Source organism: Modestobacter versicolor, assembly GCF_041028285.1.
GTDB lineage: Bacteria > Actinomycetota > Actinomycetes > Mycobacteriales > Geodermatophilaceae > Modestobacter > Modestobacter versicolor_A.
Map to the genome: position 1 here is coordinate 285818 of NZ_JABGDB010000004.1, position 57671 is coordinate 343488.

A 57671-nucleotide genomic window follows, 5' to 3' on the forward strand; every position below is an offset into this window, starting at 1 on the left:
CCGCGTCCTCGTCGACGGAGTCCCGGACGACGACGACCAGGCCCCGGCCGCCGATCGCGCCGAGCACGCCGGCGGCGTCCTCGGCGGCGACGGCCACCACGACCTGCACGGTCGTCGTCGCCGTGGACAGCACCCCGTCGCCGCGGCCGGTCACCGCCTGCACCGGGGCGGCGGACACGACCAGGTCGACGTCCCCACCGGTCTGCCCGGTCGCCCCCACCGCGGGGTCGGCCACCGCGTACACGTCGACCACCTGCCCGCGCGCCAGCCCCGGCGGCACGTACCCCGCCTGCACCGGCAGCGCGAGCTGCACCCGGCCCGTCGCCTCCTCGAGGACAGAGCGCGGCAGCAGCTCGCCGGCGCGGACCGCCCGGCCCAGCACCCGCCCCGCCGGCTGCGTGCTCGTGGCCAGGTACTGCCCGGCGACGTCGTCCAGCCGGACCTGCACCGCGACCAGGTCGTCCTCAGCGAGCACGGTGCCGGCCGCCAGGTCACCGGCGGCCGACCAGACCGGGACGGTCGCGTCCGCGGCGGTGACCACCCGCGCCCCCAGCAGCACCGAGGCCAGCACCAGCAGGACCCCGAGCACCAGCCGCAGGTCCAGCCATCGCGGCGGGCGCACCCGGCGCGGGGCCGGCCCGCCGGTCGGGGCGTCGGTGCGGCCGGCGACCGGGGCCGCGGTGGTCGCACTCATCGGTCGCTCATCCTCGCCCCGTCCGTGCCCCCGTCGGCGCGCGCACGCGTCACCGCCGCCGCCCGGCTCGGGCGCGGAGGGAGATCATGACCGAGGGACGCACCGCTGCGCAGCGGTCGTCCACACCTTCGGGTGGGGCGGCCGGACGCCGGTCCGCCGGCTGCCACACTGGCGGGCACCTCAGACGGGAGAGACCGACCCCATGGCCACCCAGCGCTTCCTGACCCTCGACGACGTCGCGGAGGTCCTCAACGTCTCCTGGTCGCAGGCCTACGCGCTGGTGCGGCGCAAGGAGCTGATCGCCATCCAGATCGGCGGCCGGGGCCAGTGGCGCGTGGAGAAGGACGAGCTGGAGCGCTTCATCCAGCAGAAGTACGCCGAGGCCCGGGCGTCCGTGGCGGAGCCGGTGCCCGACGACGCCGAGGCCGACTCCCCCAGCTGACCGGCCCCGCCCCCAGGCGGGCGCCGGCGGGGACGGCCCGGCTCAGCCGACCGCCGGCAGCGCGGTCCGGACGGCGACCACCGCGGTCAGCGGCACCGCACGCACCGCGGTCACCGCAGCCCGCCGGCGCGGCTGGTCGAGCGGGTGCTCGGCCAGCTCCACGAAGTCCGCACCCACCCGGTCGACGGTGCCGGTCAGCGCGCCGCCGTCGGTGAGCAGGCAGCTGACCGCCGCCCGGTCCCGGGACAGCCCCCGCAGTGCGCGGCGGAGGTCCAGCCGCCGGGCCACCTCGCCCGGCCCCGGCCCCGATGCCGGCGCGGTCGCCGAGGTCAGCCCGCCGACCGCGGTGACCTGCGCCGTCGCCACGAGCAGCTCCCGCCCCTGACCGTCTGCCAGCAGCAGCCAGTCGACCCCCACGTCGACCAGCCGTCCGGCCAGCGGGGTGCCGGGGCAGCGCAGCGACAGCTCGTGGCCGACGGCCCCGCGGAGCCGGTCGGCGAGCAGCACCCGGCCGTGCTCGGCGCGGGTCCGCGACGGCTCCTCGGCCTGCTCGAGGGCGGCCTCCTGCTCCGCGACCTGCGCCTCGAGGTCGGCGAAGAGCTGCTCCCACCGCATGCGGGCAGGCTATCCCGTCCACAGGTCCATGCGTTTGGTTGCGTTTGCTTGCGTTGGTGGTGTTTCGTCACAGCGGAGGAGGTGAGGTCGTGTCGCTGCGACGCTGGGCCGGGACCACGGTCGTGATGGCCGCCGGGGGCTGGCTGCTGTGGGTGCTGGGGCCGACGCTGCCCGAGCTCCGGACTGCCGCCGCCGACCCCCAGGGGCTGGTCGACCGGGCCGGTGCCGACGCCCTGCTGCTCGCGGTCGTGCCGGCGCTGGCCTGGCTGTGCTGGGCCTGGGGTGCCGTCGGCCTGCTGCTCACGGTCGCTTCCACGGTGCCCGGCGGCGCCGGCCGGCTCGCCGGCGTGCTGCTCACGGTGGTGCTACCCGCCGGTGCGCGCCGGGCCGCCGCCCTCGCCCTCGGCGTCGGGCTGGCCACGACGGCACCCGCGCTCGTCGCGGCTCCGCTCGTGGTCCCGGTGACCGCCTCGGCTCCCACCGACGTCGGCACCGGAGCCGAGGTCGGCGACGTGGTCCCGGTCGACTGGCCGGGCGCCCCGCTTGCGCAGGTGGTCCCGGACTGGCCGCAGGTCGGCCCGGACGACCACGTCGTGGTGCGCGGCGACTGCCTCTGGGACATCGCCGCTCGCCGGCTGGCCTTGGCCGACCCGGGCGGTGCGGTCACCGCTGCCGACGTCCGGCAGGCCGTCCAGGACTGGTGGCAGGCCAACGCCGCCGTCATCGGCCCCGACCCCGACCTGCTGCTGCCCGGTCAGGTGCTCCGACCACCCGGCTGACGCCGGCCCCGTCCGACCCGCTCACCCCCGACCCGCCGTCGGGCACCGCCGAGGAGACCCCGCATGTCCGCACCCCCGCACCTCGCCCACCCAGCGGCCCACCCAGCAGCCCAGCCCGTCGCACCGGCGCCGTCCCGGCCCCGGCTGCAGCTGGTCGTCGTCCGGACGCCCGGCCCGCCACCGGTCGACGAGCGCGAGCCGGTCCGGCTGCTGGTGCCCGGCCGCCGCACCCGGCGGCCGGCTCCCCCGCCCGGGCCACGCCCGCGGCTCGACGTGCCGGTCGCGGCGGAGGACGCCGGGTTCGGGCCGACCTGGACCAGGCGCGCCGACCTGCCCGACGCGCAGGCCGCCGGACGACGGCTGGTGACGCTGACCCTGGAGGCCTTCGCCGGGCGCCGGCCGGTCGCCCAGCTGCGGCCGCTGGTCACCCCGGGGCTGTTCGCGGCGCTGAGCGAGCGGCGGCGGCCGGGCTGGTGCACCGAGGGCACCGCGCCGCTGCTGGTCAGCTCGGTGCGGGTCAGCGAACCGGTGGACGGCGTGGCCGAGGTCAGCGCGGTGGCCCGGCGGTCCGGCCGCGCGCACGCGGTGGCCGCCCGGCTGGAGGGCATCGACGGCCGCTGGCGGTGCACCGCGCTGCAGATCGGCTGACGAGCCGGGACGACGAGCGGGGACGACGAGCGGGGACGACGAGCGGGGACGACGACGCCCCGCCGACCAGCTGGTCGGCGGGGCGTCGTCGTGCGTCAGCGGCTTACGCGCCGGCGGCGCCGTGGCACTGCTTGAACTTCTTGCCCGACCCGCACGGGCACGGCGCGTTGCGGGGGGTCTCCTTGGTGCCGGTGATGGTCGCCGACTTGGCCGCCTTGGCCTTGCCGCCGTCCTTGGCCGAGGAGTCCAGGCTGGGCGCGCTGTAGCTGAGCGGGGTCTGCTTTGGCGCCTCCAGCCCCTTCACCGCGAGCTCCGGACCGGTCCCGGTACCCGAGGACGCCGGCGCCGTCTCCGCCGGGGCGGGAGCGGCCGCGGCCGCCGCGGGGGCGGGCTGGCGGGTGCGCCGGGCCGAGCTGGTCGTCCCGCCGGCCGGCGCCGCCGCCGGAGCAGCGGGAGCCGTCTGCGTGGTCGGAGCCGCCGGGGCAGCGGGAGCCACCGGGGCAGCGCCGTTGCCGTTCGACCCCGGGGTGACCGTCGGAGCAGCGGCCCCGGCGGCCGCGGCTTGGGCAGCGGCCTGGGCTGCCGCCTGGCGGGCCAGCACCGCCTGGGTGCCGGCCTGGGCGCGGGCGAGCGCCTCGGCCTCCGCGGCGGCCTGCTTCTCGGCCGCCTCGGCTGCCTGCTGCTCCTTGGTCTTCACCTCGAGGTTGAACAGGAAGCCGACGGACTCCTCCTTGATGCCGTCGAGCATCGCGTTGAACATGTCGTAGCCCTCGCGCTGGTACTCCACGACCGGGTCGCGGTTGGCCATCGCGCGCAGGTGGATGCCGGCCCGCAGGTAGTCCATCTCGTACAGGTGCTCGCGCCACTTGCGGTCCAGCACCGACAGCAGCACGCGGCGCTCCAGCTCGCGCATGACCTCCGACCCGAGAGTCTCCTCGCGGGTCTCGTACGCGGCGTGCACGTCGTCGAGCAGCTCCTGCTCGAGCACGTCGGCGGTCAGCGCCGACTGGTCACCGTCGGCCACCCGGTCGAGCATCTCCTGCTGGTCCAGGCCCACCGGGTACAGCGCCTTGAGCCCGGTCCACAGCTTGTCCAGGTCCCAGTCCTCGGCGTACCCGGCCTCGGTCGCGCCCTTGACGTAGGCGCTCAGCACGTCGTCGACCATGCCCTTGACCTGCACGTGCAGGTCCTCGCCGTCGAGCACCTTGCGGCGCTCGTCGTAGATGACGGTGCGCTGCCGGTTGAGCACCTCGTCGTACTTGAGGACGTCCTTGCGGATCTCGTGGTTCTGCTGCTCGACCTGGGTCTGCGCCGAGCGGATCGCCCGGCTGACCATCTTGGACTCGATCGGCTGGTCGTCGGGCACCCGCAGGGTGGTCATCATCGACTCGAGCATCGGGCCGTTGAAGCGCCGCATCAGGTCGTCGCCCAGCGACAGGTAGAACCGGGACTCGCCCGGGTCGCCCTGCCGGCCGGACCGGCCGCGCAGCTGGTTGTCGATCCGCCGGCTCTCGTGCCGCTCGGTGCCCAGCACGTACAGCCCGCCGGCCTCGGTCACCTGGTCGTGCTCGGCCTTGACCTGGGCCTTGGCCGTGGCGACCGCGTCGTCCCAGGCCGCCTCGTACTCCTCCGGCGTCTCCGTCGGGGACAGCCCCTGCTCGCGCAGCGCCTCCTCGGCGATGAACTCGACGTTGCCACCGAGCTGGATGTCGGTGCCGCGGCCGGCCATGTTGGTGGCCACCGTGACCCCGCCCAGCCGCCCGGCCATCGCGATGATCGCGGCCTCCCGCGCGTGGTTCTTGGCGTTGAGCACCTCGTGCGGGATGCCGCGCTTGAGCAGGTACTTGCTCAGCAGCTCGGACTTCTCCACGCTCGCGGTGCCCACGAGCACCGGCTGGCCGGCCTCGTGCCGCTCGGCGATGTCCTCGACGACGGCGTCGAACTTCGCCTTCTCCGTCTTGAAGATGACGTCGGCGCGGTCCTCGCGGACCATCGGCCGGTTCGTCGGGATCGGGACGACGCCCAGCTTGTAGGTCTGGGAGAGCTCGGCGGCCTCGGTCTGGGCCGTGCCGGTCATCCCCGACAGCTTGGTGTAGAGCCGGAAGTAGTTCTGCAGGGTGATCGTGGCGAGGGTCTGGTTCTCGTCCTTGATCTGCACCTTCTCCTTGGCCTCGATGGCCTGGTGCATGCCCTCGTTGTAGCGGCGGCCGGACAGCACGCGGCCGGTGAACTCGTCGACGATGAGCACCTCGCCGTTGGTGACGATGTACTGCTGGTCCTTCTTGAACAGCTCCTTGGCCTTGAGGGCGTTGTTCAGGTAGCCGATCAGCGGGGTGTTGACCGCCTCGTAGAGGTTGTCGATGCCGAGCTGGTCCTCGACGAACTCGACGCCCTCCTCGGTGACGGCGACGGTCCGCTTGGACTCCTCGACCTCGTAGTGCCGGTCGCGCTTCATCAGCGGGACGATGCGGGCGAACTCGCCGTACCACCGGGCGCTGGTCTCGGCCGGACCGCTGATGATCAGCGGGGTGCGGGCCTCGTCGATGAGGATCGAGTCGACCTCGTCGACGATGGCGAACGCGTGCCCGCGCTGCACCAGGTCGGCCTTGCTCCACGCCATGTTGTCGCGGAGGTAGTCGAAGCCGAACTCGTTGTTCGTGCCGTGGGTGATGTCGGCGGCGTACTGCTCGCGCCGCAGCGGCGGGGCCTGGCCGGAGACGATCGTGCCGACGGACAGGCCCAGGAACCGCTGCACCCGGCCCATCCACTCCGCGTCGCGCTGGGCCAGGTAGTCGTTGGTGGTGACCACGTGGACGCCGTCGCCGGACAGCGCGTTCAGGTAGGCCGGCAGCACACCGGTCAGGGTCTTGCCCTCACCGGTCTTCATCTCGGAGATGTTGCCGAGGTGCAGCGCCGCACCGCCCATCAGCTGCACGCGGTAGTGCCGCTGGCCCAGCGTGCGGGTCGCCGCCTCGCGGACCACCGCGAACGCCTCGGGCAGCAGCAGGTCGAGGGTCTCCCCGTCGCCGTACCGCTCCTTGAACTCGTCGGTCTTCGCGCGCAGCTCGGCGTCGGTCAGATCGGTGACGTCGGGCTCCAGGGCCTCGACGGCGTCGGCGATCTTCGACAGCCGCCGGACGATCTTGCCCTCACCGGCACGCAGGATCTTGTTGAACACCACGGCCCCAGCGTAGGCGGCCGAGCTGGGAAGCGGTCCCGGCGTGGCCGGGACAGGTGCCCGCTTCCTCGCGTCCGTACCGTCGGTGGACGTGTCCTCCCCTCCCGCACCGCCCTTCGGCCCCGGTCTGGCCGCCTTCTTCACCGAGCGGCACCTGGCCACGCTGACCACCCTGCGCGCCGACGGCAGCCCGCACGTGGTGCCGGTCGGCGTCACCTTCGACGCCGCGACCGGCACCGCCCGGGTGATCACCTCGGGCACCTCGGCGAAGGCCCGGCACGTGCGCACCGGGCAGTCCCGGGTGGCGGTCTGCCAGGTCGACGGGCGGGTGTGGACGACGCTGGAGGGGACGGCGGTGGTGCGGGACGACGCCGCGTCGATCGCCGACGCCGAGGCCCGCTACGCCGCCCGGTACCAGCAGCCGCGGGTCAACCCGGCGCGGGTCGTGCTGGAGATCTCGGTCGACCGGGTGCTGGGCAACGCGGAACGCTGGCGGGCCCCGGAGGGGGACGGGGCGGAGGAGGCGCGGTGAGCGGGATGGACCTGGGCGGCATCGACCTGACCACCGAGGTGGTGCGCACGCCCCGGCTGGTGCTGCGGCCCTTCGTCGAGGACGACGTCGAGGCGGTGTACGCCGGCTGCCAGGACCCCGACGTCCAGCGCTGGATCAACATCCCGGTGCCCTACACGCGGGACGACGCGCGGGCCTACGTGCTCGAGGACTCCCCCGCCGAGCGGCGGGCCGGTACCGGCACCAACCTGGCGATCGAGGTCGACGGCGTCGTCGTCGGCTCGACCGGCGTGCACCGGATCGGCCAGCACCCGATGGGCCCGGAGATCGGCTACTGGATCGCACCGTCGGGCCGGGGCAGGGGCTACGCGGCGGAGACCACGCACGCGCTGGCCGAGTGGGCGCTGGGGCTGGGCGCGCACCGGGTGTACCTGGTCGCCGACGTCCGCAACACCGGCTCGCAGGCGGTCGCCCGCCGGGCCGGCCTGGTCCAGGAGGGCGTGCTGCGGTCCTACCTGGCGTACCGGGACGGCAGCCGGGGCGACGCGGCGGTCTTCTCCCGCGTGCCGGGCGACTGACGCGGTCGGGAGCATCGACCGAGGCCTGCGAGGGAGGAGCGGACCGACCGCGGAAGGCGCCCCAGCGGAATGGCGACTGAGGAAAGGACCTCCCTGCCCCCCACCACTCGCAGGCTCGCGGCGGGCCCCTGCAGGGAGGCCGACGGCGGCGAGCCGCCCTCCGCGGTGCGGAGGACGGCTCGCCGGGCGTGCGACGGTCAGACGGTCGCGGGCTCCCGTTCGGCCACGGCGGCGGCCGGGGCCGGCGCCGCGTCGTCCCCGGGACCTGCCGGGGGGCCGAGGCGGATCAGGCCGTAGTCGAAGGCGTGCCGGCGGTAGACGACCGACGGCTGGCCGGTGTCGGCGCAGAGGAACATGAAGAAGTCGTGGCCGACCAGCTCCATCTCGTAGAGGGCCTGGTCGACGTGCATCGGCGTGGCCGGGTGCACCTTCTCGCGGACGATCCGTCCGGGCAGGTGCTCGTCCAGGTCGGTGACCAGCGGGGTGTCGGTGGCCCCGGTGTCGCCGACGAGCGCGGGTTCGGGTGTACCGACCGCGGTGGTGGTGTCCTCGGTGAGCAGGTCGCCGGCGGGCTCGGCGACGGGGACGGCGTCGACCCGCACGCTCGGCGGCGTGCGGCGGCCGTGGTGGACGCGGCGGCGGTCGTTCGCCCGCCGCATCCGGTTCTCCAGCTTCCCGGCCGCCAGTTCCAGCGCGGCGTAGAAGTCGGGGGCGCAGGCCTCCGCCCGTGCCACCGGGCCCTTGCCGCGCATCGTGATCTCCACGCGCTGGCAGTTGGCGGACTGGCGGGGGTTCTTCTCGTGCAAGAGCTCGACATCGATGCGGATGACCTTGCCGTCGAACCGTTCGAGCTGCCCGACCTTGTCCTCCACATGGGTGCGGAAGTGCTCGGGCACCTCGACGTTCCGTCCTCGGACCACGATCTCCATGAGACCTCCCGGTTGAGCCGGTTGCGATCGAACCGACGCTAGCCGCCTTGCCCCGCCACCGACACCGGAACCACCCCCCGCGTTCACCCGCCGCTCAGCTCCGCACGGTGAAGACCCCAGGTGGGGAGCCCGCGCGTCGCGCCGGCTGCCGGCGCGGCGTCGCGGCGACGACCGCGCCGAGCACCGGCGTGTCCTCCCGGCCGTGCGGCGTGTCGAGCAGCGCGCGGGCGGCCTCGGTGAGCGTCGCCCCGCTGGTGACGACGTCGTCGACCAGCACCACCTGGCACCCGCCGGGGACGCCGGCCCGCTCCCGGGACGTGAACCGGCCGGCGACGTTGGCCCGCCGCGCGACGGCGTCGAGCCCCGCGGAATCGCGGACCCGGCGGCCGCGGGACCGGCCGAGCAGCCGGGCCGTCCGGGCCGGGACGCCGGCCGCCCGCAGCTCGGCGGCCGCGGCGTCGGCGAGCTCGCGCACGTGGTCCCGGCCACGCCGGCGCACCGCGGCGGCCGAACTCGGCACCGGCACGAGCAGCACCGGCCCGCCGCTGCCCGGCACCCCGCCGAGCACCGCGGCGACCGCCAGCGCCAGCGCCGTCCCGAGCGGGCCGGCCAGCTCCGCCCGGCCGTGCTCCTTGAAGGCGAGCACCGCCGGGCGCACCGGGCCGGCGTACGCCCCGGCGGCCACGGTGGGCGGGAACCCCGGGGGGTGGCGGCGCGGCTGGGCCAGCCGGGGGCGGGTCAGCCAGCGGGCGCAGCGGTCGCACAGGACGGCGCCGGGCACGCCGCACCCGCCGCACGTGCGGGGCAGCACCAGGTCGGCCAGCGCCCGGCCACCGGCCCGCAGCACCCGCACGCCGGCCACCCTGCCGGTCGACCGGCGTCCGCCCGCCCCGCCGGTGCGGGGTGGGGACGGCGCCGCCGCCTGGGGACGGCGGCCGGCCCGGCTGCCTCACATCGGGTAGAACGGCGCCCCACCGGGGCGCGGCTGCTCCCCGCGCACGAGGGTGACCCAGTTGCCGCCCGCCAGCTGCCACATCGTGCCCTGGGCGCTGACCAGCGGCTGGCGGCCGGGGGCGGCGGCGAGAGCGGTCGGCTGGTCCGGCAGCCCGGAGGCCGTCGTCTCCTGCAGCTCCCAGCCGTCGACCCCGACCGTGTAGGGGACGGTCCGGCCGGTGCTCGGGTCGGCGGCCAGCAGCATGAGCAGCCCGGCGTTGCGCCAGGCGACGTCGCTGACCTGCCGGACGGCCGGGGTCACCGAGCGCAGGTCGCGGACGCTGACCGCCTCCTCGTCGCGGACCACGGTGCCGACGAACAGCTGCCCGCCGGAGGAGCCCTGCACGACCACGGCCGCCCGGACGCCGTCCGGGGACAGCTGGAAGGAGGTGGCCCGGCCGAGGCCGGGCAGCGTGGTGGCGCTGACCGTCTGCGGCGAGCTGCCCGCCGGCAGCCGCACGACCTCGTTGCCGTTGCGCACCGTCCACACCTCCGCGCGGGTGCCGGCGCTGGTGGGCTCGGTGAACGCATCACCGGTCAGCACCGGGACCAGCTCACCGCCGTAGGGCCCGGCGAACAGCGTCGCCGGCGCCCCGGACGGCGAGACCGTCGTCGAGACGCCGGCCGCCAGGCCCAGCTCGCTGGTGTCCGCATCGACCGTCACGGCGGCCGAGGCGAGCCCGTAGCTGCCTTGGCCGGCCGGCCCGGGTGCCGCGCTGCCGTCGGTGGCCAGCCGGAGCACGCCCGCGTCCAGGTAGTGCCCGACGGCACCGGCCGGGGCCAGGTCGGGGTCGTACCGAGCCCAGTCGTCGATGGTCTGCCGGTCGGGCACGCCGGGGAGGCCCAGCTCCTGCCCGTCCCGCAGCACGGTCACCGACTGCAGGCCGAGCTCGGGCTGCTGCAGGGTCCAGGTCAGCTGGGCGGCGGCTGCCTCGAGGGTGCCGTCGGGCACCTCGCCGGGCCAGGTCAGGTCGACCGTGGCGGTGGCACCGCGGATGCCGACCGTGCTGCGCAGCCGCGCGCCGGCCAGCGGGTTGGTGATCCCGGCCGCGATGGGCGGCGAGGCGCCGGCCAGCAGCCGCTCGACGAGGGCGTTGGCCTGCGCCTCGCCGCTGACCAGGTAGCGGGGGTCGGGCACGACGCGGGTGCCGGTGGGGTCCAGGAAGTAGGCGTTGAGCTGGTCGTAGGTGCGGGCGAAGTCGGGCTGGAGCAGGAGCAGCCCGTCGGGCGGGTCGGTGATCCGCCACTCGCCGGAGTCGTCGCTGAGGGAGAAGGTGCGGCTGTAGACCGCGTCGGCGCCGACGGTGAAGACGCCGCGCTCGTCGAGCGTGCCGACCAGGGTGCCGGTCACCTGCACGGTGCCGGACTGCGACTGCACCGGGGCGTAGTCCTGGCTGATGACCGTCACGCCGTCGCTGTCCTGCCAGCTGGCGGCCGCCTCGGGCGACAGGTACTGGCGGGCGACCGGGTGGTTGCGGACGACGCTGGCGCTGGCGTCGACGAACCCGCGGACCACCTCCTCCGGCGTGGCCCCGGTCTCCGGGCTGAGCGGCTCGACGCCGACTGCGACGTCGGTCGGCATGGCGACCTGGGTGATCTGGATCGTCGGTGAGGAGTCCGGCACCGTGCTGCAGCCGGTGAGCAGCGCGCCGAGCAGCGCCAGCGCCGCCAGCCGCCGCGTCACGACCGGCTCCGCGGCGGGGTCAGGAACGGCGGCCGCAGCGGCAGCGGCGAGCTGGTGAGCTCACCGCCGGCGGTCATCGGGACGGTCAGCCGGAACTGGGCGCCCTGGCCGGGCAGCCCCCAGACCTGCAGCCACCCGCCGTGCAGCCGGGCGTCCTCGAGGCTGATCGACAGCCCCAGGCCGCTGCCGCCGATGGTGCGGACCCGCGCCGCGTCGGCCCGCCAGAACCGGTCGAAGACGTGCTGGGCGTCGGCCGGGGTGAGCCCGATGCCGTGGTCGCGCACGGTGATGGCCACCGCGCTGGCCGAGGCGGCCAGGCTGACCTCCACCGGCTTGCCGGTCCCGTGCTCGATGGCGTTGCCGACGAGGTTGCGCAGCACCCGCTCGACCCGCCGCACGTCGACCTCGGCGATGACCGGCACCGGCGGGGTGGTGACCTGCAGGTCGCAGCCGTGCCGGGCGGCCAGCGCGCCCATCCCCTCGACGACCCGGTGCACCACGGGCACGAGGTCCTGCGCCTCGGCCTCCAGCACGGCGGCGCCGGCGTCGTAGCGGCTGATCTCCAGCAGGTCCGACAGCAGCGTCTCGAAGCGGTCCAGTTCGGCGCGGAGCAGCTCCGCCGAGCGGGCCACCGCCGGGTCGAAGTCCTCCCGGGCCTCGTGCAGCACGGCGGCGGCCATCTGCACCGTGGTCAGCGGCGTGCGGAGCTCGTGCGAGACGTCGGAGGTGAACCGCTGCTGCAGCTGTGACAGCCCCTCCAGCTGGGTGATCTGCCGCTGCAGGCTGTCGGCCATCGCGTTGAAGCTGGTCGCCAGCCGGGCGAGGTCGTCCTCGCCGCGCACCGCCAGCCGCTCCTCCAGGTGCCCCTCGGCCAGCCGCTGCGCGCTGCCGGCCGCCCGGCGCACCGGGTCGACCACCAGCCGGGTGACCAGCACCCCGATGCCGGCGACGAAGAGGGTGAGCACCGCGCAGGTGATGACGACGGTGCTGCGGATGCCCTCCAGGCTCTCCTGCTCCTGCTCCAGCGGGAAGGCGAAGTACAGCTCCAGGCGGTCGCCGCCGGACCCGTCGGTGGGCACCGGGGCGCCCACCAGCAGGGTCGGCACCGGCTCGCCGTCGCGGTCGGGCACCGGCGCGTAGCGGTAGGCCTGCGCGCCGCCGGCGACCTCGGCCCGCAGGTCGTCGGGGATCGCCGGGTAGATGTCCGGCCGGCTGGAGGCCGGGCGCGGGGCGTCCCCGGACAGGTAGACCATGACGACGTCGAAGTCGCCGGCCGCCCCGCCCCGGGACCGCAGGTTCTCCACGGTGCGCGACAGGGTGATCCGGATGCTCGCCGAGTCACCGGTGGCGATGCCGCCGACCTCGGTCTGGGCGTACTGCACGCCGGCCAGCGACTGGTCGACCGCCGCCTGCCGCTTGGCGCCCAGCAGCTGGTCGCTGATCTGCCGGAACAGCACCAGGCTGACGATGACCACCAGCACGCCGGCGACCAGCATCGTGATGGCGCCGACGCGCAGCTGCAGCGACGAGCGCCAGGCGTGCACCGCCCGGCGGACCAGCCGCCCGGTGCGCACGACGGTCCGCCGCCGGGCCCGGGTCAGCCGCCGGGCCGCACCGGCCCGCAGCTGGGCCGAGGTCCGCCGGGGCCGCCCCGGCGCGGCGGACGGCGTCGGGGCGGCGGGGGTCGCTGCGGACGGCGGGTCCCCGGCCGCGTCGACCGCCGGGGGGCCGGTGGTCGTGCTCACGGCCGGGTGGGGCGTCCGCTCACGGCGCTCCACGACCCGGTCACGGCGGGCCGGCCTTGTAGCCGACCCCGCGCACCGTCAGCACGACCTCGGGCTTCTCCGGGTCCCGCTCGACCTTGGCGCGCAACCGCTGGACGTGCACGTTCACCAGCCGGGTGTCCGCGGCGTGCCGGTAGCCCCACACCTGCTCGAGCAGCAGCTCGCGGGTGAACACCTGGCGGGGCTTGCGGGCCAGGGCCACCAGCAGGTCGAACTCCAGCGGGGTCAGCGCGATGGGGACGCCGTCCCGGGTGACCTGGTGCGCCGGGACGTCGATGGCCACGTCGCCGATGGCGAGGCTCTCCGCCTGGCCGTTCTCGCCGCGGCGCAGCTGCGCCCGGACCCGGGCGACCAGCTCGACGGGCTTGAACGGCTTGGTGACGTAGTCGTCGGCGCCGGCCTCCAGGCCCTGCACGATGTCGATGGTGTCGCCCTTGGCGGTCAGCATCACGATCGGCACGGTCGACTGGGTGCGGATGTCGGCGCAGATCTGCAGGCCGTTGCGGCCGGGCAGCATCAGGTCGAGCAGCACCAGGTCGGGGCGCAGCTGCTGGAACGTCGCGACCGCCCGCGCGCCGTCGGAGACGAACGCCGGTTCGTACCCCTCCCGGCGCAGCACGATGCCGAGCATCTCGGCGAGGGCGGCGTCGTCGTCGACGACGAGGACACGGCCGCGGCTGGCGCCCTGACTGGGTGCGGAAGGTGGCACGCCGCCATTGTGCGCGATCACGTCCAGATGACGGTCCGCCCCGCCCGGGGAACTCCCCCGGGCGGGGCGGAACGTGCCCGGCCGGGCCCTCTCGGGGCCCGGCCGGGGACGTGGTGACGCTGGAACGGCCTGGCCGCAGGGACCGGTGGCCGGCCTCCTCGCAGGGTCCCGCCGCGAGCTCGCGAGTGGCGGGGGGCGAGGAGGTCCTTGATCAGTAGCGGTAGTGGTCGCTCTTGTAGGGACCCTCGACCGGGACGCCGAGGTAGTCGGCCTGCACCTTGCTCAGGGTGGTGAGCTTGACGCCGAGGGCGTCGAGGTGGAGCCGGGCGACGTGCTCGTCGAGCTTCTTCGGCAGCACCGTGACGCCGGGGGTCTTGCCCTCGTAGGCGGCGCGGTTGTTCCACAGCTCGATCTGGGCCAGCGTCTGGTTGGAGAACGACGCGCTCATCACGAAGCTGGGGTGCCCGGTGGCGTTGCCCAGGTTCAGCAGCCGGCCCTCGGAGAGCACGATGATCGTGTGGCCGTCGGCGAAGCGCCACTCGTCGACCTGCGGCTTGATGGTGGTCCGCACGACGCCGGGGGTGCGCGCCAGGCCGGCCATGTCGATCTCGTTGTCGAAGTGGCCGATGTTGCCGATGATCGCCTGGTGCTTGGTCGAGGCCAGCTGCTCGGCCGAGATGATGTCCTTGTTGCCGGTCGTGGTGATGATGATGTCGGCCTTGCCGATCACCTCGTCCAGCGTGGTCACCTCGTAGCCGTGCATCGCGGCCTGCAGGGCGTTGATCGGGTCGATCTCGGTGACGATGACCCGGGCGCCCTGGCCGCGGAGGGACTCGGCGCAGCCCTTGCCCACGTCGCCGTAGCCGCAGACGACGGCGACCTTGCCGCCGATCATCACGTCGGTGGCCCGGTTGAGCCCGTCGATGAGGGAGTGCCGGCAGCCGTAGAGGTTGTCGAACTTGCTCTTGGTGACCGAGTCGTTGACGTTGATCGCCGGGAAGAGCAGCCGGCCGTCGCGGGCGAGCTCGTAGAGCCGCAGCACGCCGGTGGTGGTCTCCTCGGTGACGCCCTTGATTTCCTTGCCGATGCGGGTCCAGCGCTCGCCGTCCTCGGCCAGGCTGTTCCGCAGCACGTCCAGGATGACCCCGTACTCCTCGGAGTCGGCCTCGGTGGTGTCCGGGACGACGCCGTCGGCCTCGAAGCGGGTGCCGAGGTGGACCAGCAGCGTGGCGTCGCCGCCGTCGTCGAGCAGCATGTTCGGGCCGACGACCGCACCGCTGTCGTCGGTGAACTCGAACAGGCGCTGGGTGCACCACCAGTAGTCCTCGAGGGTCTCGCCCTTCCAGGCGAAGACCGGGACGCCGGCGGGCTGCTCGGCGGTGCCGTCGCCGACGACGATCGCCGCGGCGGCGTGGTCCTGGGTGGAGAAGATGTTGCAGCTCACCCAGCGGACGTCGGCGCCGAGCGCGGTCAGCGTCTCGATCAGCACGGCGGTCTGGATGGTCATGTGCAGCGAGCCGGCGATGCGGGCGCCGGCCAGCGGCTGCTCGTCGCCGTACTCCTCGCGCAGGGACATCAGGCCGGGCATCTCGTGCTCGGCGAGCTGGATCTCCTTGCGGCCGAAGCCGGCGAGGGAGAGGTCGGCCACCTTGAAGTCGCCGTCGGTCAGTACGCGGGTGCCAGTGCTGGCGGTCATGTCGCTCCAGTGTCCGGCCCGGCCTCGGAGGCGGGCGCAGTCGGTCGCTGTGGTCCCCGTGCGAGCGGGGCGAGCGAGCATGCCGAGGCTTCGGCGGGGCTCGTGCCGTCCCTGAGGGTACCTGGCGGCCGGCCGGCGACGGCGTCCCGAGCAGGGTGACCGTGGTCCCGTCCGGGCGCGTGCCCCGGGCGGGCCGCTACCGGCGGAGCGCGGTGGTGGCCCGGTAGAGCAGCGCCGGGCCGCGGGCGGTGACCGGGCGGCCGGCCGGCACGAAGGCCGACTGCCCCCGCTCGAGGACCAGGTCGCCGTCTGTGGTGGTGAGCACCGCCTGGCCCTCGGTGCACAGCAGCACCTGCGGCCCGCTGGTGGTCAGCACGCCGGGGTCGACGTCGACCTGGCAGCGGGTGAGGTCGAAGTCGTCGACCGGCACCGGGTAGCGCAGGCCGCCGGGGCCGAGCACCGGGTGCAGCACCGGCACCTTGCCGTCGGTGAAGTCGAGCACCTCGATCAGGGCCGCGAGGTCGACGTGCTTGCTGGTCAAGCCGCCGCGCAGCACGTTGTCGGAGCTGGCCATGACCTCGACGCCGGCACCGCAGAGGTAGGCGTGCAGGTTGCCGGCGGGCAGGAAGACCGCCTCGCCGGGCGCGAGCTTGAGGTGGTTGCACATCAGCGAGATGACGACGCCGGGGTCGCCGGGGTAGGTGTCGGCCAGCGTGGCCGCCCAGCGGTAGGTGTTGATGAACTCCGGGTCGTGCGCGGCGACGAAGCTGGCCGCCCGCTGGGACACCGCCCGCACCAGCGACTCGCGCCGCCGGGCCGACAGCGCCAGCAGCTGCGGGATCGCCGCCCGCAGCCCGCCGCGGGCGAGCGCGGCGATGGTGGGCATGAGCTCGGGCAGCTGCAGCTTCGCCAGGCAGTGCAGCGACTCCTCCACCGGCCGGAACCCGCACAGCGCCTCGACCGGGGTCAGCGCGCAGAGGATCTCCGGCTTGTGGAACGGGTCCTTGAAGGTGCGGGTGGCGTCGTCGCGCGGGATCCCGGCCGCCTCCTCCGCGGCGAAGCCGACCTCGGCCTGCGCGGTGGTCGGGTGGGCCTGCAGCGACAGCGGGGTGTCGGCGGCGAGCACCTTCATCAGGAACGGCAGCCGGGGCCCGAAGCGCTCGTGCACGGCCGACCCGAGGAGCACGTCGGGGTCGGCGGAGATGGCGGCGTCCAGCGGGCGGCCGTCGGACAGCACGCTGGGCTGGTCGGGGTGGGCGCCCATCCAGAGCTCGGCGTAGGGGCGGTCGGCCGGCGAAGGCTCACCGAGGAGCTCGGGGATGACCGTGTGCGAACCCCACGGGTAGTGGCGCACGGCGTTCGTCAGCTGCCACATCGAGGTGGAGGTTACCGGGGTGGATGTCACCGTCTCCTGATCGGCACCGGCGGGGCCGAGCCTTAGCAGTCGCGAGGCCGAGCCTCAGCAGGTCGAGAGGCCGGGGCCGACGGTCACGGTCGCAGCGACCGCTCGTGGTCCAGGGCCAGCCCCAGGTAGACCGCGCTGAAGTCGGCGACGGCCAGCTGCCGGGCGAGCTGGGCCAGCCGCGGCTGGCGCTCGGGCTCGCCGTAGGCGGCGAGCCCGCTCACCGGCACGTTGTGCTCGGCGGCGGTCCGCAGCACCTCCGCCATCGCCTCGCCGGCCGACCGCGGTTCGCGCTCGGCGTCGTCGTGCGCGCCGGCGTCGGAGTCGCGGATCGTGAGCAGGCGCAGCCGCCGGCCGGCGTCGTCGGCGCGGTCGCGGAAGAAGTCGTCCGCCCCGCCCTCGGGGGCCAGCGGGCCGGCGAGCACGGTGCGGGCGGCCACCCGCTGGTCGGGCAGCCGGAAGCCGGTGACCGGCAGGCCGGCCAGGGTGGCCAGCTGGTCGGCGACCCGGTCGGCGGCGGCACCGGCCAGCGGTCCCTCCGAGACGATGACCGGCAGCGCGTCCAGCAGCTCCAGCGCCAGGGTCTTGGCCGGGTTGACGAACGACTCGCGGGCCGGCCCGCACTCGGCGGCCACCTGGTCCAGCGCGGCGGCGATCACCTCGGTGTCGGCGCTGCCCTCGGGCAGCAGCCCGAGGTCGGCGCAGAGCAGCAGCATCGGGGTGAGCAGCGACCACAGCGTGGTGTGCCGCACCCGGGACGCCGGCAGCGGCACGTAGGGCGCCCGGGAACTGGCGACGGCGGCGTGCAGCGGGGCGTCCTCGGCGCCGATGCCGACGACGGCGACCCCGCGCCGGGCCGCCTCGTAGGCGGGGACGACGGCGTAGCGCCCGGCGCCGGTGCGGGTCGCGACCACGGCGATGTCGGTGGGTCCCATCCAGACCGGCAGCGCCGGGCCGGGCACGACGTCCACGGTGACCGGGCTGGCCGCCCCCAGCAGGGCGCGCAGCACCGCCCCCGCGACCGCGCCCTCGCGGCGGCCCACGACCACCAGCCCGCGCGGCCGGCCGCCGGAGGTGGCCCGCTCCAGGCCGGCCTCCCGGGTCAGCCGGGCGGTCTCGCGCACCTGGGCGCCGGCCCCGGCGACCGCCGGCAGCAGCTCCCGGGGGTCGCGGGCCCGCAGCAGGTCGAGGTCGTCGAGGACCTCCTCGGCGAGCTCGGGCGAGGTCATGACGGGAGCTGCCGGGCCTCGTCCAGGAGCAGCACCGGGATGCCGTCGCGCACCGGGAACGCGCGCCGGCAGGTGGGGCAGACCAGCTCCGAGGCCGCGACGTCGACGGTCAGCGGGCTGTGGTGGGTGTCCGGGCAGGCCAGGATCCCGAGCAGGTCGGGGTCGATGCCCAGCGTCCGGTCGTCTGCTGCACTGCCGGTCATGCCCGCACCAGCTCCAGCACCTCGTCGCGCACCGCGGCCATCCGCGCCCGGTCGGGCGCCTCGACGTTGAGCCGCAGCAGCGGCTCGGTGTTGCTCGCCCTCAGGTTGAACCACGCGCCGTCCGGCAGCGAGACGGTGAGCCCGTCGAGGTCGTCGAAGCTCACCCCGTCGACCTGGCCGTAGGTCTCCCGGACCGCGGCGACCCGCCCGGCCTGGTCGGTGACGGTGGAGTTGATCTCCCCGGAGGCGGCGTACCGCTCGTACTGCGCGCTGATCTCCGACAGCGTGCGCGGCTGCTCGCCCAGCGCCGCCAGCACGTGCATCGCGGCCAGCATGCCGGTGTCGGCCCGCCAGAAGTCGCGGAAGTAGTAGTGGGCGGAGTGCTCGCCGCCGAAGACGGCGTCGGTGCGGGCCATCTCGGCCTTGATGAACGAGTGCCCGACCCGGGTGCGCACCGGCTGGCCGCCGTGCTCGCGGACGATCTCCGGCACGGCGCGGGAGGTGATCAGGTTGTGGATGATCGTCGTCCCGGTGCCCTTGGCGAGCTCCCGGACGGCGACCAGGCCGGTGATCGCCGAGGGGCTCACCGGCTCGCCGCGCTCGTCGATGATGAAGCAGCGGTCGGCGTCGCCGTCGAAGGCCAGCCCGATGTCCGCGCCGTGCTCGCGCACCCCGGCCTGCAGGTCGACGAGGTTCGCCGGGTCCAGCGGGTTGGCCTCGTGGTTGGGGAAGGAGCCGTCGAGCTCGAAGTACATCGGCACGACCTCCAGCGGCAGCCCGGCGAGCACCACCGGCACGGTGAACCCGCCCATGCCGTTGCCGGCGTCGACGACCACCTTGAGCGGCCGGATCCCGGACAGGTCGACCAGGCCGCGCAGGTAGGCGGCGTACTCGGCGACGAGGTCCCGGCTGGTCACCGACCCGGTGCCGGTGGGGGTGCGCTCGAAGACGGCCGAGCCGTCGACGAGCTGCTCGGCCCACTCCCGGATCTGCACCAGGCCGGAGTCCTGGCCGATCGGGGCGGCGCCGGCCCGGCAGAGCTTGATGCCGTTGTACTGCGCCGGGTTGTGGCTGGCGGTGAACATCGCACCCGGGATGCCCAGCGAGCCGGCCGCGAAGTAGAGCATGTCGGTGGAGCCGAGCCCGGCCTCGACGACGTCCATCCCGCGGGCGAGCACGCCCTCGGCGAAGGCGCGGGACAGCGGGACGGAGGAGTCGCGCATGTCGTGCGCGGTGACGACCGAGGTCGCCCCCGTCTCGGCGTGCACGAACTCCGCGAACGCCTGGCCGATGGCCCGGGCGACGTCCTCGTCCCACTGCTCGGGGACCAGGCCCCGGACGTCGTAGGCCTTGATGATCGACGACAGGTCTGTCACGCCGACGACCCTATAAGGACCCCGCTGCCCCCCGCCGCTCGCAGGCTCGCGGCGGGACCCTGCAGCGGGGCCGAGGGGTGCGGCCGGCGGTGTCGTCAGGGGAGGTCGGGGAGGATGCGCAGGTGCCCGCGCCGCGTGCCGCTGCCGTCGTCGGCCGGGTCGCGCGCGGGCTCGGGGCGGGCCGCCTCGCGGACGGCGTCGGCCAGCGCGAGCAGGTCGTCGCCGGTCGGGCCGGCGTCCTCGGTGTCGATCTCGTGGCGCACGACCTCCCAGCCGCGCGGCACGGTCAGCCGCTCGGCGTGGAACTCGCACAGGTCGTAGCTGTGCGGCTCCGAGTACGTCGCCAGCGGGCCGACGACGGCCGTGGACTCCGCGTACACGTAGGTCAAGGTCGCCGCTGCCGGTTGCGCACAGCCACTGCGCGAGCAGCGACGCGACTGCCTCACCACCGGTTCCTCACGCTCGGCACAGTAACCGGGAACCGGTCCGCTGGGGAGGAGGCACACCGGGGGACGGTCGCGTCGACCCACCGGTCCCGCGTCCCCCAGCAGGCCCACCGCACCGCCGCCCGGCGGCCCAGGCCGTAGGCTCCAGCCGCCATGGACCGCCCCCCTGCCCGCTCCCGGCGCGACCGACACGGCCGTGGCCTGCGCGGCCGTCTGGTCCCGCCCACGGTGCCGCTGTCCCGCAGCCGCGCCGAGCAGTTCGACGACCTGGTGCTGGACGCGGTCGAGGACCTCGAGCGCCGCTGGGAGCGCGAGCTGGCCGGTGTCGAGTTCGCCGTCGAGGACGTGCCGTGGGTCGACCACAGCAGCCCGGACGAGGTCGTGCTGGACGCCGACGTGCTCGAGGACGGCAGCGTCCCGCTGGCCCGGGTGCTGCCCGCGCACCGGGAGGGCGGCCAGGAGCACCCGGCCCGGATCGTCGTCTACCGGCGTCCGCTGGAGATCCGCGCCGCCGACCGCGACGACCTCGCCGACCTGGTGCGCGACGTCGTCGTCGACCAGGTGGCCGTGCTGCTGGGCCGCGACCCGGAGGAGATCGACCCCACCGGCTGAACGAGGACCCCCTCCCTCCCCACCCTCCGCACGCTCAGGGCGGGCCCCTGGGAGGGGGCCGGGCACTGCCATGCTGGCGCCGATGAGCACCGCGATCGAGACGCCACCGCGCCGCAGCACCCTCCGCCGGTGGTGGCCCGGCGTCGCGGTCGCCGCTGCGGTGCTGGTCCTCGGCCTCGTCGCCCTGGCGCTGGTCCCCCGCCCCGCGACCGCGTCGGCCAGCCTGACGGTGACCCCGCGCACCGACGCCGGCGCCGACGCGGCGCTGCTGCTGGGCGACCGGTACACCGCGCTCGCCGGGTCCACCGGCACGCTGCGCGCCGCGCGGGACGCCGAGCCGGCGCTGTCGGGCACCAGCCTCGAGGACCTGGCGGCGGGCACCGAGGTCCGGCACTCCACCGGCACCGCCACGGTCACCGTGCGCATCACGCTGGCCGACCGGGACGCCGCCGTGGCGGCCGCCAACGCCGTGGTCGGCGCGCTGGTCGAGGCCGGCGCCGACGAGGAGCTCGTGGACGTCGGCCGCGGCACGGACGCCACCGCCGCCCGCGCGGACGGGACGGACCTGCGCCGCTGGGTGCTGGTCGTGCTGCTGCTGGCGGCGGCCGCCGGGCTCGCGACGACCGCGCTCACCGGGTCCGGTCGCCCCGGCCCGCGACCGTCCCACCCCGTCCCGCCGGCGCCCCCCGACCCGGTGCCGGAGCCCGCCGAGCCGCACGACGACCTGCCCGGCTTCCTGGACAGCCCGCCGGGTTCGACGCCGGCCGCGACCCCGCCGCGCGAGACCGTCCAGGCGTCCACCGGCACCGGGGCCACCGAGGCATCCCCGGCCCCCGCAGAGGCCGGGCCCTCCCCCGCGCTGCTGACCCGGCACGGCGCGGTGACCGCCACGCTCGCGGCCGTGGTGCTGCTGGTCGCCGCTGCGGCCGTGGTGGCGGTGCCCGCCGGCGGCTCCGCGGACGCGGCCCAGCCGGCGGTGCGGGCGGCTCCGTCCGTCGCCCGCGCGACGTCCACGGCACCGGGGTCCACGGCGCCGGGGTCCACGGCGCCGGGGTCGACCGCACCGGGGTCCCCGGAACCGGACGCCGAGGCGCCGGCCGACGCAGGCGCCGGTGCGCTGGCCTTCGAGTCGGTGCCGCTGGGCCGGGACGGGGCGGCCGCCACCGTCTCCTTCGAGGGCGTCGTGCTGGAGGAACGGGCGGTCGGGCTGACCGTCACCTACCCGAGCCTGAGCATCACGACCGACGGCCGGCGGTCGCTGGCCCACCTGCGGCTGCCGACGTACAACTGCCTGAGCGCCGAGCCGCCGGCCGACCCGGTGGCGTCGGGCTGCGCCCGGTCCCTCACCGAGTACGCCGACCTGCCGAGCCCGGAGTTGCGGGTCACCCGGGACGGGGACCGGATCGAGCTGGACGGGGCCTTCCCGACCTACACCCGGCCCAACGGGAGCCCGCCCACCCCGACCGGACGGGCCTACCGGCTCACCGCCTCGGTCACCGCCGACGGCCCGGCGCAGGACGGCCGCGCCCCGGCGACCGGTGTCGTGCGGATCGGGCTGGACAGCGCCCCGACGACCGGCGACCGCGCCGCCAACCAGCTGCAGCTGCCCGGCTGACGACCCGGCTCAGCCCCGGCCGAGGCGGGCGAGGCCGGCGGAGACGGTGAGGGTCACGCCCGGCGAGCCGAGCTCGCGGCGGAGCCCGCCCACATCGGTCGACCCCCACCACGGCCAGCGGTCCTCGCCGCCGGGGTGGGGGTCCACCAGCGTCAGCAGGACCGCGGCCGGACCACCGGCGCCGGGCACCACGGCCACCTCGAGCCGGCCGTTCGCGGCGTGCAGCCGGGCGGCGGTGCGCAGGAGGGCCCGCCCGGACGACGGCACGCGGTCGAGCACCGCCGGCAGCCGGCGGTCGAGCTCGGCGGGCTCGCGGCTGCGCGCAACGGCCCCCACGGTGTCCAGCTCGTCGACCAGCCGCCGGCTCCGGGCGGTGGCCAGGGACGAGTCCGGCAGCAGCGCCGCGAGGTGGCGCAGCGTCGGGTCGCCCAGCGGGAGGCCGGACAGGCGCATCGTCCAGGGGCCGCGGAGCGCGCCGAGCAGGTCGGCCACCCCGGCGGCCAGCCGGGCGGCGATGTCGTCGTCCCGGGCGTGCAGCCGGTTCTGGGGCCGCCCCTCGGGCAGCGGGCCGGCGTCGGCGCCGAGCAGCGTGACCGACGTGCCGACGGCACGACGGCGGAACGCGAGGAGGGCCAGCCCGTCCGGCCGGCCCGGGGGGCCCTGCTCGACGACGACGGCGCGGGGCCGGACCCGGGAGAGCCGTCCCGTCGCGGAGGCGTTGAGCGCCGCGGTGAGCCAGGGACCGCGGGCGGTGACGGGGGCGCTCAGGTCGGCCATGAGCGGGGCCGCGGCGGCGATCTCCCGCACCACGTCGGCGCGGCCGTCGGCGACCCGGGTGAGCACGGGCCCAGTCGACCACACCACCGGCCGGCAGCCGCCGGGAGGTCGCCCCCCGCGAGGGGGCGTGAGGGGCGACCCGACGACGTCCGGACGAGGTGGTCAGTGCGGCTGCGCGGTGCGGCAGCCGGGTGGGGCTACGAGGTGCTGCGTCAGCCGACCTGGCGCCGCAGCCGGCGGCGCTCACGCTCGGACAGACCGCCCCAGATGCCGAAGCGCTCGTCGTTGGTCAGCGCGTACTCCAGGCACTCCGAGCGCACCTCGCACCCGGTGCAGATCTTCTTGGCCTCGCGGGTGGAGCCGCCCTTCTCCGGGAAGAACGCCTCCGGGTCGGTCTCGGCGCACAGCGCGCGCTCCTGCCAGCCCTGCTCCTCGGCGTCCGCCCCGGGCAGACCGGCGTCGAACACGCCCGCCCGGCCCAGCACGTCCGGGCCGGAGGAGGCCGGAGCGCCCACCGCCTGGGTCTTGAACTCGGTCAACCACGACACCTCGGCCATCACGTTGCGTCCCCTCTCGCTTCGTCACGTCGCTCGTCCCCGGGCGGATCCCGAGGTGCCGGCGGTTGATGACAACGTCGGAATTACACGCGTGTCGTTGAGTCGAGGTCAAGTCGGGCCGGTGTAACGCGGGGCCACAGGAGTCACACAGGTCACGACTTGTCCTGATGTGGTCACAGGCAACCTCGACACGCCGTGTTCCTGGACACCATCTGCCCACCCCGGCGGGCCGGTTTCGTGCAGATCATCATCGCTGGAGCCGGGTGCCCAGTGCACTTCTGCCGATCAGGCACCATGGGTGCGTGCACATCGTCGTACTCGCCGGAGGGGTCGGCGGCGCCCGGTTCCTCCGTGGTGTCCTCACCGCGGCCCCCGGCGCGGAGGTCACCGCGATCGTCAACACCGGCGACGACGTGACCCTGCACGGGCTGCGGATCTGCCCCGACCTGGACACCGTGATGTACACGCTCGGTGACGGGATCGACGACGAACGCGGCTGGGGGCGACGCGGGGAGACGTGGACCGTCAAAGAGGAGCTGGCCGCCTACGGAGCCGAGCCCACCTGGTTCGGGCTCGGTGACCGGGACCTCGCCACCCATCTCGTGCGCACCCGGATGCTCGACGCCGGCTACCCGCTGTCCGACGTGACCGCCGCCCTCGCCGACCGCTGGCAGCCCGGCGTCCGGCTGCTGCCGATGAGCGACCAGCGGGTCGAGACCCACGTGCTGGTCGCCGACCCGGAGACCGGGCGTTCCCGGGCGATCCACTTCCAGGAGTGGTGGGTCCGTCACCGCGCGGCGCTGGACGCCGAGCGCTTCGTCCAGGTCGGCGTCGCCGACGCGCGCCCCGGCCCGGGCGTGGTCGAGGCGCTCAGGACGGCCGACGCGGTGCTTCTCGCCCCGTCCAACCCGGTGGTGTCCATCGGCACCGTGCTCGGCGTGCCCGGCATCCGGGACGCCGTCCGCGCCGCCCGCGGCCGGGTGGTCGGGGTCTCCCCCATCGTCGACGGGGCGGCGCTGCGCGGGATGGCCGACCGGTGCCTGCCGGTGGTGGGCGTCGAGGTCAGCGCCGAGGGCGTCGGCCGGCACTACGGCGCCCGCTCCGCCGACGGGCTGCTGGACGCGTGGCTGGTGCACACCGGCGACGCCGCCACCGTGCCCGGTGTCGACGTCCGGGCCGTCCCGCTGCTGATGACCGACCCCGAGACGACCGGGGCGCTGGCCCGGGCGGCGCTGGACGCGGCGCTCCGGTGAGCGGCCCGCCGGCCGGCCTCTCGGTGCACCCGGTGCCCGGCCTGCCGGAGTTCGTCCCCGGCGACGACCTGGCGGCGGCGGTGGCGGGCGCGGCGCCGTGGCTGGCCGACGGCGACGTCGTGGTGGTCACCTCCAAGGTGGTGGCCAAGGTCGAGGGCGCCCTGGTGCAGGTCGAGGCTGGCACCGACCGGGAGACCGCCCGGCAGCGGGCCATCGACGCGGAGACCGTCCGGGTGGTCGCCCGGCGCGGGCCGCTGCGCATCGTGGAGACCCGGCACGGCTGGGTGGTGGCCGCCGCCGGCATCGACGCCTCCAACGTGGCCGCCGACGCCCTGGTCCTGCTGCCCCGGGACGCCGACGCCTCGGCGCGGGCCCTCCGCTCGGCGCTGCGCGACCGGCTCGGGGTCACCGTCGCCGTCGTGGTGAGCGACACCTTCGGCCGGCCCTGGCGCGACGGCGTCACCGACGTGGCCATCGGCGCGGCCGGCCTGCCCGCGCTGGTCGACCACCGCGGTGCGGTCGACCCGCACGGCAACCGGCTGGAGACCACGCAGGTCGCCGTGGTCGACGAGCTGGCCGCCGCGGCGGACCTGGTCAAGGGCAAGCTGTCCGGCGTCCCCGTGGCGGTCGTGCGGGGCCTGCACCTGCCGGCGCCCGAGCCCGACCCGGGCACCCGCCCGCTGGTGCGGCTGGGCGCCGGCGACCTGTTCGCCACCGCCACCCGGGACGTCGTCGCCGGCCGCACGCCCGCCCGGTCGCTCAGCTCCCGGCCCGGGGCCCTGCACGCGACCACTGAGGCCTTCCGGGTGGCCGTCGCCGCGCTGCCGGAGTGCGCCGTCGTCTTCCGCTACGGGCTGGAGGAGGGCGGCGCGGACGGCGACGTCGTCGACGTGCACCTGGCCGAGCCGGCCACCCCGGCGGCCGCGGTGGCCGTCGGCGCGGTGGTCGGGGCCGCGCTCGTGCAGCTGTCGGCAGAGGGCTGGGCGACCCGCTGGGAGCCCGCGGCCACCCTCGGGGGCAGCTCGCTGGTCGGCCGGCTGCGGCTGGGCGCAGCGGCCGGCTGAGGCCGGGCACGTCGCGCCCGGCGCAGGCGCCTCCGCTAGCGTCGTGCCGTGCAGATCCGTGAGCTCGCCGTCCCCGACAGCTACGTCCTGGACCTCGTGCCGCACGGGGACAGCCGCGGCCGGTTCACCGAGTGGTACCGCGCCGACGTGCTCGCCGAGGCCACCGGCTTCGGGCTGACCCTGGCCCAGGCCAACCACAGCGTGTCCGCCCGCGGGGTGCTGCGCGGGGTGCACTTCGCGCTCGTGCCGCCCGGCCAGGCCAAGTACGTCTACTGCCCGGTGGGCAAGGTGCTCGACGTCGTCGTCGACATCCGGGTGGGGTCGCCGACCTTCGGCGTGCACGACACCGTGCTGCTGGACAGCGAGCAGCCCCGGGCGATCTACCTGGCCGAGGGGCTCGGCCACGCGTTCGTCTCGCTGGCCGACGGCAGCTCGGTCACCTACCTGGTCTCCAGCGGCTACTCCCCCGGCCGGGAGTTCGGCATCGACCCGATGGACCCCGACCTCGGGCTCCCCTGGCCCACCGACGTGGAGTTCGAGCTGTCGGCCAAGGACACCTCCGCCCCCACGCTGGCCGAGGCCCGCGAGCAGGGCCTGCTGCCGACGATGGAGCAGTGCTCGGCCCGCTACGCGGAGCTGCGTGGGAACTGAGCCACCCGGCTCAGATCGACCGGTACTGCGTCGGGGCCATCCGCGGGCCCCGCTTGGGCGGCATGCTGCCGCCCACCCCGAGCAGGCGCACCACCCGCTGCCGGTGCCCGCGCCAGGGCTCCAGCAGCTCGAGCATGCCGGCGTCGTCGGTCTTGCGGCCGGCCAGCGACCAGCCCACCAGGTTCTTCAGGTGGTAGTCGCCGACGCTGACCTCGTCCGGGCAGCCGACGGCGCGCTGGGCCACCTCGGCCGCGGTCCAGACGCCGATGCCCGGTATGGACTGCAGCTTGCGCCGCAGCTCCGCGCAGTCGTCGTGCGAGGCGGCGGCCTCCAGCCGGGAGGCCACCGACGCGACCGCCCGCAACGCGCGCCGGCGGGCGCCGTCCAGGCCGCAGCCGTGCCACTGCCAGTCGGTGACGGCGAGCACCTGCTCGGCCGAGGGGACCACCCGCATGCCGGCCGGCGCCGGGCCCGGCGCGGGCTCCCCGGCCAGCCGCAGCAGCTCCCGCCAGGTGCGGTGCGCCTCGATGCCGGTGACCTTCTGCTCCAGCACGGCGGGGACCAGGGCGTCCCAGACCCGGCCGGTGCGCCCGATCCGCAGCCACGGGGTGGCCCGGTGCACGCGCTCGACGAGCGGGTGGTGGCCCGGCTCGAACCCGTCCAGCCGGTCGTCGGCGCCCAGCCAGCGGGGCGCCCACTCGCCGGCCCACACCGCGCCCGGGCCCCAGGCCTGCACCCGCACCCCGGCCGGTCCGCCGGTCAGCCGGACGGTGGCCGGCCCGTCGGGGGTCGTCGTCGTCCGCCAGGCGCCGTCCTCGGCGAACCGCAGCGTCGGGTCGCCGGTGCCCCGCTGGTCGCGGGTGAGCACCCGGCGGGCGTCCAGCGGCCAGTCCGGCCGGAAGACCTCGTCGTGGTCCGCCGCGGCGACCGTGCGCACCTGCTCCCCCACTGCCTCCCCCACTGCCACGCCCCTGATGGTGCCAGGGATCAGCGCGGCGCCATCCGCAACGCCCCGTCCATCCGGATGACCTCGCCGTTGAGGTAGCCGTGCCGGACGATGTCCAGGGCCAGCTCCGCGTAGTCCTCCGGCCGGCCCAGCCGCTTGGGGAACGGGATGCCGGCGGCCAGCGAGACCCGGGCCTCCTCGGGCAGCGAGGCGAGCAGCGGGGTGTCGACCAGCCCCGGCGCGATCGTGCAGACCCGGATGCCGACCGTGGACAGGTCGCGCGCGGCCGGCAGTGTCATCCCCACGATGCCGCCCTTGGAGGCGGCGTAGGCGATCTGGCCGACCTGGCCGTCGTAGGCGGCGATCGAGGCGGTGTTGACGACGACTCCGCGCTCGCCGTCCTCGTCGGGCTCGGTGCGGGCCATCGCGGCGGCGGCCAGCCGGAGCACGTTGAAGGTGCCGACCAGGTTGACCGCGATCGTCCGGGTGAACAGCTCCAGCTCGTGCGGGGCGCCGTCCCGGCCGAGCACCCGCTGGGCGCCCCCGATGCCGGCGCAGTTGACCGCGATCCGCAGCGGCCGGTCCTTGCCGGTGGCGTCCTCGACGGCGGCCTGCACCGAGGCCTCGTCGGTGACGTCGGTGCGGACGAAGGTGGTGTGCCCGCCCAGCTCGGCGGCGAGCGCGGCGCCGCGCTCCTCGTCGACGTCCAGCACGGTGACCGCCACCCCGGCCGCGGTGAGCGCGCGGGTGGTGGCCTCACCGAGGCCGGAGGCCCCGCCGGTGACGACAGCGGCGACGTCGAGGTTCTTCATGCCCCGACCCTAGCCACGGCCGAGGGGCCTAGGAGAAGCGCGGGCCGAACGCCTGCTGGGCCGCCGCGAGCAGGGACTTGACCCGTTCGGCGTCGCCGACCGGGCACACCATGGTGACGTCGGCGGTGTGCACCACGACGCTGTCCCGGACGCCGACCAGGGCCACCAGGTGGTCCGGGTCGTCGCTGAGCACCACGTTGCCCGCGCTGTCCAGCAGCACGGTGAGCCCGCGGGTCGCGTTCCCCGCGTCGTCGGCGGTGAGCGTGCCGGCCAGCGCCGGCCAGGAGCCGACGTCCAGCCAGTCGACGTCCAGGTCGACCACCACGACCCGGCCGGGCTCGGTGGCGGCCGGCTCCAGGACGGCGTAGTCGACGCTGATCTTGGGCAGCGTCGGGAACACCTCGGCCAGCACCGCGTCGCGCTCGGCCCCGGCGGGTGCGGCGACGACGCGGTCCAGGCCCTGCGCCGACGCGGGCAGGTGCTCGGCCAGCGCGTCGAGCACGGTGCGCGCCCGCCAGACGAACATGCCGGAGTTCCAGACGTACTCCCCCGACGCCAGGTAGGACTCCGCGGTGGCCAGGTCCGGCTTCTCCCGGAAGGAGGCGGCCTCGCTGGCCCCCGGCACCTCGGTGGCCGCGCCCTTCTGCACGTACCCGAAGCCGGTGGCCGGCGAGGTGGGGGTGACGCCGAGGGTGACCAGCGCCCGCGGCCGGACGGCGAGCACGTCGTAGGCGGTGCGCAGCGCGGCCGCGAAGCGCTCGACCGGCCGGATCACGTGGTCGGCGCTGACCACCGCGAGCTCGGCGTCCGGGTCGACGTCGGCGACCAGGGCGGCGGCCAGCCCGACGGCGTTGGCGGTGTCCCGCGCGACCGGTTCGAGCACCAGCCGGTCGGGGTGCAGCTCGGGCAGCGCCGCCCGGACGGCGTCGGCGTAGCGCGCCGCGGTGCACACCCAGATCCGCTCGGCGGGCAGCACGGCCTGCAGCCGGGTGAAGGCCTCGGCCAGCAGGCTGTGCGCCGCGCCGTCGCCGTCGGCGATGACGTCGAGCAGCTGCTTGGGCCGGGCGGCCCGGGACAGCGGCCAGAGCCGCGTGCCGGACCCGCCCGCCATGATCACCGCGTGCTGCACTGCCGGCTCCTGTCCGTGGGGTCGCTCGTGGGTCCGGTCGTCGGGGGGTCGGTCGTCGGGGGGTCGGTCGTCGTGGGGTCGGTCGTCGGGCGGGTCACCGTCGGCGCCAGCGCCGCCGGCCGGGCAGCTGGTCGGCGGTCTGCTGCGGCTGGGCGCCGGCACCGACCCGCCCGCTGACGTAGGACACCAGCATCCGGCCGCCCAGCCCGGCGCGCAGCGCCCAGCGCAGCGGCGCGTGCCGCCGGCGCGGGTACTGGCCGGAGAGGTAGCGCAGGGCGCTGGTGTGGTGCACCCGCTGCATCCGGTGCGGCTCGCGGCGGGTGGCGTGGCCGCCCTCGTGCACCACGACCGCGGTCGGCACGTAGACGTGCAGGTAGCCGCGCCGGCCGAGCCGCTCGGCCAGGTCGACGTCCTCGAAGTACATGAAGTAGCCGGGGTCGAAGCCGCCGACGGAGTTGAACGCCGCCAGGTCGACCAGCAGGCACGACCCGGACAGCCAGCCGGCCGGCCGCTCGCGCGGGGCCTCCCGCTCGCGGCGGTACCGCGCGGTCCACGGGTTGGCCGGCCACACCCAGCCCAGCAGGGCGTGGCCGATCCCGGTGGACAGGTCCGGCAGGTCCCGGGCGGAGGGGTAGAGCGCGCCCTCCGGCGTGCGGATCGCGGGCCCCAGGGTGGCCGCCCGGGGCCACCGCTCGGCGGCGGCGAGCAGCTCGTCGACGGCGCCGTCCTCGAAGCGGACGTCGGGGTTGGCCACGACCGCCCAGCCGGTCGCGCGGTCGGCCAGGCCGGCGTTGGCGGCCGGCCCGTAGCCGACGTTGCCCCCGACCCGGAGCAGCCGGACGTCGGCGGCGGCGGCGGCCATCCGCTCCGGCCAGCCGTCGGTGGAGCCGTTGTCGGCCAGCACGACGTCCAGCGGTCGGGTGGTCGCCCGGCGCAGGCTGGACACGAAGCCGTCGATGGCCTCACCGGGTGAGTAGGTGACGGCCACGACCCGCAGCGGCGCGGTCACGCGGCCACCGCCGCGGCGTAGCTGGCCTGGTGGGCGCGGGCGCAGGCCCGCCAGTCGAAGCCCGCGGCGCGCACCCGCCCGGCGGCGGCCAGCGCGGCCCGCCGGTCCGGGTCGGCCAGCAGCGACCGCAGCGCCGTGGTGATCGCCGGGGCGTCGGGCTCGGTGTAGGCCACCGCGTCGCCGCCGACCTCGGGCAGCGACAGCCGCGGGGTGGTCAGCACCGGTGCACCGCAGGCCATCGCCTCCAGCACCGGCAGGCCGAACCCCTCGCCGAGGCTGGGGTAGACGACCAGCTCGGCCTCGCCCAGGAAGCCGGCGAGCAGCTGCAGCGGCAGGTAGCCCGGGCGGAGCAGCCGGTGCCCGGCCGGCACCTCGGCGGCGGCCACGTCGACGCCGGTGTCCCAGCCGCGGCCGCCGGCCAGCACGAGCGCGGGGGCGTCGTCCAGGGCGCTCCAGCCGCGCACCAGCGCGGGCACGTTCTTGCGCGGCTCCAGGGTGCCCAGGAACGCGAGGTAGGGGCCGGCCAGCCCCAGGTGCTCGCGGACGGCGGCCCGCTCCTGGTCGGAGGGGACGTGGAACCGGGCGGCGTCCACGCCCAGGTGCGCGACGTCGATCCGGGCCGGGTCGGCGCCGGCCACCCGGACCAGCTCGTCGCGGGTGGCCGCCGACGGCGTCACGCAGCGGGCGGCGCGGGACAGCGAGAGCCGCGTCCAGGTGCGGAAGAACCGGCGCTTCACCGCGAGGTGCACGTCGGGGTGGGTGAAGAAGGTGGCGTCGTGCAGCGTGGTCACCACGGGCAGCCCGCCGGCCAGCGGCATCGTGTAGTGCGGGCAGTGCAGGACGTCGGCGCGGGCGCGGCGGGCCAGCAGCGGCAGCCCCGCCTGCTCCCACGCCAGCCGGGCGGGGCGCCGGGCGACCGCCGCCGGGGCCGCCAGCAGCTCCACCCCGGGCAGCAGCCGGCGGTAGTGGCCGACGTCGTGCGCCTGGCAGACGACGGCCAGGTCGGCGCCCTCGGCGGACAGCGCCGGGAGGAGCTCGTCGACGTACCGGCCGACACCCCCGCGGTCGGCGGGGACGGCGGTCGCGTCGACGACGACGCGAGGGGAGTTCGACAGGACGGGCTCCGGGGCGGTCGAGGCGGCAGGGGGTCGTCCGAGACTACGAGAGCAGGCCCGATCGCGGTCGCCGCTAGGGTCACCGCATGCGCGGCATCATCCTGGCGGGCGGAAGCGGCACCCGGCTGTACCCGATCACGAAGGCCATCAGCAAGCAGCTGATGCCGATCTACGACAAGCCGATGGTCTACTACCCGCTGTCCCTGCTGATGAACGCCGGGATCCGCGAGGTCCTGATCATCACCACGCCCGACGACCAGGCGCAGTTCCAGCGCCTGCTGGGCGACGGCTCCGACGTCGGCATCGAGATCAGCTACGCCGTCCAGCCGCGGCCCGAGGGCCTGGCCCAGGCGTTCGTCATCGGCGCGGAGTTCATCGGCGACCAGCCGGTGGCGCTGGTGCTGGGCGACAACATCTTCTACGGCACCGGCCTGGGCAAGAACCTGCGCGCGAACACCGACCCGCAGGGCGGGCACGTCTTCGCCTACCACGTGGCCAACCCGCGCGACTACGGCGTGGTGGAGTTCGCCCCCGACGGCCGGGTGATCTCCATCGAGGAGAAGCCGACCCACCCCAAGAGCAGCTACGCGGTGCCCGGCCTCTACTTCTACGACAACCGCGTCGTCGAGATCGCCGCGGGGATCACCCCCAGCCACCGGGGCGAGCTGGAGATCACCGCGGTCAACGACGAGTACCTGCGGCGCGGGGAGCTCACCGTCACGGTGCTCGAGCGCGGGACGGCCTGGCTGGACACCGGCACGCACGTGTCGATGATGCAGGCCTCGGAGTTCGTCCGGGTCGTCGAGGACCGGCAGGGCTGGAAGATCGGCTGCATCGAGGAGATCGCCTGGCGGCGGGGCTACATCGACGACGCCCAGCTCGAGGCGCTGGCGAAGCCGCTGGTGAAGAGCGGGTACGGCGACTACCTGCTGGGCCTGCTGCAGGACCAGGCCTAGCGCCCCTCGACCAGCTCGCGGTAGAGCGCCCACAGCTGCTCGGCTGCGCCCGTCCAGGTCTGCGTCGCCGCCCGGACCCGCCCCCGGGCGGACATGCCGGCGCGCAGGGCGTCGTCGCCCAGCACCCGGGTCAGGGCCGCGGCGAGGGCGGCCGGGTCGCCGACCGCCGCGGTGACCACCGCGTCGCCGCCGACCTCGGCCAGCGCCGGGTCGTCGGAGCACACCACCGGGGTGCCCGCGTGCATCGCCTCCAGCACCGGCAGGCCGAAGCCCTCCGCCCGGCTGGGCATGACCAGCAGCCGCGCCCGGTGCAGCACCACGGCCAGGTCGGGGTCGGAGAGCCGGCCGAGCGGGCGGACCCGGTCCGCCGGCAGCCCGGCGCGCCGGGTCAGCTCGGCGAGGTCGACGTCGCCCCAGCCCGGTTGGCCGACGACCAGCAGCGGGAGGTCGGGCACGCCGGGCCGGGCCAGCGCCTCGACCAGCACGTCCAGGCCCTTGCGGGGCTCCAGGGTGGCCAGGCTGAGCAGGAAGCCCTGCTCCGGCAGCCCGAGGCGGACGGCCCGGGCCGCGGCGTCGGCCGGCTCGGCCAGGTCGCCGGAGACGCCCTCGCCGACCACCGCCACCCGGCGCAGCGGGACGAACCGGTCCAGCGCGTCGGCCACCGCGCGGGTGGGCACCACGACCGCGTCGGCCCGGGCGGCGACCAGCCCGGCCATCCGCCGGTGCCAGGCGACCCCGCGCGGGGTGAGGGCGTCCGGGTGGGTCCACGGGACGGCGTCGTGCACGGTGACCACCAGCGGCACGCGCACGCCCACCGGGGCGAGCAGGGTCGGTGCGTGCACCAGGTCGACCCCGGTCGGCACCGGCCGGCGCAGCCCGCGCTCCCAGGCGAGGACCAGCGGCCGGCGGGGCAGCGGCAGCCGGTGGACGGCCGGCCCGGCGGCCGACGTGTCGCGGTGCCAGGCGGTCCAGGCCTCGACCCGGTCGCCGTCGGCCGCCGTTGCTCCGAGCGCGCCGGCCAGCTCCCGGGCGTAGCGCCCCGTCCCGCCCGGCACGGGGCCCAGCGCCTGCTCCACGACCAGCCCGACCCGCACGCCCCGGACCCTAACCGCCCGGCGGAGCGGACCGGTCCGGTGCCGCAGGCCACCGGTGGGACGGCAGGGGACGGGTGGGGTGACTGGGACGGCGACGCACACCGGGTCCACGGTTCGACTCCACACTGCGACTACACAGACCGACATGATCGTCGCGGAGAGCAACGGGACCCGGGTCACCACCACGTCCGCCCGGCTCGACTCCCTCACCGCCCTGCGGTTCTTCGCCGCCTTCGCCGTGGTGCTCTACCACTCGTGGTGGGCCTTCACCGGCAACCCGGACATCGGTCTGCTGCACTACGGCTACACCGCCGTGGGCTTCTTCTTCACCCTGTCCGGGCTGGTGCTCGCCTGGTCGTGGAAGCCGATCACCGGCACGGTCACCCACCTCCGCCGCCGGGCCGCCCGCATCCTGCCGCTGCACTGGCTGATGCTGGCCGCGATGGTGGGCATCTACCTGATGTGGCCGGTCGTCCGGCCGCTGACCGACACCAAGGGCGCCCTGCTCCGCGAGGCCCTCCTGCTGCAGGCCTGGCCGCCCTTCGACGCGCTGCTGACGTTCAACTACCCCAGCTGGTCGCTGTCGACCGAGGCGTTCTGCTACCTGCTCTTCCCCTTCCTGATGATCGGCCTGGTGCGGCTGTCCGCGCGCCGGCTGGTGTGGCTCGCGGCCGCGCTGGGCGCCGGCTACGTGGCCGCCGCCTGCGCCCTCCACCTGCTCGCCGTCCCGACGCTGAGCGACGGCGCCATGCTCGCCCTGCCGCCCCTGCAGTTCCTCAAGTTCGCCGCCGGGGTGGCCCTGGGTGCCGCGCTGCGCGCCGGCTGGCGGCCGCGGGTCCCGCTCTGGACGGCGTTCCTGACCCTGACCGTGGTCGTGCTCTGCCTGCCGGCGGCGACCTCGGCGGACGTGGCGTTCGCCGCAGCCTTCCGCGGCGGACCGCTCTTCGCCGACCTGCTGCTGGTCGGCCCGATGATGCTGCTGGTCGTCGCCGCCGCCGGCTCGGACCTCGGCTGCTGGTCGCGCACCGGCCGGCCGGGGCTGCTCGGCCGCTCGCGGGTGCTGGTCACCCTCGGCGAGTGGTCGTTCGCCATGTACCTGGTGCACGCGCCGCTGCTGTACCTGATGTACGCCTACCGGATGACCCACCCGGGCGTCCCGGTGCTCGGGTACCCCGGTCTGGCGGCCTACCTGGTCGCCTGCGTCGCCGCCGCGGGCGTGCTGCACGTCTTCTTCGAGAAGCCGGTCGAGCGCTGGGTCCGCAACCGCGAGCCGGCCCGGCGCCGGGCCGCCGCCGCCACCCCCGCGGTCCCGGCCACCACCCCGGTGCACCCGACCCACGTCACGGCGCTGCTGCCGGCACCGCGGACCCCCTCGACGCCGACGGCGACCCTGCCGCCGGCGACCCCCCGGCCGGCACCCGCGACGGCGTCCCGCGCGGTTCCGGTCATCCCGCGCCAGGAGCCCGCCACGGCCCCGATGGCGGCGGCCGGCCCGGCCTCGCGCTGAGCCCCGACCACCGGCAGCCACCACCGGCAGCGACCATGACCAGCGCCCGCACCGGGACCCGTGGTGTCAGTGGGTTCGTTGTGACGGACCGGTTCCGCAACACGCCCGCGGCGCACGGATCCGGGACGCGCCCGCGCTTATCTTCTCGTGGGGCCCAGGACGCCCCGACCACCCCGCCCGGCTCCCCGAGCCGCGGGGTGCCGCCCCTCACCGAGTGCCCCAGCGCACCGCGGCGGGGAGCCCCCGATCACGAGAAAGGCCGGTGTCACGTGAGCGACGTGCCCCTGAACGACCTGCGCCGCGGTTACGACGACCGGGCGGACGAGCTCGCGAAGGTCACCGCCGAGGTGCTCAGCAGTGGCTGGTACGTGCTGGGCCCCCAGCACGACGCCTTCGAGGCCGAGTTCGCCGAGTCCCTGGGCGTCGACCACTGCATCGGGGTCGCCAACGGCACCGACGCCCTCGAGCTGGCGCTGCTCAGTGTCGGCTGCCGGCCCGGGGACGAGGTCGTCACCGCGGCCAACGCCGGCTTCTACACCGGGACCGCCGCCCGCAAGGCCGGCCTGACGCTGGCCTTCGCCGACGTGGACCCCGACACGCTGCTGCTCACCGCGGCCACCGTCGAGCCGGCCCTCACCGAGCGCACCCGGGCCGTCGTCGTCACCCACCTCTACGGCCGCCTCGCCGACGTCGCCCCGCTCCGCGAGCTGTGCCGCGCCCGCGGCGTCGCCCTCGTCGAGGACTGCGCCCAGGCCGCCGGTGCCGTGGGCGAGGAGGGGGCCGCGGGCTCCCTGGCCGACGTCGCGGCCTACAGCTTCTTCCCCACCAAGAACCTCGGCGCCCTCGGCGACGCCGGCGCGGTCGTGACGAACGACCCCGACCGCGCGGCGCTGCTGCGCCGGCTGCGGCAGTACGGCTGGTCGGCCAAGTACACCGTCAGCGAGGAGCGCGGCCGCAACAGCCGGCTGGACGAGCTGCAGGCCGCGGTCCTGCGGGTCAAGCTGCCCTACCTGGCCGAGGCCAACGCCCGCCGGCGCGCGATCGTCGCCCGCTACGTCGAGGCGCTGGGCGCCGGCGAGCGCCGGATGGTGCACGGCAGCGCGGTGGACTCGACCGCCTACGTCGGGCACCTCGCCGTCATGAGCACCCCGTCCCGCGACGCCGACCGGGCCGCCCTGACCGCGGCCGGCATCCGCACCGACGTGCACTACCCGGTGCCCGACCACCGCCAGCCCGTGCTGGGCGACAGCTACGCCGACGTGCACCTCCCGGTGACCGAGGCGGCCGCCGAGCAGATCCTGACCCTGCCCTGCTTCGCCGAGATGACCGGCGCCGAGATCGATCGGGTGTGCGATGTCCTCCACCAGCTCTGACCTGCTGACCCTCACCACCATCGCGCCCCGGGTGGGCATCCCGGCGGTGCCCGGGCCGCGGGCGGCCGTGCCCACCCACACCGACGCGTTCCCCGTCGTGGCCACCCGCCGCGAGTCGGCGGTGACCTACTCCGTCGTGGTGCCGGTCTACGGCAACGAGGCGACCATCCCCCTCCTGATCGAGCGGCTGACCGGCCTGGCCGACGAGCTCGGCGGTGACATGGAGGCCGTGTTCGTCGTCGACGGGTCCCCGGACGGCTCGCTGCTCCTGCTGCGCCGGCTGCTGCCCGCCTCGCGGCTGCGGTCGCAGCTGGTCGAGCTGTCGCGCAACTACGGTTCCTTCTCCGCCATCCGGGCCGGCCTCGCCGTCGCCGGCGGCGCGCACGTGGCCGTGATGGCCGCGGACCTGCAGGAGCCGGTCACCCTGGTCCAGGACATCTTCCGCGAGCTGTCCACCGGCGACTACGACGTCGCGGTGGGCGTGCGCGAGGCCCGCAACGACCCGGCGATGTCCTCGGTCGCCTCCCGCGCCTTCTGGGCCTTCCAGCGCCGGTACGTGCAGAAGGACCTGCCGGCCGGCGGCGTGGACATGTTCGGCTGCACCCGCCAGGTGGTCACCGAGCTGCTCAAGCTGGACGAGTCGCACACCAGCCTCGTCGGGCTGCTCTACTGGCTGGGCTTCCGCCGCGCCGAGGTGCCCTACGAGCGCCAGGAGCGCGAGCACGGCAAGAGCGGCTGGACGCTGCGCAAGAAGCTGCGCTACATGAACGACAGCATCTTCGCCTTCACCGACCTGCCGATCACCGTGCTGATCACCGCGGGAGTCGTCGGGGTCGTCGGCTCGGTGCTCGCCGGCATGGCCGTCTTCGCCGCGTGGGCGACCGGCAACGTGGAGGTCGCCGGCTACACCCCGCTCATGCTCATGCTGTTCCTGCTCTGCTCGGCGATCCTGCTCGCCCTGGGCATCGTGGGCTCCTACGTCTGGCGCACCTACGAGAACAGCAAGCGGCGCCCGGGCGCGGTGCCGATGCGCCACGAGCGGTTCGGCCCGCTCACCGCCGAGCGTGGCTGAGGCCGCGCTGGGCGCGCCCGGCGTCCTCGGCAACCGGGCGGGGCTGGGCCAGCTGGTCCGCTTCCTGCTGGTCGGGGGGAGCAACACCCTCATCACGCTGGTGCTCTTCGTCCTGCTGCAGAACTGGCTCAGCGCCTCGGCCGCCTACACGGTGGTCTTCGCCCTGGGGCTGGCCTACACCACGGCGATGACCGCCAACGTGGTGTTCGGCAGCCGGCTGACGTGGCGGACCGGCGGCGCCTTCGTCGGCTGGTACCTGCTCGTCTACGGCGTCGGGCTGCTGTCCATCCAGCTGCTGCACACCTGGGCGGACCCGTCCCCGACGGTCACCGCCGTCCTCACGGTCGTCGTCACCGCCCCGCTGAACTTCCTCGGCGGCCGGCTGCTGTTCCGCCAGCCCGCCGCCTGAGCCCGGCCGGTCAGGCCGCCGCGCAGGTCTCCGCGGTCACGTCGCCCACCACCGGGTGGGCCAGCCCGGTCGAGCCGCCGAGGTACACCAGCGCGACCAGGGCGAGCGCCCCGACCAGCCAACCGAGCCCGCGGCCCCGCCGCGGCAGCTGCCACCGGGTCGTCGCGAGCCCGGCGACCCCGGCGATGCCGAACAGCACCAGGACGACGGCGAACCGGGTCTCGGTCGCCGAGGTCACCAGGGTGAGCACCGACGCCGCCCACGCCACGAGGCCGGCCACGACCGTGCTGGACGGACGGCGGTCCTGCACCAGCCGGTGCAGCAGCGCGACGGCGCCGAGCACGCTGACCGCGGTCACCAGGACGGCGAAGAGCCCGTTCACGACCGGCAGCGACTGGTAGTACGGCATGCTCAGCGGCCAGTGGACGGCGCTGCCGATCTTCTGCACCGACAGCACGACCGCCTGCGGCAGGTGCTGCAGGTAGGCGACCGCGAGCTGGCCGGTCGACGACGGCGGGTCCCCGTCCAGCGCCGCGGCCATCGACGGGCTGCAGAAGAACAGCTGGGGGCTGACCGCGTCGCCGGCCACGACGGTGTCGTAGCGCACCACGAACGACGCGTACGAGGCCTGCACCCCGGTGAGCTGGCTGGTCAGTTCTGGCCAGGGCACCCAGGTCGCCCCGCGCGCCCGGTTCAGCACGAACTGCGGCAGCAGCGCCACGGCCGCCCCGAGGACGAACCACCCCCCGGCCCAGCGCCGCGCGACGAGGACGACCACGCCCACCGCCGCCACCGCGACCAGCGTCGCCGGCCGGACGTTGAGCGCCGCTCCCCCGGCCAGCCCGGCCAGCGCCAGTGCCCACCAGCGCCGCAGCCCGAGCAGCACGACGGTGGCCAGCACCAGCCCTGCGGCCCACAGGTCCATCAGCGGGAACGGCGCGAGCCCGCGGAGCAGCACCGCCGCGCCCAGGGCGCACGCCCAGACCACCGGCGGGGTGACGGTGCGCCAGGCGCCGAGCAGGGCCGGGAGCAGGAAGGCGCCGAGGACGCCGATGAGCAGCGCGTTCTCCAGGAGCACGGCCGGACCGGCCAGGTCGTCGCCGCCGATGCGGGTGACCAGGGCGGCCGGCACGTACACCACCGAGGTGAGCACCCCGCGCAGCGCCAGGAAGCCGTCGCCGAACACGTCGCCGCCGCGGACCAGGGCCGTGGCACCGCCCCAGTAGCTCGCTGCGTCGTAGGAGAAGGCCGCGGCCGGCACCTGCAGCACCGCGATCACCGCGGCGACCGCGGCGGCGACCAGCCGGAGCCGGGTCGAGGCCGCCTCCCGCGGGGCGGTCAGCGGGAGCTCAGCAGTCCACTCGTGTGCCACGGCCGACGGCGCCTCTCTCTCGTGCCGCGGGCGGAGCCGGCGGGTGCGTGCCGGCGCGGACCACGGGGCCCCGGCAGGCTCGGACCCTAACCGAGCGGCGGTCGGCCGGCGGGACGCCCCGCCGGGGCCACGGCCCCGGCGCGACGTCCCCCGCCGGCGCCGCTCAGCTGGAGACGAGCTCCCGGAACTCCTCGTAGTCGCGGATGTAGTCCGCGTCGTCGTAGGGCAGCGACGCGAACACCATCAGCACCGTCCCCGGGCTGTACTTGTACTGGGTGCCCCAGGTCATCGCCTTGAGGTGGATGCCGATGCTCGGGTCGTCGAGCACGAACTCCTGCCGGTTCGTGCCGTCGTCGGCCAGCACGTTGACCGAGCCGCTGACGCACACCAGGAACTGCTCGCAGGCCCGGTGGGCGTGCTCGCCGCGGACCTCCTTGCTGGGCACGTCGAAGACCAGGAACGCCCGCTGCGGCACGAACGGCAGGTCGCCGAACTCGGTGGCCACCAGGCTGCCGCGCATGTCGATCGCCTTGCGGAGCCGCTGCAGCCGGAAGCCGGTCGACGGGTCGGCCGTCTCGGGCGTGGACGACGCCGCCGCCAGCGGCCGCGGCGCGTCGGCGCCGGCGTAGCCGACGATCCGGCCCGGGTTGCCCACGACGATGGCGTTGGGCGGGACGTCCTTGGTGACCACCGTGCCGGCGCCGATGAGGGCGTCCCGGCCGATCGTGAGGCCCGGCAGGATCGTGCTGTTGGCCCCCAGCGAGGCCCCGTCCTGCACGACGGTCTGCGCGAACGTCTCCGGGTAGACCTTGCTGCGCGGGAAGCGGTCGTTGGTGAACGTGACGTTCGGGCCGACGAAGACGTCGTTGCCCAGCCGCACCCCGTCCCACAGCTGCACCCCGCACTTGACCGTCACCCGGTCACCGACCACCACGTCGTTCTCGATGAACACGTGGTCGCAGATGTTGCAGTCCGCGCCGAGCCGGGCGCCGGGCAGGACGTGGGCGAAGGCCCAGATCCGGGTGCCCGCGCCGACGTCGGTGGTCTCACAGAGACCTCGTTCGTGGACGAAGTGATCCACGGTGCTCCTCTTCTCTGCGACCCGGCACCTGGCCCGGTCGTCCCCTGGTCCCGGTGGCGGGAGGCGCGCTCCCGGCACCGGCCGTCCTGCCCGAGTCTGCCCGGCGGTCAGCCGGCCGGGCGCATCGCACCCACCTCGACGCCGGTCAGGCAGACACCGGGCCCACTGGTCAGTTGCAGCGTCACATAGGCGAGGGCCGCCCGCCCGGGAGCGACCACCAGCTGGCCCTCCCCGGCGACGGTGTCGTAGGCGCCGCCGACGAGCCGCAGGTCCGCGCCGACCGCGGCGTTCGCGCCGGTCAGCTGCACCGCACCCGGCGCCTGGCCGGCGTACCGGATCCGGACGAACCAGAGGTCCTCGGGCAGCGACGCCGGCACCGTCAGCGACACCACGTCCGACCCGGGGGTCAGGCAGGTGCCGGCGCCGCCGAGGTCGGCGACCGGGTCGAAGGCGACCCGCTGGACCACCCCGGCGTCGTCGATGACCAGGCCGGTGTCCTCGGTCTGGGTGACCGTGGCCCCGTCCAGCAGGGGCGGCAGCGCCCGGGAGTACCGGTTGAACGGCGCCATCTCGCGGAAGACCAGCCAGGGCGGCAGCTCGCCGTCGACGAAGGCGACGTCCGGGTCCGCCCGCTGCTCCTCGGCCAGCGAGGTGCGCACCGAGTCGAACCAGGTCCGGGCACCGACACCGGCCGAGGCGGACACCTCCGCGCGCAGCGACTGCACCCAGAAGGGCGCCAGCACCAGCACGCACAGGGCCAGCACCACCCAGCCGCGCCGGACCGGCAGCCGCCGGGACGACGGGGCCGACGGGGCCGCGGCCCGCCGGGACCGCAGCCGCGCCAGCGCCGGGACCGCCACGGCGAGCGCGATGCAGAACAGCGCGACGTCCTCGAGCTGGTAGCGCAGCGTGGTCCCGAGGTGCGGGCCGAGCAGGCCCACCCGGCCGCGGCCGAGCACGCCCTGGTTGAGCAGGTAGGCCAGCGCGAAGAACACCCAGGCCTGCAGGGCGACCCGGGACCGCAGCGAGGTCAGCAGCGCGAGCCCCAGCAGGGCGGCGTTGGCCAGCACGAGCGTCAGCACGCCGCTGCCGAGCAGGTCGACCACCGGGTGGTGGACCCCGAGGAACGAGGGCGCGAAGCCCTCCGTGAAGGAGAAGAAGAGGAAGGCGGCCAGGTCCTGGTGGGTCGGCGCCGGGCCGGCCTCGACGATGAACTCGTGGGTCAGGTACCAGCCCACGTCGGCGCCGGCGACGACCCCGAGCAGCAGCCACGCCGGCCAGCGGCTCAGGGTGGTGCGCACCCGGTCGCGCCACGGCAGGCCGGCGTCCAGGACCAGCAGCGAGATCAGCCCGACGTAGGCCGCGGTCAGCACGGACTTCTCGTAGAACGAGACCGCCACCAGGAAGAGGACGGCCATCCCCACCAGGTGGCGGGTGCGGCCGGTGCGCACCCAGCGGACGAAGCAGCCCATGGTGGCGATCGACGCCGCTAGCGGGACGACGTTGGTCAGGACCGCCCCCCACCACATGACCTGCGTGGTGACGAACAACGAGAACCCGAACAGCGCGGTGACGACCAGGTTCCGCCAGGCGCGGCCGGTCAGGGCGTCCAGCAGCCGCGACATGGCCACCGTGCCGCCCACCGTGGCCGCGACCATGATGGCGGCGGCCGCGGTCCAGTCCATCCCGACGTGGTTGATGAAGAACCAGTCGACGGCGATGAACCCGGGCACCAGGTGCCCGAACCAGGAGCGGAACAGCAGGTCGAGGGTGAGCGGCTCCGAGCGCAGCAGCGAGCCGTACAGCAGGTCGTCGGTGAAGAAGTACGAGCGCCCGGCGAGGTAGCTGAGCAGGGCGACCTGGGCGACGACCAGCCCGGCCAGGGCGGCGCGGTAGGCGCGCAGCGGCGGCTCGGCGCGGACGCCGTCGACCGGCTCGGGCGTGGGGACGGCCGCGGTCGACGGCTCGTCGGCGGGCTCGACCTCGGGGGTCCCGTCCACCGGGGACGTCGGCACGGGCCGGGCGCCGGGGGCGAGCAGGCCGCGCCGGGCGGCCCGGTCGGCCGTGGACGTGCCACGCCGGTGGACCTCGATCGTGCGGACGCTGCCCACGGTTGCCCTCTCCTCAGCTGTGCCGACCCGATGGCGGACGGTGGCCCGCACCCGGCGGGCCGCACCCGCCTCCGGATCGCGTCCTCGGCCGGCGCCCGGCGGTGCCGGCGCCGCTCCTCCGGACGTTCCGGGGACGTTACCGCCGGGGACCGTCCCGCCCGGGCACCCGGCGGCGCTCCGACACCCGTGCGCACCACCGGTCACCGGGGCCACTCCAGACCGCCCCCGGCCGGCTCCGGAGGCCGGCCGGGCGCCCCGGCTAGCCTCCGACCGTGGCCACCTCCGCACCCCTCCCCGAGGTCACCGTCGTCGTCGTGACCTGGCAGGGCGCGCACCTGCTGGGGCCCTGCCTGGAGTCGCTGCGCCGGCAGACGCTGCCGCACGCCGTGCTGGTCGTCGACAACGGCAGCACAGACGGCACCGAGGAGCTGCTGGCCGCGCGATTCCCCGAGGTCGAGGTGCTGCAGACCGGGGCCAACCTTGGGTTCGCCGGCGGCGCGCAGAGCGGCCTCGACGCGGCCCGCACCCCGTTCGTGGCGCTGCTGAACAACGACGCGGTCGCCGAGCCCGGCTGGCTGGCCGCGCTCGCCGGGCACCTGGCAGCGCACCCCGGGGCCGCCGCCGTCACCTCGCGGATGCTGCTGCAGGGCACCGACCCGCCGCTGCTGAACAACACCGGCGTGGTGCTGCTGCCCGACGACTACGGCGCCGACCGCGACCTGCGCGCCGACGCCGGCGCCCGTCCCAACCCCGGCCCGGTGTTCGGCTTCAGCGGGGGCGCGGCGCTGCTCCGCCGCTCGGCCGTCGAGCAGGTCGGCGGGTTCGCCCGGCGGTTCTTCCTCTACTACGAGGACACCGACCTGTCCTGGCGGCTGCGGCTGGCCGGCTGGGACGTCCGGTACGAGCCGGCCGCCGTCGTCCACCACGCCCACTCGGCCACCGTCGACCAGACCTCGACCGGCTTCGCCTTCCACAACGAGCGCAACCGGCTGCTCATGCTCACCCGCTGCGCCCCGGCGGGCCGGGCGCTGCGGGCGCTGCTGCGGTTCGTGCTCACGACCGGTTCGCTGGCGGTGTCCCGGCTGCGCGGCCGGGAGGTGCCCGACGTCCCGGTGTTCAGCACCCGGCTGCGGCTGCGCGTGCTCGGTTCCTACCTGCGGCTGCTGCCGTGGGGGCTGCGCACCCGGCGGGCCGTCCGTGCCGGCGCCGGCGCGGAGGTCAGCGGCCGGGCCTGAGCCGGCGGGCCAGCCGGGCCGCGAGCAGCCGCGGGCCGCCCTCGGCCACCGCCGCGCGGACCCGGCGCAGCGGGCTGCCCGGGGCGACGGCCAGCAGCGCCCGCACCTCCGCCGGCGCGACCAGGTCGGGGGCCCGCCGGGGTGCCCGGCAGAACGCGACCAGCGGCGCGGCGACGAGGTCCCAGTCCAGCTCCCCGGCGGCGGCCGACGCCCGGGTCGACAGCTCCCGCCGGCCGGCCGGGTCACCCGCCAGCCCGGAGATCGCGGCGGCCAGCGCGTCGACGTCCCCGGGCGGGACGACGACCCCCGCGCCGGTCGCCCGGACCAGGTCGGCCAGCGCGTCGCCGTCGGTGGTGAGCACGGGCAGCCCTGCGGCCAGGTAGTCGACCACCCGGGTGCGGTAGGAGAACTCGGTCTCCAGGTGCAGGTGGTGGGTGCTCACGCCGACGTCGCCGGCGGCCAGCCAGCCGTGCCGCTCGTCGTAGGGCACCCAGCCCTCGTGGAAGAACACCGTGCGGTCCAGCGTGCCGTTGGCCGCCGCCTGCGCCCGGAGGCCGGCCACGGTGGGCGACTCGACGTCGGGCTGCATCGGGTGCCGGGTGCCCAGGAACAGCAGCTTGACCCCCGGCAGCGGGCCGGCCAGCCGGGCCATCGCCGTCAGCAGCGTCTCCGCGTCGAACCAGGGGTACAGCCCGCCGCCCCAGACCAGCAGCACGTCGTCGTCGGCCAACTCCGGCACCACCGCGCGCAGCGCGTCCCGGCGTCCGGGGGCCACCGGGGGCGGTGGCGCGGTGCCGAAGGGCACCACGGCGACCAGGTCGGCGAGGTCGGGCGCGGGGTCGTAGGTGAGCGGGTTGAGCCGGCCCAGCGCGGCCAGTTGGCCCAGCCACAGCGCCCGTTGCCGGGACGACGCGCAGAGCACCAGGTCGGCCCGGGCCAGCTGGCCGTTCAGCGCCCGCAGCGTGTCCCGGACGGTGGTCAGCCGCTCCGCGTCGGGCAGCCCCCGGGTCTGCTCCAGCTGCTCGAGGTGGAACGGGTCGTAGACGTCGACCACCACCGGCACGTCCAGGCCGGCCAGCCACGGGAGCTGGTTGAGCACGTCGCCCTGCACCACCACCGCCGCGGCCGCCGCGGCCCGGGCCGGCAGGTCGGGTCCGGCGGCGGACAGCCCGACCAGCCCGTCGGTCCGCGCGCAGCCCGCCAGCGAGACCAGCGCCACCCGGTCCGCGGCGCCCGAGCGGGCCACCGCGCGGGCCAACTCGAGCGCCCGGATGGCCGGGCCGGCCAGCCGCTCCCGCAGCGGCTCGACGGTGAGGAAGAGGACCTCGCCCGCCGCGGTCGGCGTCGTCAGGCTCACGTCGTCGGGCTCACGTCGGCAGGCTCACGTCGGTGGGGCGAGGTGCGCCTCGGGGTCGCACAGGTAGCCGTAGATGCCGCCGAGGGCGGCGTCCCAGTCGCTGTGCTGCCCGGTCAGCCGGGCGGTGCCGGCCGCGGCCAGCTTCTCGCGCAGCTCCCGGTCGACGCACATCCGCTCCAGCTGCCCGGCCACGCCGTCGATGGTGCGGCGGGCGAGCAGGCTGTTGACGCCGTCCTCGAGCAGCCAGTGGCCCCAGGGGTTGTCAAAGGCGACCACGGCCGCGCCCGAGGCCATCAGCTCCAGCGGCAGGTAGCTCGGGTGCCGGGACACCGTCAGCGCGAGGCCGACGTCGACCCCGCGGTAGAGGTCGCCGGTGGCCCGGTAGTCGATGAGCCCCCGGACGATGAGGTCGCGGGCCTCGGCCGACTCCAGCGCCCAGGACCCGGCGGTGACGATCCGGACCCGGTTGCCCAGCCGCCGCTTCAGCAGCTCCAGGGCCGGGGCGGCCAGCTCCCAGCAGTTCCGCCAGTGACCCGGCCGGGCGTAGACGAACACCGTGACCGGGTCGTCGGGCCGCCGCTCCGGGCGGCCGTGCGGGTGGAAGACGGTGGGGTCGACCGCGGGGGTGAACGACCAGGCGCGGCCGGCGTACTCGTCCCGGTAGACCCGGGCCAGGTTGTCGGTGTTGGCCAGCCCGTACAGCCCCAGCCGGTAGGACTCCTCGGCCAGCGCGAACTGGGTGCCGGCCGGGTAGAACATCGGCTCGTAGTCCTGCACCAGGTAGAACTTCCGCGCCGTCGCCCGGTGCTTGGCCACCGCGAAGGCGGTCACCCACAGCGTGGCGATGTCCACGTCGGCCGCCGGGACCGCCTCGATGTCGGCGTCGTCGGCGTAGAAGACGACCTCGCTGTCGGCCAGCCGCGGGTAGGCCGCGGCCAGGGCGGACCGGACGTAGTGGTCCGGCGGGCTCCCCCAGACGACGAACCGGTGCCGCACCCCGTGCTCGCGGGTGAGCAGGTCGGCGATCCGCAGCGCGGTGTTGATGCCGCCGTAGAAGGGGCTGTCGATGTCCGGGATGAACCAGTTCACCGACCGCACCGGGCGGGGGCCGCCCGTGGCGGCGTGCCCGGCCGCGATCGTGGCGACCTGGTCCTCGGTGATCCGGCAGGCCTCGGCCAGCAGCCGGCTCTCCTGGGCGTCGCTGCGCTGGCGGAACACCTCCAGCTGCCGGTGGATGTGCCGGCCGGCCCGCTCCCGCTGGCTGGGCTCGTGCGGCCGGCGCCACTGGGGCACGCCGGACACCGTGGAGAGGCTGGGCGACCAGTACGGGTCGCCGCCCATGATCCAGGTGTTGTAGCGCCAGAAGCTGGCGTAGAAGTCGCCGGTGGGGATGTGGCTGCCGCGGGTGCTGGACTCCCGGTGCACGGCGTGCGCCGCGCCCGAGCAGACCGTCCGCAGCCCGGCGACCGCGGCCGACAGCCCGAGGGCGACGTCGGAGCCGGTCAGCTCGAAGCGCTCGTCGAAGCCGCCGAGCTCGGTGAAGACGCTGCGCCGGACGGCGGTGCAGGCGCCGGTGACGGCCAGCACGTCGCGGGTCCAGCGGACCGGGCCGAGCAGCGTGTCCGCACCCGGGCGCAGGCCGCTGAACAGGTGGTCGGCCAGGCCCTGGATGCCGACGACGACGCCGGCGTGCTGCACGGTGCCGTCCGCCTCGTGCAGGTGCAGGCCGACGAGGCCGGTGCCGGGCACCTGCGTCCAGCCGACCAGCTCGGTCAGCCAGCCCGGGTCGACCAGCTCGATGTCGTCGTTGAGGAAGACCAGCACGTCCTCGGCGCCGTCGCGGGCGCCGGCGTTGTTGACCGCGGAGTAGTTGAACGGCTGCTCGGTCCACCAGTGCACGGTGACGTCGGCCTCGGCGGCCCAGTCGGCGTAGAAGCGCTCGCCCCCGGGGGTGCGCTCGCCGTTGTCGACGACGGTCAGCGCCACGGCACCCGGGTAGCCGGTCGCGGCCAGGCCGCGGCGGATGGTGGCCAGGTGCGCCTCGTCGTGCCGGGTCGGCACGACGACGCGGACGGCGGGCCAGGCGGGGAGGTCCCACGCCAGGCGGACGCCGTCGGGGCCGGCGACGGCCGTGGCCGGGATGCCCTGGCGGGCGCAGTGCGCGGTGACCAGCGCGGCCGCCTCCGGGCCGGGCGCCGGCCGGCTGCCGACACCGCTGAGCACCTGCGCGACCCGGCCGGCGCGCTCGCCGTCGGGCCACACGCGCAGCAGCACGTCCCAGACCGACGCGTCGGAGGACACCGGCGCGGTGGCCGGCCAGCCGCCGGCGGCCAGCAGCACCGAGCGGCGGACGGTGAACGCCCGCCCGACGTAATCGGTGGTCAGCAGCAGGTCCGGCGACCAGGAGGGGCGGACCCGCGGGTCGCGGCGGGAGCCGTCGCCGACGACGTCGTCGTCCCAGACCACGACGTCCAGCAGCGGGTCCCGGTCCAGCTCCTCCAGCAGCGCCACGACGCCGCCGGGGTGGAAGACGTCACCGGGCCGGAGGAACGAGACGTGGCCGGGACCGGCGAGCGCGGCCTGCACCGCGGCCGCGTCCCGGGCGACGACGACGTCGACCCGCGGGTGCGCCGTCCCGGGGACCTCGGCCGGGCCGGTGACCTGACCGGCCGGGTCGAGCACGACCACCAGCAGCCGGCTGTCACCGGGGCGCTCGTCGGTGGGCAGCGCCACCGAGCGCCGCCAGGCCGCGTAGCTGGGCGGCGCGGTGCGGATGCCGCTGCGCCCCCAGGCGACCTGCAGGTCGCGCAGGGTGGACTGGCCGATCCGGGCGGAGTGCAGCCCGGCGCGGGCCGCCGACCGGGCGACCGAGTCGTCGGGCAGCCGCTGGCTCCAGGACCGCAGTCGCTCGACCGCGGCGCGGGGCACCCGGCTCACGCCACGCCACCCTGCGCCGACGACGACCCGGCGGCCGCCGGGACCTCGGCGGGCGTACCAGCGCCGGCCGCGGTCGCCCCGGTGCCGGCCGCCGCGGGCAGCCGGTCAGCGGCGGGGACCGCCGGGACGTCGGGCCGGGTGCTCCACTCGCCCTCGAGGGTCATCAGGCCGTCGGGCTCGTACTTGCCGCTGGGCCGCACCCGCATCCGGTAGCTCTTCGGCGTGCGGTCGTAGACGACCTCCAGCGTGCTGCTGGCCACCGCCGCGGAGATCGAGTAGACGCCGGGCAGGAAGGGCAGCGCCGGGATCCGCACCTCTACGACGCCGGGGCCGGACACCTCGCCCAGCTGCAGGCCGCCCAGCCAGCTGTTCGGGCCGGCCAGGTGCAGCCCGAGCTCGCTCCAGAAGTCCAGGAACACGATCGGGTCGGTGACCGGCTCGTGCACGTCGTAGTGCACCTGGATGGTGATCGGCTTGCCGTTGGTGGCCAGCGAGCGCGGCTCGCCGTCGTCGTCGACGGTCACGACGTCGGTGACCCGGACGGCGCCGGTGCCCTCGCGCTCCTCGCCCTCGACCGCGGTGTCCTTGTGCGCGGACTCGGTGAGCTGCTTCTCCTCCGCGGCGTTGACCGAGGCCAGGTACGCCTCGCACACCTCGTCGGCGGGGCCCTCGGCGACCAGGTGGCCGTGGTCGAGCCAGGCGACCCGGTCGCACAGCCGCTGGATCATCGCCAGCGAGTGGGAGACGACCACGATGGTGGTGCCGCGGTCGCGCAGGTCGTGCAGGTGGTCCATGCAGCGCCGCTGGAACTCCTCGTCGCCGACGGCCACGATCTCGTCGACGATCAGGATCTCCGGGTCCAGGTTCACCGCGATGGCGAAGCCCAGCCGCACGTACATCCCGCTGGAGTAGACCTTCACGGGGGTGTCGATGAAGTCCTCGAGCCCGCTGAACTCGATGATCTCGTCCATCGCGGCGTCGATCTGCTTGCGGGTCATGCCCAGGATCGCGCCGTTGAGGTAGATGTTCTCCCGGCCGGAGAGTTCCGGGTGGAAGCCGGCGCCGACCTCGAGCAGGGCGGAGACCCGGCCGTGGGCGACGATCTCGCCGTTGGTGGGCAGGTGGATGCCGGCGATCGTCTTCAGCAGCGTCGACTTGCCCGAGCCGTTGTGCCCGATGAGGCCGTAGGTCGACCCCTTCGGCACGGTGAGGCTGACGTCGTCGACGGCCCAGAAGTCACGGTGCTTGGGGCCCCGGCCGCCGCGGCGGACCAGCGCCTCCTTGACGTTGGTGCGCCGGTCGTTGGCCATCCGGAACTTCTTGCCGACCGACTTCACCTCGATGGCCGGCTCGCTGGACAGCTCCCGCCGCGCCTGGATCGGCGAGTGCCAGTTCTCTTCAGCGCTGCTCACAGCACCTCACTCAGGTCTCGGGAGCGGCGTTGGAAGAACGTCCACCCGGTGGCGAGCACGACGAGGCTGACGACCGCCGCGTAGGCGAACCGGGTCGGGCTGGGGGCCTCGTTCGTGTAGAGGATCTCCCGCATCAGCTCGACCAGCTGGGTGACCGGGTTGAGCTCGTAGATGCGCGCCCAGGCATGCCGGTCGTAGTACTGCTCGACCAGGCTGATGGGGTAGATGATCGGGGTCGCGTAGAAGACCAGGTTGAGCGTCACCTGGACCAGGTAGCTGACGTCCCGGAAGCGGGCGTTGAGCGCGGCCAGGTAGAAGCCGGCGCCCACGGCGAAGGCGATCACCAGCAGCAGCACGACCGGCAGCCAGAGCACCGTCCAGTACAGGTTGCCCAGCACCGCGAAGACGAACAGCAGCAGCCCCAGCTCGATGGCGGTCTGCAGCGCCAGCGCGACGATGTTGCCGGCGACCGGCGCGAAGGCCGGGAAGTAGATCTTCCGCAGCAGCGGGCCGTTCGACGTCAGCGCGATCATGCTGCCCTGGACGACCTGGTTGATGAAGTTCCAGATGACCAGCCCGGTGAACAGGTAGAGGGCGAAGACCTTCATGCCGTTGCCCATCTCGGGCGGGTTGGCACCGAGGAAGACCCCGAACACCAGGGTGTAGATGCCCAGGGTGACCAGCGGGTTGATCAGCGACCACGCCCACCCGACGACACTGCCCTTGTACTTGCTCTTGAGCTCACGCTGGGCGAAGTTCCCGATGAGTCCCCGGAACTGCCAGACCTCGCCCATGACGGTGCGCATCCGTGACGTTAACCTGCTCCCCTTGATCGAGCGGGCCCACCGGCCCGCATCGCCGGGGTCCGAGGATAACGCCCGGGGCGGGGCATCCGGCGGAGGCGACGGCGGCCCAGCAGGCCAGGAGCGGCTCCGGACAGGGCTGCACGACGACGGGGGGCGGGTGCGGTGACGGTCCGCGTGGGCATCGACGCGACTCCGCTGATCGGCCAGCGGACCGGCGTCGGCCGCTACGTGCACGCCCTGGTGGGCGCGCTCGCCGGACGCCCCTCGGTCGACCTGCGGGCGACCGCCTTCACCCTGCGCGGACGGCGCGACCTGGCCGCCGCCCTGCCCCCCGGGGTGCCGGCCGTCGCCCGCCCCGCGCCCGCCCGGCTGCTGCGGAGCTCCTGGTCACGCGGGGGGCCGCCGCCGGTCGAGTGGCTGTGCGGGCGGGTGCAGGTCTTCCACGGCACCAACTTCGTGCTGCCCCCGCGCCGCCGGGCCGCCGGCGTGCTGACGGTGCACGACCTCGGGTTCCTGCACCTGCCCGAGACGTTGGCCGCCGCGAACCTGGTCTACCGGGACCTGGTCCCCCGCGGCGTCCGGGAGGCGGCGGTGACCCTCACGCCCACCGAGACGGTGCGCCAGGAGGTGCTCGCCGAGTTCGGCGTGTCGCCCGGGCGCGTCCTGGTGACACCGCTGGGCGTGGACGACCGCTGGTTCGCCGCGCCGGGCGACCCGCCGTCGGTGCTGGACGCGGCCGGTCGGCCGGTCCTCGACGGCCCGCCGTACGTCCTGTTCGTCGGCTCGGTGGAACCCCGCAAGGGGCTGCCCACCCTCGTCGAGGCGCTGCGCCGCTGCCCTGCGGGCAGTGCACCGCGGCTGGTGGTCGCCGGGCCGGCCGGCTGGGGCACCCCGCTGGAGACCGAGGCCTCGCTCGACGTCGTCCGGACCGGGTTCCTCGGTGACGAGCAGCTGCACGCACTGGTCGCCGGCGCCGCGGCGCTCGCCCTGCCCTCCCGGTACGAGGGCTTCGGGCTGCCCGTGCTGGAGGCCCTGGCCGCCGGCACCCCGGTGCTGGCGTCGGACCTGCCGGTGCTGCGCGAGGTCGGCGGCGACCACGCCAGCTACCTCCCCGTCGGGGACGCCGACGCCTGGGCGGCCGCGCTGACCGCGGCGGCGGAGGTCCGGGGGGGCCACGACCCCGCGCCGGGTCGCTCCTGGGCCCGGAGGTGGACGTGGGACGCATGTGCCGATGCGACCGAGGCGGCATACGCGCGGGCAGCGCTCGGCGGTTAGGTTGTCGGGGATCAGCGCGCGGCGGAACCAGGCCCGCGCCTCTGATGACGACTCGGATGGTTGGCTCTTGACACTCCCCGCACCGGGAAACGACACCGTTCTGATCACCGGCGGCGCCGGTTTCATCGGGACGACGCTCGCACGACGCCTCGTGGGTGAGGGCCGCCGCGTGGTGGCCCTGGACAACATGCACCCCCAGGTCCACCCGGGTGGCCGGCCCCGCCGCCTGCCCGACGAGGTGGAGCTGTACCCCTTCGACGTCACGCACGCCGACAGCTGGCGGGCCGCCCTGGCGCTGATCCAGCCCCGGACGATCGTGCACCTGGCCGCCGAGACCGGCACCGGCCAGTCGCTCACCGAGGCGACCCGGCACGCGTCGGTGAACGTCGTGGGCACCACCCAGATGCTCGACGCGCTGACCGCCACCGGCCACGTGCCCGAGCACGTGGTGCTCGCCTCCTCCCGCGCGGTCTACGGCGAGGGCGCCTGGCAGGCCGGTGACCAGGTCTTCTACCCCGGTCCCCGCACCCGCCAGCAGCTCGAGGCCGGCACCTGGGACCCGGCGGCGCCGGCCGGCGTGACCGGTGCGGCGCGGCCGGTGCCGCACGACGCGGCCACCACGGTCCCCGGGCCGACGAACGTGTACGCGGCGACCAAGCTGGCCCAGGAGCACGTGCTGCAGGCCTGGACCGAGGCCAACGGCACGGCCCTGTCGGTGCTCCGGCTGCAGAACGTCTACGGCCCCGGTCAGTCGCTGACCAACAGCTACACCGGTGTCATCGCCTTCTTCAGCCGGGTCGCCAGCGCCGGTGACCCCATCGACGTCTACGAGGACGGCGACATCACCCGCGACTTCGTCTTCGTCGAGGACGTCGTGAGCGCGCTGACCGCCAGCCTCGCCCGGCCGCCGCAGCGCAGCCGCACCGTGGACATCGGCGGCGGCGACGTCATGTCCATCCTCGATGCGGCCCGGCTGGTCGCCGAGCTGCGCGGCGCGCCCGAGCCCCAGGTGTCCGGCAAGTTCCGTCACGGTGACGTCCGCGCCGCCTCGGCGTCCCTGGACGGCGCCCGCCGCGAGCTGGACTACCGGCCCGAGTGGAGCCTGCGCCGCGGCCTGGTCGAGCTGTTCAGCTGGATCGACGCCGGCGGTGTCGCGTGACGGTGCCGGCGAGCCCGTCGGTCACCGACGTCCCGGTGCCCGACGTGCCGATGCCGGACGTCGTCGTCTACGCGGCAGACCGGCCCGACACCTTCCTGCCCACGGTGGTCGACCTGCGGCGCCAGCTGGCCGGCGCCCGGGTCGTCGTCGCGGTGGCCCCGGGGGCCGACGTCTCCAGCTACGCCGGCAGCGACGTCGAGCTGGTCACCGTGAACACCCCGGCCGAGGTGCTCAACCGGATCCGGCCGGCGTGGGCGCTGCTGGTCATCGGCGGCCCGGTGCTCGTGCCGCCGGCCGCGCTGGACAACGCGCGCGAGCTGCTCGACGGCGACGCCCGGGTGGCCACCGTGTCGTTCTGGTCGAACGCCGCGGGCCCGCTGAGCTTCCCGCACTGGCAGACCCCGGCCTCGCACCACCTGGGCAACGCCCTGGACGAGACCGAGGTGACCCGCCGGCTGCGGGCCGCCTCCCCCGACCTCGGCGTCGTCCCGATCCCCCGGGCCGCCGGCTCCGCGGTGCTGATCGGCGCGGACGCGCTGGCCATCGTCGGCGAGTTCGTGCCGCACGACCGGGTCGAGATCACCCTGGCCGACTTCTCGCTGCGCTGCCAGGGGCACGGGCTGCGCAACGCCCTGGACCCGACCACCTTCTTCTCCCGCCCGATCGACCTCGCCGACGCGGCGACCTCCGACCTCAACGAGGCCGAGCAGGCCTGGCTGCGCAGCACCCACCCGGTGGCGGCGGCCGCAGCGCTCACCGCCCCCGCGGGTGACGCACCGCTGTCGATGGCCTTCGGGGTGTCCCGCGCGAAGGTCACCGGCCTGCGGCTCGCCATCGACGCCAGCACGCTGGGCCCCACCGAGACCGGCACCCAGGTGCAGACGCTGGCGCTGATCGACGCGCTCGCGCAGCGGCCGGACGTGGCGAGCGTGGGCGTGGCGCTCGGCGGGCCGATCCCGCCGTACGCCGAGCGGGTCCTGCACCAGCGCAAGGTGCGCGCCTCGTGGTGCACCTCCGACGACTTCACCCCGCTCGGTGCCGTCGACGTCGTGCACCGCCCGTTCCAGCCCGACCGGCCGCTGGACATCGCAGGCTGGCGGCAGACCGCGCACCGCACCGTGCTGACCATCCAGGACCTCATCTACTACGAGGTCGGCGCGTACCACGACTCCCCTGACAACTGGGAGCGCGTCCGGGCCAGCGTGCGGCAGGCGGTCCGGGACGTCGACGCGGTGGTGGCGATCGCCCGCGACGTCGCCGTGCAGATCCGGGACGAGCGGCTCTCGATCGACCCGGACCGGGTCTTCGTCGTGGAGAACGGCACCGACCACCTCTCCGGGGACGAGACAGCCCACCTGCCGCCGGTGCTGTCCCGCAACGGCGTGGCGGCCGCCCCGTTCGTGCTGGTCCTGGGCACGAACTACGGGCACAAGAACCGGCACCTGGCGATGGCCGCCGTCGACCTGCTCCGCGCCGAGGGCGTCGGGGTGGAGCTGGTGATGGCCGGTCCGACGGTCCCCCGCGGGTCGACCCGGATCGCCGAGAGCCGGGTCGCGCTGCGCAGCAGCACCGCGGCGCACGTGCTGCCCGACGTCACCAGCCAGGAGCGCAACTGGCTGCTCCGGCACGCCGCGCTGGTGCTGTACCCGACCTCGGCCGAGGGCTTCGGCCTGGTGCCCTACGAGGCGGCCCGGTTCGGCACGCCGACGGTGCACGTCTCCTTCGGCCCGCTGGCCGAGGTGGCACCGGACCTGCCGGTGTCCGCCGCCGGCTGGTCGCCCCGGCACCTGGCCGACGCCTGCCGGTCGCTGCTCCTCGACCCCGACCTGCGCGCCGCCCAGCTCGCCGCGGTGCTCCGGGCCGCAGACACCTACACCTGGGAGCGGACCGCCGACCTCCTCGTCCGGACCTACCGGACGGCGCTCGCGGAGCCCCAGCGATGAGCGGCGGGCCCTCGTCCGGCGCCCCCACCGACACCACACCCCCGATCCGAGAGGTCACCATGACCGACCCCGTCGAGACCACCACGGCCCCTGCGGCGAGCCCGACCACCCAGGCGTCCTTCACCGAGCGGGTGGACGGGCTCTCGCTGGAGCAGGCGCTGATCGACTTCGAGGTGGCCAACGCCCGGGTCGTCGACCTGACCCACCGGCTCACCGACCTCAACCGGGAGCTGCTGGAGCTGCGCTCGGAGCACGAGCGGCTGCGGATCGCCCACAACTCGTCGCTGGCCCGCCGGGCCGCGCCGAAGCTGGCGGTGGAGGCCGGGGCGCACCAGGCCCTGCGCGTGGCGCGCGCGGTCAAGCGGCGGCTGCGGTGACCGCACCCCGCCGGCGGGTCCTGCTGGGGATCACCGCCTACAACGGCCGCGAGTTCTTCGAGCGCACCCTGGAGTCGGCGAAGCAGATCGACACCACGTCGTTCGACCTGGAGATCGCCGTCTTCGACGACGCGAGCCCCGAGCCCGGCTTCGCCGAGTGGCTGGCCGAGCGCTGCGCCGCCCACGGCATCTTCTACTACCGGACGCCGCGCAACCTGGGCATCGTCCGGAACGTGAACCTGGTGCTGCTCTACGCCCGGGACCAGGGTCACGACTTCGCGATCATCTCCAACTCCGACGTCGTCTACCCGGCCAACCTGCTCGACGGGCTGGTCGCGGTCGCCGACTCCGACGAGACGATCGGCTCGGTCACCGCCTGGTCGAGCAACGTCTCGGTCTACTCGCTGCCGAACTCCCGGCCCGACGAGCTGCTCACCGAGCAGTCGGTCGTCAACGAGGTGTCCACCGCGCTCAACGCGCACTTCGGCACGGCCGCCGTCGACATCCCGGCCGGCATCTCCTTCTGCCTGCTGGTGCCCCGCCGGGTGCTGCTGGAGGTCGGCCTGATGGACCCGGTCTTCGGCCGCGGGTACTGCGAGGAGACCGACTGGACGCTGCGGTCGAAGGCGTGCGGGTACCGGATCGCCCTGGCCCCCGGCGTCTTCACCTTCCACGCCGGGCAGGGCTCGACGCTCGCGGCCGGGCTGCTCGGCCACGGCGAGACCACGGTGCCGGCCAACGAGGCCATCATCGGGATGCGCTACCCGCTGTTCCGCGGTCAGGTCGAGGCGTTCCTCAACAGCAGCACCCTCGACGAGCTCCACCTGTGGGGGGCCAGCGCGATCATCGTCGCGGCCGCCCGGGAGCGCGGCTACCGGGTCGACGTCGGCTCGCTCCCCCGCGAAGGGGCCTTCGACGACCAGGTCCGGGTCACCCTCAACGCGCACGGCACCGGGGCACCCGTCGCCCGGTACCGCGGGTTCGAGGTCCCGGTCATCGGTGGCCAGGGGCTGGCGGCCGTCGTCTCCTTCTTCGCCGGTCAGGAGCCCGCCGAGGTCCTGCTGCACGAGAGCGGCCAGACCCGCGACCTGCTCCTGCGGAGCCGAGGAGGGGTGCGCGTTGTCGACCACGTCGCCTACCCAGAGCGCGTCTGAGCCGCTCGCCAGCACCCCGGTCTGGCTGCCGGGGATCGACGTCCTCCGCGGCATCGCCTCGGCGGCCGTGGTGGTGCACCACACGTACTCGCTGGCCAACCGGCCCGACGTGCCCGGCGGCACGATCGTCGAGGGGCTCGGGTCCTGGGGTGTGGACCTGTTCTTCATCCTCTCCGGCTACCTGCTGTGCGACTACTTCTGGCGCCCGAAGGAGCGGCGCTCGCTGAAGGTCTTCTGGGTGCGCCGGTTCTTCCGGGTCGCCCCGGCGTACTACGTGCAGGTCCTGCTGCTGTTCCTGTTCTTCGCCGCACCCTCGTTGCTGTTCAGCGCCCAGGGCCTCAAGCAGGTCCTGACCCAGGTGACGTTCACGCACTACTACACGCCGAACACGTCCAGCTCGCTCAACGTCAACGGCGCCCTGTGGACGCTCAGCATCGAGATGACGCTGTACCTGACGATGCCGCTGCTCGCCCTGGCCGTCGGGTGGCCCGCCACCCGGGGCCGCCGGGCGCTGGCCTGGCCGCTGCTGGCCGTCGCCGGGCTCATCGGGCTGGCGGTGGCCTACCGGCTGCTCGTCTCCTACTCCGGTGGCGGTCTGCAGGACCTCTACTTCGGGGCGATCGGCCCGGAGTCGGTGCCCAACGCGCGGCTCTACCTGGCCCGTCAGTTCCCCGCCTGGATCGGCCTGTTCGCCCTCGGCATCGGGCTGCGCTGGCTGATCGTGAACAAGCAGCTGCCCGCCCGCCTGCTGGGGCCGACGCGGCACCGGGTGAGCCTGTTCGTCCTGCTGCTGCTGCCCAGCCTCGCCTGGCTGCTGCTGACCGAGCGGGCCGTGCAGTACACCCACCCGTTCCTCTTCGCCGGCTTCGACCTGGCGCTGGGCGTGCTGCTCCTCCCCGCCCTGGTCTACGCGGCCCGACCGTCGTCCTCCGACGAGGGCGGTGCGCTGATCCGCGCCGGGGTGTGGCTGGGTGACCGCAGCTACGGGCTCTACCTCTGGCACTTCCCGGTGATCCTGGTGGTCTACGAGCGGGGCACCGCGCTGCTGCCCCCGGACACCAGCAACCCGCTGTTCCGGGTGACCGCCATCGCCGTGCTGTCGGTGGGGCTGGCGATGCTCAGCTACCGCTTCGTCGAGGCGCCCGCCCGCGACTACGGCCGGGACCTGTCCCGGCGGCTGGCGCCCAGCCGCGCCGCCCGCCCGCCGGCGCTGCCCGACGAGGCCGCCGTCGCCGGCACCTCGCCCGGGGACGGTGCCCCGACCGGGCCGTCGGCCCCGGCCACCGCGCACCCGACGACCGCGTCCCCGACCAACGGGCACCCGTCCACCGACCGACCCGTGCCCCGCAAGGAGAGAACTCCGTGAGGACCCCCCGCCCGTTCCGCCGGCAACCGGCCGCGCCGACCTCCCCGGAGATCCCGGCCGCCCTCCGCGGCAACTACACGCTCGTCGACTGCGACGCCGGGCAGCTGTGGTTCGACCGCGCCGACGAGGTCATCCGGCCCTACGTCGAGCGCGCCGGCACCTGGGAGCCCGCCGAGGGACGGCTGCTGCTGGAGCTGGCCGAGCCGGGCTGCCGCCTGCTCGACGTGGGCGCGAACATC

The 57671-nt window shown here is 75.3% G+C and carries 52 protein-coding genes (2 of these 52 running past the window's edge); 23 read left to right on the forward strand and 29 right to left on the reverse strand.

Translation table 11 applies throughout. From position 1 onward, the window contains the following. Positions 1–694, reverse strand: partial view of an SAF domain-containing protein gene (locus HL054_RS15790; RefSeq protein ID WP_369139962.1) — the 5' portion only. 92 nt of this gene lie to the left of the window's left edge; 694 of the gene's 786 nt are visible here — the first part of the coding sequence; its start codon is at positions 692–694; the stop codon falls past the left edge of the window. A 202-nt stretch (positions 695–896) separates the two neighbouring features. Between HL054_RS15790 and HL054_RS15795 the strand changes: the two genes are divergently transcribed. Continuing rightward, on the forward strand, positions 897–1136 hold the full coding sequence (locus HL054_RS15795) for a helix-turn-helix domain-containing protein (protein ID WP_369139963.1): 240 nt from the start codon (positions 897–899) through the stop codon (positions 1134–1136). Between the two features lie 42 nt (positions 1137–1178). Here HL054_RS15795 and HL054_RS15800 read toward each other — a convergent pair whose 3' ends face one another. Beyond that, positions 1179–1751: a hypothetical protein gene (locus HL054_RS15800; protein WP_369139964.1), complete on the reverse strand. Its 573-nt coding sequence runs from the start codon at positions 1749–1751 to the stop codon at positions 1179–1181. A gap of 89 nt (positions 1752–1840) precedes the next feature. Here HL054_RS15800 and HL054_RS15805 point away from each other — a divergent pair, with 89 nt between their 5' ends. Both HL054_RS15805 and HL054_RS15810 read left to right on the forward strand, forming a co-directional pair. Continuing rightward, positions 1841–2530: a LysM peptidoglycan-binding domain-containing protein gene (locus HL054_RS15805; protein WP_369139965.1), complete on the forward strand. Its 690-nt coding sequence runs from the start codon at positions 1841–1843 to the stop codon at positions 2528–2530. Between the two features lie 63 nt (positions 2531–2593). After that, positions 2594–3178 carry an Rv3235 family protein gene (locus tag HL054_RS15810; protein WP_369139966.1) on the forward strand — a complete coding sequence of 195 codons (585 nt, stop codon included), beginning with the start codon at positions 2594–2596 and terminating at the stop codon, positions 3176–3178. 103 nt (positions 3179–3281) lie between these two features. On the opposite strand, the gene secA is transcribed toward HL054_RS15810, so the two are convergent. After that, complete coding sequence (gene secA / locus HL054_RS15815) at positions 3282–6359, reverse strand: preprotein translocase subunit SecA (protein WP_369139967.1); 3078 nt, start codon at positions 6357–6359, stop codon at positions 3282–3284. 88 nt (positions 6360–6447) lie between these two features. Here secA and HL054_RS15820 point away from each other — a divergent pair, with 88 nt between their 5' ends. Both HL054_RS15820 and HL054_RS15825 read left to right on the forward strand, forming a co-directional pair. Then, on the forward strand, positions 6448–6888 hold the full coding sequence (locus HL054_RS15820) for a TIGR03618 family F420-dependent PPOX class oxidoreductase (protein WP_369139968.1): 441 nt from the start codon (positions 6448–6450) through the stop codon (positions 6886–6888). A gap of 5 nt (positions 6889–6893) precedes the next feature. Beyond that, entirely contained in the window at positions 6894–7445 is a 552-nt protein-coding gene (locus HL054_RS15825) for a GNAT family N-acetyltransferase (RefSeq protein WP_369140042.1), read from the forward strand. A 197-nt stretch (positions 7446–7642) separates the two neighbouring features. Here the strand turns inward: HL054_RS15825 and hpf are convergent, their stop codons facing one another. From hpf to HL054_RS15880, 11 genes are all read right to left on the reverse strand, one after another. Then, positions 7643–8374, reverse strand: a complete 732-nt coding sequence (hpf, locus tag HL054_RS15830; RefSeq protein ID WP_369139969.1) for a ribosome hibernation-promoting factor, HPF/YfiA family — start codon at positions 8372–8374, stop codon at positions 7643–7645. A gap of 94 nt (positions 8375–8468) precedes the next feature. Next, complete coding sequence (locus HL054_RS15835) at positions 8469–9227, reverse strand: ComF family protein (RefSeq protein ID WP_369139970.1); 759 nt, start codon at positions 9225–9227, stop codon at positions 8469–8471. 96 nt (positions 9228–9323) lie between these two features. Further along, complete coding sequence (locus tag HL054_RS15840) at positions 9324–11051, reverse strand: LpqB family beta-propeller domain-containing protein (RefSeq protein WP_369139971.1); 1728 nt, start codon at positions 11049–11051, stop codon at positions 9324–9326. Continuing rightward, positions 11048–12796 (reverse strand): MtrAB system histidine kinase MtrB, encoded by a 1749-nt coding sequence (gene mtrB, locus HL054_RS15845; protein WP_369139972.1) that lies wholly within the window; start codon positions 12794–12796, stop codon positions 11048–11050. The genes HL054_RS15840 and mtrB overlap by 4 nt, the downstream gene beginning before the upstream one ends. Before the next feature lie 40 nt (positions 12797–12836). After that, positions 12837–13544, reverse strand: a complete 708-nt coding sequence (mtrA, locus tag HL054_RS15850; protein WP_369139973.1) for an MtrAB system response regulator MtrA — start codon at positions 13542–13544, stop codon at positions 12837–12839. A gap of 211 nt (positions 13545–13755) precedes the next feature. Then, positions 13756–15240, reverse strand: coding sequence for an adenosylhomocysteinase (ahcY, locus tag HL054_RS15855; RefSeq protein WP_369139974.1), 1485 nt, complete (start codon positions 15238–15240; stop codon positions 13756–13758). Between the two features lie 196 nt (positions 15241–15436). Next, entirely contained in the window at positions 15437–16615 is a 1179-nt protein-coding gene (gene manA, locus HL054_RS15860) for a mannose-6-phosphate isomerase, class I (protein WP_369139975.1), read from the reverse strand. 113 nt (positions 16616–16728) lie between these two features. Continuing rightward, positions 16729–17871: an SIS domain-containing protein gene (locus HL054_RS15865; protein ID WP_369139976.1), complete on the reverse strand. Its 1143-nt coding sequence runs from the start codon at positions 17869–17871 to the stop codon at positions 16729–16731. Beyond that, positions 17868–18074: a Trm112 family protein gene (locus HL054_RS15870; RefSeq protein WP_369139977.1), complete on the reverse strand. Its 207-nt coding sequence runs from the start codon at positions 18072–18074 to the stop codon at positions 17868–17870. The genes HL054_RS15865 and HL054_RS15870 overlap by 4 nt, the downstream gene beginning before the upstream one ends. Then, positions 18071–19450: a phosphomannomutase/phosphoglucomutase gene (locus HL054_RS15875; RefSeq protein WP_369139978.1), complete on the reverse strand. Its 1380-nt coding sequence runs from the start codon at positions 19448–19450 to the stop codon at positions 18071–18073. Before HL054_RS15875 ends, HL054_RS15870 begins: the two co-directional genes overlap by 4 nt. Before the next feature lie 95 nt (positions 19451–19545). Continuing rightward, positions 19546–19956, reverse strand: coding sequence for a DUF3499 domain-containing protein (locus HL054_RS15880; protein ID WP_369140043.1), 411 nt, complete (start codon positions 19954–19956; stop codon positions 19546–19548). 93 nt (positions 19957–20049) lie between these two features. Between HL054_RS15880 and HL054_RS15885 the strand changes: the two genes are divergently transcribed. Together HL054_RS15885 and HL054_RS15890 are read left to right on the forward strand one after the other, a co-directional pair. Then, the gene (locus tag HL054_RS15885; protein WP_369139979.1) at positions 20050–20508 is read left to right on the forward strand and encodes a metallopeptidase family protein; all 459 of its coding nucleotides are present in this window, start codon (positions 20050–20052) and stop codon (positions 20506–20508) included. An 82-nt stretch (positions 20509–20590) separates the two neighbouring features. Beyond that, the gene (locus HL054_RS15890; protein WP_369139980.1) at positions 20591–22123 is read left to right on the forward strand and encodes a hypothetical protein; all 1533 of its coding nucleotides are present in this window, start codon (positions 20591–20593) and stop codon (positions 22121–22123) included. Positions 22124–22132: 9 nt separating this feature from the next. Here the strand turns inward: HL054_RS15890 and HL054_RS15895 are convergent, their stop codons facing one another. Next, the gene (locus tag HL054_RS15895) at positions 22133–22966 is read right to left on the reverse strand and encodes a hypothetical protein (protein ID WP_369139981.1); all 834 of its coding nucleotides are present in this window, start codon (positions 22964–22966) and stop codon (positions 22133–22135) included. Positions 22967–23112: 146 nt separating this feature from the next. Then, positions 23113–23439 (reverse strand): WhiB family transcriptional regulator, encoded by a 327-nt coding sequence (locus HL054_RS15900; protein WP_440347948.1) that lies wholly within the window; start codon positions 23437–23439, stop codon positions 23113–23115. Positions 23440–23759: 320 nt separating this feature from the next. Here HL054_RS15900 and cofD point away from each other — a divergent pair, with 320 nt between their 5' ends. Genes cofD through HL054_RS15915 form a run of 3 tightly spaced genes read left to right on the forward strand, consistent with a single transcriptional unit; the run spans position 23760 to position 26425 of the window. Then, positions 23760–24710 carry a 2-phospho-L-lactate transferase gene (gene cofD / locus HL054_RS15905; RefSeq protein WP_369139982.1) on the forward strand — a complete coding sequence of 317 codons (951 nt, stop codon included), beginning with the start codon at positions 23760–23762 and terminating at the stop codon, positions 24708–24710. Then, positions 24707–25774 (forward strand): coenzyme F420-0:L-glutamate ligase, encoded by a 1068-nt coding sequence (locus HL054_RS15910; protein WP_369139983.1) that lies wholly within the window; start codon positions 24707–24709, stop codon positions 25772–25774. The genes cofD and HL054_RS15910 overlap by 4 nt, the downstream gene beginning before the upstream one ends. Positions 25775–25822: 48 nt before the next feature. Continuing rightward, a complete protein-coding gene (locus HL054_RS15915) occupies positions 25823–26425 on the forward strand; it encodes a dTDP-4-dehydrorhamnose 3,5-epimerase family protein (RefSeq protein WP_369139984.1) in 603 nt (200 codons plus the stop codon). Positions 26426–26435: 10 nt separating this feature from the next. Here the strand turns inward: HL054_RS15915 and HL054_RS15920 are convergent, their stop codons facing one another. The 5 genes from HL054_RS15920 to HL054_RS15940 all read right to left on the reverse strand — a co-directional run bounded on the left by HL054_RS15920 (position 26436) and on the right by HL054_RS15940 (position 31436). Next, entirely contained in the window at positions 26436–27392 is a 957-nt protein-coding gene (locus HL054_RS15920) for a DNA-3-methyladenine glycosylase family protein (protein WP_369139985.1), read from the reverse strand. Positions 27393–27412: 20 nt separating this feature from the next. Then, positions 27413–28183 carry an SDR family NAD(P)-dependent oxidoreductase gene (locus HL054_RS15925; protein WP_369139986.1) on the reverse strand — a complete coding sequence of 257 codons (771 nt, stop codon included), beginning with the start codon at positions 28181–28183 and terminating at the stop codon, positions 27413–27415. A gap of 28 nt (positions 28184–28211) precedes the next feature. After that, positions 28212–29312 carry a mannose-1-phosphate guanylyltransferase gene (locus HL054_RS15930; protein WP_369139987.1) on the reverse strand — a complete coding sequence of 367 codons (1101 nt, stop codon included), beginning with the start codon at positions 29310–29312 and terminating at the stop codon, positions 28212–28214. A gap of 94 nt (positions 29313–29406) precedes the next feature. Continuing rightward, on the reverse strand, positions 29407–30321 hold the full coding sequence (locus tag HL054_RS15935; protein WP_369139988.1) for a glycosyltransferase family 2 protein: 915 nt from the start codon (positions 30319–30321) through the stop codon (positions 29407–29409). Then, positions 30318–31436 carry a glycosyltransferase family 4 protein gene (locus HL054_RS15940; RefSeq protein WP_369140045.1) on the reverse strand — a complete coding sequence of 373 codons (1119 nt, stop codon included), beginning with the start codon at positions 31434–31436 and terminating at the stop codon, positions 30318–30320. The genes HL054_RS15935 and HL054_RS15940 overlap by 4 nt, the downstream gene beginning before the upstream one ends. Before the next feature lie 86 nt (positions 31437–31522). Between HL054_RS15940 and rfbA the strand changes: the two genes are divergently transcribed. Beyond that, entirely contained in the window at positions 31523–32392 is an 870-nt protein-coding gene (rfbA, locus tag HL054_RS15945; protein WP_369139989.1) for a glucose-1-phosphate thymidylyltransferase RfbA, read from the forward strand. On the opposite strand, the gene HL054_RS15950 is transcribed toward rfbA, so the two are convergent. Beyond that, positions 32389–33486 (reverse strand): glycosyltransferase family 4 protein, encoded by a 1098-nt coding sequence (locus HL054_RS15950; RefSeq protein ID WP_369139990.1) that lies wholly within the window; start codon positions 33484–33486, stop codon positions 32389–32391. The two genes, rfbA and HL054_RS15950, sit on opposite strands and share 4 nt — an antisense overlap. 145 nt (positions 33487–33631) lie before the next feature. On the opposite strand from HL054_RS15950, the gene HL054_RS15955 reads away from it, so the two are divergent. The 4 genes from HL054_RS15955 to HL054_RS15970 all read left to right on the forward strand — a co-directional run bounded on the left by HL054_RS15955 (position 33632) and on the right by HL054_RS15970 (position 37847). Beyond that, on the forward strand, positions 33632–34993 hold the full coding sequence (locus HL054_RS15955; protein ID WP_369139991.1) for an acyltransferase family protein: 1362 nt from the start codon (positions 33632–33634) through the stop codon (positions 34991–34993). A 269-nt stretch (positions 34994–35262) separates the two neighbouring features. Next, positions 35263–36366, forward strand: a complete 1104-nt coding sequence (locus tag HL054_RS15960; protein ID WP_369139992.1) for a DegT/DnrJ/EryC1/StrS family aminotransferase — start codon at positions 35263–35265, stop codon at positions 36364–36366. Further along, positions 36347–37438 carry a glycosyltransferase family 2 protein gene (locus tag HL054_RS15965; protein WP_369139993.1) on the forward strand — a complete coding sequence of 364 codons (1092 nt, stop codon included), beginning with the start codon at positions 36347–36349 and terminating at the stop codon, positions 37436–37438. Before HL054_RS15960 ends, HL054_RS15965 begins: the two co-directional genes overlap by 20 nt. Further along, positions 37431–37847, forward strand: coding sequence for a GtrA family protein (locus HL054_RS15970; protein WP_369139994.1), 417 nt, complete (start codon positions 37431–37433; stop codon positions 37845–37847). Before HL054_RS15965 ends, HL054_RS15970 begins: the two co-directional genes overlap by 8 nt. A gap of 10 nt (positions 37848–37857) precedes the next feature. Here HL054_RS15970 and HL054_RS15975 read toward each other — a convergent pair whose 3' ends face one another. The 3 genes from HL054_RS15975 to HL054_RS15985 form a co-directional block, all read right to left on the reverse strand. After that, positions 37858–39219, reverse strand: coding sequence for a hypothetical protein (locus tag HL054_RS15975; protein ID WP_369139995.1), 1362 nt, complete (start codon positions 39217–39219; stop codon positions 37858–37860). Positions 39220–39382: 163 nt separating this feature from the next. Beyond that, entirely contained in the window at positions 39383–40300 is a 918-nt protein-coding gene (locus tag HL054_RS15980) for a WxcM-like domain-containing protein (RefSeq protein WP_369139996.1), read from the reverse strand. A gap of 107 nt (positions 40301–40407) precedes the next feature. Continuing rightward, positions 40408–42411, reverse strand: a complete 2004-nt coding sequence (locus tag HL054_RS15985; protein ID WP_369139997.1) for a hypothetical protein — start codon at positions 42409–42411, stop codon at positions 40408–40410. A 272-nt stretch (positions 42412–42683) separates the two neighbouring features. On the opposite strand from HL054_RS15985, the gene HL054_RS15990 reads away from it, so the two are divergent. Further along, positions 42684–43646, forward strand: coding sequence for a glycosyltransferase family 2 protein (locus HL054_RS15990; RefSeq protein WP_369139998.1), 963 nt, complete (start codon positions 42684–42686; stop codon positions 43644–43646). On the opposite strand, the gene HL054_RS15995 is transcribed toward HL054_RS15990, so the two are convergent. The 4 genes from HL054_RS15995 to HL054_RS16010 are packed head-to-tail and all read right to left on the reverse strand — an operon-like array spanning position 43630 to position 50158. After that, a complete protein-coding gene (locus HL054_RS15995) occupies positions 43630–45003 on the reverse strand; it encodes a glycosyltransferase (protein ID WP_369139999.1) in 1374 nt (457 codons plus the stop codon). The two genes, HL054_RS15990 and HL054_RS15995, sit on opposite strands and share 17 nt — an antisense overlap. Positions 45004–45027: 24 nt before the next feature. Continuing rightward, positions 45028–47940, reverse strand: coding sequence for a rhamnosyltransferase WsaF family glycosyltransferase (locus HL054_RS16000; RefSeq protein WP_369140001.1), 2913 nt, complete (start codon positions 47938–47940; stop codon positions 45028–45030). Beyond that, positions 47937–49352 (reverse strand): ABC transporter ATP-binding protein, encoded by a 1416-nt coding sequence (locus HL054_RS16005; protein ID WP_369140002.1) that lies wholly within the window; start codon positions 49350–49352, stop codon positions 47937–47939. The genes HL054_RS16000 and HL054_RS16005 overlap by 4 nt, the downstream gene beginning before the upstream one ends. Next, on the reverse strand, positions 49349–50158 hold the full coding sequence (locus tag HL054_RS16010) for an ABC transporter permease (RefSeq protein ID WP_369140003.1): 810 nt from the start codon (positions 50156–50158) through the stop codon (positions 49349–49351). Before HL054_RS16010 ends, HL054_RS16005 begins: the two co-directional genes overlap by 4 nt. 174 nt (positions 50159–50332) lie before the next feature. Between HL054_RS16010 and HL054_RS16015 the strand changes: the two genes are divergently transcribed. The 7 genes in view from HL054_RS16015 to HL054_RS16045 are tightly spaced (at most 59 nt apart) and all read left to right on the forward strand, a layout consistent with a single transcriptional unit that may run on beyond the window. After that, positions 50333–51433 (forward strand): glycosyltransferase family 4 protein, encoded by a 1101-nt coding sequence (locus HL054_RS16015; RefSeq protein WP_369140004.1) that lies wholly within the window; start codon positions 50333–50335, stop codon positions 51431–51433. Continuing rightward, the gene (locus tag HL054_RS16020) at positions 51390–52592 is read left to right on the forward strand and encodes an NAD-dependent epimerase/dehydratase family protein (RefSeq protein WP_369140005.1); all 1203 of its coding nucleotides are present in this window, start codon (positions 51390–51392) and stop codon (positions 52590–52592) included. The genes HL054_RS16015 and HL054_RS16020 overlap by 44 nt, the downstream gene beginning before the upstream one ends. Next, entirely contained in the window at positions 52589–54535 is a 1947-nt protein-coding gene (locus HL054_RS16025; protein WP_369140006.1) for a glycosyltransferase, read from the forward strand. Before HL054_RS16020 ends, HL054_RS16025 begins: the two co-directional genes overlap by 4 nt. A gap of 59 nt (positions 54536–54594) precedes the next feature. Then, entirely contained in the window at positions 54595–54912 is a 318-nt protein-coding gene (locus HL054_RS16030) for a hypothetical protein (RefSeq protein WP_369140007.1), read from the forward strand. Beyond that, the gene (locus HL054_RS16035) at positions 54909–56066 is read left to right on the forward strand and encodes a glycosyltransferase family 2 protein (RefSeq protein WP_369140009.1); all 1158 of its coding nucleotides are present in this window, start codon (positions 54909–54911) and stop codon (positions 56064–56066) included. Before HL054_RS16030 ends, HL054_RS16035 begins: the two co-directional genes overlap by 4 nt. Further along, on the forward strand, positions 56032–57432 hold the full coding sequence (locus tag HL054_RS16040; protein ID WP_369140011.1) for an acyltransferase family protein: 1401 nt from the start codon (positions 56032–56034) through the stop codon (positions 57430–57432). The genes HL054_RS16035 and HL054_RS16040 overlap by 35 nt, the downstream gene beginning before the upstream one ends. After that, positions 57429–57671, forward strand: the 5' end (the start) of a protein-coding gene (locus HL054_RS16045; protein ID WP_369140012.1) for an FkbM family methyltransferase. It continues 573 nt past the right edge of the window; the window shows 243 of its 816 coding nt (coding positions 1–243); the start codon lies at positions 57429–57431; its stop codon lies off the right edge, out of view. The genes HL054_RS16040 and HL054_RS16045 overlap by 4 nt, the downstream gene beginning before the upstream one ends.

What these genes read in the sequence shown, in the direction of transcription:
- hpf (WP_369139969.1), bottom strand. Translation starts at nt 8,374, where the DNA reads ATGGAGATCGTGGTCCGAGGACGGAACGTCGAGGTGCCCGAGCACTTC.
- HL054_RS16010 (WP_369140003.1), bottom strand. Translation starts at nt 50,158, where the DNA reads ATGCGCACCGTCATGGGCGAGGTCTGGCAGTTCCGGGGACTCATCGGG.
- HL054_RS15965 (WP_369139993.1), top strand. Translation starts at nt 36,347, where the DNA reads ATGTCCTCCACCAGCTCTGACCTGCTGACCCTCACCACCATCGCGCCC.
- HL054_RS15795 (WP_369139963.1), top strand. Translation starts at nt 897, where the DNA reads ATGGCCACCCAGCGCTTCCTGACCCTCGACGACGTCGCGGAGGTCCTC.
- HL054_RS15885 (WP_369139979.1), top strand. Translation starts at nt 20,050, where the DNA reads ATGGACCGCCCCCCTGCCCGCTCCCGGCGCGACCGACACGGCCGTGGC.
- rfbA (WP_369139989.1), top strand. Translation starts at nt 31,523, where the DNA reads ATGCGCGGCATCATCCTGGCGGGCGGAAGCGGCACCCGGCTGTACCCG.
- HL054_RS15865 (WP_369139976.1), bottom strand. Translation starts at nt 17,871, where the DNA reads ATGACCTCGCCCGAGCTCGCCGAGGAGGTCCTCGACGACCTCGACCTG.
- HL054_RS15825 (WP_369140042.1), top strand. Translation starts at nt 6,894, where the DNA reads ATGGACCTGGGCGGCATCGACCTGACCACCGAGGTGGTGCGCACGCCC.
- ahcY (WP_369139974.1), bottom strand. Translation starts at nt 15,240, where the DNA reads ATGACCGCCAGCACTGGCACCCGCGTACTGACCGACGGCGACTTCAAG.
- HL054_RS15810 (WP_369139966.1), top strand. Translation starts at nt 2,594, where the DNA reads ATGTCCGCACCCCCGCACCTCGCCCACCCAGCGGCCCACCCAGCAGCC.
- manA (WP_369139975.1), bottom strand. Translation starts at nt 16,615, where the DNA reads ATGTGGCAGCTGACGAACGCCGTGCGCCACTACCCGTGGGGTTCGCAC.
- HL054_RS15925 (WP_369139986.1), bottom strand. Translation starts at nt 28,183, where the DNA reads ATGAAGAACCTCGACGTCGCCGCTGTCGTCACCGGCGGGGCCTCCGGC.
- HL054_RS15870 (WP_369139977.1), bottom strand. Translation starts at nt 18,074, where the DNA reads ATGACCGGCAGTGCAGCAGACGACCGGACGCTGGGCATCGACCCCGAC.
- HL054_RS15955 (WP_369139991.1), top strand. Translation starts at nt 33,632, where the DNA reads ATGATCGTCGCGGAGAGCAACGGGACCCGGGTCACCACCACGTCCGCC.
- HL054_RS15890 (WP_369139980.1), top strand. Translation starts at nt 20,591, where the DNA reads ATGAGCACCGCGATCGAGACGCCACCGCGCCGCAGCACCCTCCGCCGG.
- HL054_RS16020 (WP_369140005.1), top strand. Translation starts at nt 51,390, where the DNA reads ATGCGACCGAGGCGGCATACGCGCGGGCAGCGCTCGGCGGTTAGGTTG.
- HL054_RS15800 (WP_369139964.1), bottom strand. Translation starts at nt 1,751, where the DNA reads ATGCGGTGGGAGCAGCTCTTCGCCGACCTCGAGGCGCAGGTCGCGGAG.
- HL054_RS16030 (WP_369140007.1), top strand. Translation starts at nt 54,595, where the DNA reads ATGACCGACCCCGTCGAGACCACCACGGCCCCTGCGGCGAGCCCGACC.